General features: G+C 71.8%; 44 protein-coding genes. 14 read left to right on the top strand and 30 right to left on the bottom strand.

Annotation, left to right across the window (positions count from 1 at the left end; all coding sequences use genetic code 11):
- The first annotated feature begins 71 nt into the window (after window positions 1-71).
- Entirely contained in the window at window positions 72-1,712 is a 1,641-nt protein-coding gene (locus tag KYK13_RS06555; protein WP_223642812.1) for a YifB family Mg chelatase-like AAA ATPase, read from the top strand.
- Here the strand turns inward: KYK13_RS06555 and KYK13_RS06550 are convergent.
- Entirely contained in the window at window positions 1,632-3,029 is a 1,398-nt protein-coding gene (locus KYK13_RS06550) for an NAD(P)/FAD-dependent oxidoreductase (RefSeq protein WP_370645302.1), read from the bottom strand. The genes KYK13_RS06555 and KYK13_RS06550 overlap by 81 nt on opposite strands.
- Window positions 3,030-3,294: 265 nt before the next feature.
- Here KYK13_RS06550 and recA point away from each other — a divergent pair, with 265 nt between their 5' ends.
- Window positions 3,295-4,320: a recombinase RecA gene (gene recA / locus KYK13_RS06545; RefSeq protein WP_223642810.1), complete on the top strand. Its 1,026-nt coding sequence runs from the start codon at window positions 3,295-3,297 to the stop codon at window positions 4,318-4,320.
- Here recA and KYK13_RS06540 read toward each other — a convergent pair.
- From KYK13_RS06540 to pssA, 4 genes are all read right to left on the bottom strand, one after another.
- On the bottom strand, window positions 4,317-4,826 hold the full coding sequence (locus KYK13_RS06540) for a DUF1285 domain-containing protein (protein WP_223642808.1): 510 nt from the start codon (window positions 4,824-4,826) through the stop codon (window positions 4,317-4,319). The genes recA and KYK13_RS06540 overlap by 4 nt on opposite strands.
- 57 nt (window positions 4,827-4,883) lie before the next feature.
- The gene (locus tag KYK13_RS06535; protein WP_223642806.1) at window positions 4,884-6,383 is read right to left on the bottom strand and encodes a hypothetical protein; all 1,500 of its coding nucleotides are present in this window, start codon (window positions 6,381-6,383) and stop codon (window positions 4,884-4,886) included.
- Complete coding sequence (locus KYK13_RS06530; protein ID WP_223642804.1) at window positions 6,380-7,645, bottom strand: CinA family nicotinamide mononucleotide deamidase-related protein; 1,266 nt, start codon at window positions 7,643-7,645, stop codon at window positions 6,380-6,382. The genes KYK13_RS06535 and KYK13_RS06530 overlap by 4 nt, the downstream gene beginning before the upstream one ends.
- Before the next feature lie 69 nt (window positions 7,646-7,714).
- A complete protein-coding gene (pssA, locus tag KYK13_RS06525; RefSeq protein WP_223642803.1) occupies window positions 7,715-8,572 on the bottom strand; it encodes a CDP-diacylglycerol--serine O-phosphatidyltransferase in 858 nt (285 codons plus the stop codon).
- A 116-nt stretch (window positions 8,573-8,688) separates the two neighbouring features.
- Here pssA and KYK13_RS06520 point away from each other — a divergent pair, with 116 nt between their 5' ends.
- Window positions 8,689-9,807: an alpha/beta fold hydrolase gene (locus KYK13_RS06520; RefSeq protein ID WP_223642802.1), complete on the top strand. Its 1,119-nt coding sequence runs from the start codon at window positions 8,689-8,691 to the stop codon at window positions 9,805-9,807.
- On the opposite strand, the gene KYK13_RS06515 is transcribed toward KYK13_RS06520, so the two are convergent.
- On the bottom strand, window positions 9,798-11,330 hold the full coding sequence (locus tag KYK13_RS06515) for a DUF1565 domain-containing protein (RefSeq protein WP_223642801.1): 1,533 nt from the start codon (window positions 11,328-11,330) through the stop codon (window positions 9,798-9,800). The genes KYK13_RS06520 and KYK13_RS06515 overlap by 10 nt on opposite strands.
- Before the next feature lie 324 nt (window positions 11,331-11,654).
- On the opposite strand from KYK13_RS06515, the gene KYK13_RS06510 reads away from it, so the two are divergent.
- On the top strand, window positions 11,655-11,924 hold the full coding sequence (locus KYK13_RS06510; RefSeq protein ID WP_223642800.1) for an HU family DNA-binding protein: 270 nt from the start codon (window positions 11,655-11,657) through the stop codon (window positions 11,922-11,924).
- 28 nt (window positions 11,925-11,952) lie between these two features.
- Here KYK13_RS06510 and KYK13_RS06505 read toward each other — a convergent pair whose 3' ends face one another.
- Window positions 11,953-12,975: a M23 family metallopeptidase gene (locus tag KYK13_RS06505; protein ID WP_223642799.1), complete on the bottom strand. Its 1,023-nt coding sequence runs from the start codon at window positions 12,973-12,975 to the stop codon at window positions 11,953-11,955.
- A gap of 226 nt (window positions 12,976-13,201) precedes the next feature.
- A complete protein-coding gene (gene ltaE / locus KYK13_RS06500) occupies window positions 13,202-14,227 on the bottom strand; it encodes a low-specificity L-threonine aldolase (RefSeq protein ID WP_223642798.1) in 1,026 nt (341 codons plus the stop codon).
- Between the two features lie 35 nt (window positions 14,228-14,262).
- Between ltaE and nth the strand changes: the two genes are divergently transcribed.
- A complete protein-coding gene (nth, locus tag KYK13_RS06495) occupies window positions 14,263-14,973 on the top strand; it encodes an endonuclease III (RefSeq protein ID WP_223642796.1) in 711 nt (236 codons plus the stop codon).
- Here nth and def read toward each other — a convergent pair.
- From def to galU, 6 genes are all read right to left on the bottom strand, one after another.
- The gene (def, locus tag KYK13_RS06490) at window positions 14,970-15,497 is read right to left on the bottom strand and encodes a peptide deformylase (RefSeq protein WP_223642794.1); all 528 of its coding nucleotides are present in this window, start codon (window positions 15,495-15,497) and stop codon (window positions 14,970-14,972) included. The two genes, nth and def, sit on opposite strands and share 4 nt — an antisense overlap.
- Before the next feature lie 53 nt (window positions 15,498-15,550).
- Complete coding sequence (locus KYK13_RS06485; RefSeq protein ID WP_223642792.1) at window positions 15,551-20,917, bottom strand: response regulator receiver protein; 5,367 nt, start codon at window positions 20,915-20,917, stop codon at window positions 15,551-15,553.
- Window positions 20,918-20,933: 16 nt separating this feature from the next.
- Window positions 20,934-23,231 (bottom strand): primosomal protein N', encoded by a 2,298-nt coding sequence (gene priA, locus KYK13_RS06480; protein ID WP_370645301.1) that lies wholly within the window; start codon window positions 23,229-23,231, stop codon window positions 20,934-20,936.
- 277 nt (window positions 23,232-23,508) lie between these two features.
- Window positions 23,509-24,117 carry a glutathione S-transferase family protein gene (locus tag KYK13_RS06475; RefSeq protein ID WP_223642788.1) on the bottom strand — a complete coding sequence of 203 codons (609 nt, stop codon included), beginning with the start codon at window positions 24,115-24,117 and terminating at the stop codon, window positions 23,509-23,511.
- Window positions 24,118-24,219: 102 nt separating this feature from the next.
- Entirely contained in the window at window positions 24,220-24,975 is a 756-nt protein-coding gene (locus KYK13_RS06470; protein WP_223642786.1) for a hypothetical protein, read from the bottom strand.
- Window positions 24,972-25,877, bottom strand: coding sequence for a UTP--glucose-1-phosphate uridylyltransferase GalU (gene galU, locus KYK13_RS06465; RefSeq protein WP_223642784.1), 906 nt, complete (start codon window positions 25,875-25,877; stop codon window positions 24,972-24,974). The genes KYK13_RS06470 and galU overlap by 4 nt, the downstream gene beginning before the upstream one ends.
- Before the next feature lie 60 nt (window positions 25,878-25,937).
- On the opposite strand from galU, the gene KYK13_RS06460 reads away from it, so the two are divergent.
- Window positions 25,938-26,807, top strand: coding sequence for a hypothetical protein (locus KYK13_RS06460; protein ID WP_223642783.1), 870 nt, complete (start codon window positions 25,938-25,940; stop codon window positions 26,805-26,807).
- Here KYK13_RS06460 and KYK13_RS06455 read toward each other — a convergent pair whose 3' ends face one another.
- Entirely contained in the window at window positions 26,808-32,717 is a 5,910-nt protein-coding gene (locus KYK13_RS06455; protein ID WP_304504096.1) for a hypothetical protein, read from the bottom strand.
- A gap of 77 nt (window positions 32,718-32,794) precedes the next feature.
- Window positions 32,795-33,733: an RluA family pseudouridine synthase gene (locus tag KYK13_RS06450; protein WP_223642782.1), complete on the bottom strand. Its 939-nt coding sequence runs from the start codon at window positions 33,731-33,733 to the stop codon at window positions 32,795-32,797.
- A 133-nt stretch (window positions 33,734-33,866) separates the two neighbouring features.
- Between KYK13_RS06450 and KYK13_RS06445 the strand changes: the two genes are divergently transcribed.
- Entirely contained in the window at window positions 33,867-35,393 is a 1,527-nt protein-coding gene (locus KYK13_RS06445) for a peptidase M3 (RefSeq protein WP_223642781.1), read from the top strand.
- An 11-nt stretch (window positions 35,394-35,404) separates the two neighbouring features.
- Here the strand turns inward: KYK13_RS06445 and KYK13_RS06440 are convergent, their stop codons facing one another.
- The 3 genes from KYK13_RS06440 to KYK13_RS06430 all read right to left on the bottom strand — a co-directional run bounded on the left by KYK13_RS06440 (window position 35,405) and on the right by KYK13_RS06430 (window position 37,676).
- Window positions 35,405-35,755 (bottom strand): hypothetical protein, encoded by a 351-nt coding sequence (locus KYK13_RS06440; protein ID WP_223642780.1) that lies wholly within the window; start codon window positions 35,753-35,755, stop codon window positions 35,405-35,407.
- Between the two features lie 154 nt (window positions 35,756-35,909).
- The gene (locus tag KYK13_RS06435) at window positions 35,910-36,455 is read right to left on the bottom strand and encodes a hypothetical protein (protein WP_223642779.1); all 546 of its coding nucleotides are present in this window, start codon (window positions 36,453-36,455) and stop codon (window positions 35,910-35,912) included.
- A 183-nt stretch (window positions 36,456-36,638) separates the two neighbouring features.
- Complete coding sequence (locus KYK13_RS06430; protein WP_223642778.1) at window positions 36,639-37,676, bottom strand: hypothetical protein; 1,038 nt, start codon at window positions 37,674-37,676, stop codon at window positions 36,639-36,641.
- A gap of 106 nt (window positions 37,677-37,782) precedes the next feature.
- Between KYK13_RS06430 and KYK13_RS06425 the strand changes: the two genes are divergently transcribed.
- The gene (locus KYK13_RS06425) at window positions 37,783-38,664 is read left to right on the top strand and encodes a DUF2058 family protein (RefSeq protein ID WP_223642776.1); all 882 of its coding nucleotides are present in this window, start codon (window positions 37,783-37,785) and stop codon (window positions 38,662-38,664) included.
- Between the two features lie 82 nt (window positions 38,665-38,746).
- Here the strand turns inward: KYK13_RS06425 and KYK13_RS06420 are convergent, their stop codons facing one another.
- Window positions 38,747-39,928: an acyl-CoA dehydrogenase family protein gene (locus tag KYK13_RS06420; protein WP_223642774.1), complete on the bottom strand. Its 1,182-nt coding sequence runs from the start codon at window positions 39,926-39,928 to the stop codon at window positions 38,747-38,749.
- A gap of 49 nt (window positions 39,929-39,977) precedes the next feature.
- Window positions 39,978-40,151, bottom strand: coding sequence for a hypothetical protein (locus KYK13_RS06415; protein ID WP_223642772.1), 174 nt, complete (start codon window positions 40,149-40,151; stop codon window positions 39,978-39,980).
- A 470-nt stretch (window positions 40,152-40,621) separates the two neighbouring features.
- Between KYK13_RS06415 and KYK13_RS06410 the strand changes: the two genes are divergently transcribed.
- Entirely contained in the window at window positions 40,622-41,386 is a 765-nt protein-coding gene (locus KYK13_RS06410; protein ID WP_223642771.1) for an SDR family NAD(P)-dependent oxidoreductase, read from the top strand.
- A gap of 19 nt (window positions 41,387-41,405) precedes the next feature.
- Here the strand turns inward: KYK13_RS06410 and KYK13_RS06405 are convergent, their stop codons facing one another.
- Both KYK13_RS06405 and KYK13_RS06400 read right to left on the bottom strand, forming a co-directional pair.
- Window positions 41,406-43,226 (bottom strand): methyl-accepting chemotaxis protein, encoded by a 1,821-nt coding sequence (locus KYK13_RS06405; protein WP_223642769.1) that lies wholly within the window; start codon window positions 43,224-43,226, stop codon window positions 41,406-41,408.
- 202 nt (window positions 43,227-43,428) lie between these two features.
- Entirely contained in the window at window positions 43,429-44,169 is a 741-nt protein-coding gene (locus KYK13_RS06400; RefSeq protein ID WP_223642767.1) for a PP2C family serine/threonine-protein phosphatase, read from the bottom strand.
- Between the two features lie 397 nt (window positions 44,170-44,566).
- Here KYK13_RS06400 and KYK13_RS06395 point away from each other — a divergent pair, with 397 nt between their 5' ends.
- On the top strand, window positions 44,567-45,631 hold the full coding sequence (locus KYK13_RS06395; RefSeq protein WP_223642766.1) for a hypothetical protein: 1,065 nt from the start codon (window positions 44,567-44,569) through the stop codon (window positions 45,629-45,631).
- Window positions 45,632-45,652: 21 nt separating this feature from the next.
- On the opposite strand, the gene KYK13_RS06390 is transcribed toward KYK13_RS06395, so the two are convergent.
- From KYK13_RS06390 to KYK13_RS06380, 3 genes are all read right to left on the bottom strand, one after another.
- Complete coding sequence (locus tag KYK13_RS06390; RefSeq protein ID WP_223642765.1) at window positions 45,653-46,933, bottom strand: choice-of-anchor X domain-containing protein; 1,281 nt, start codon at window positions 46,931-46,933, stop codon at window positions 45,653-45,655.
- A 39-nt stretch (window positions 46,934-46,972) separates the two neighbouring features.
- Entirely contained in the window at window positions 46,973-47,857 is an 885-nt protein-coding gene (locus KYK13_RS06385) for a hypothetical protein (RefSeq protein ID WP_223642764.1), read from the bottom strand.
- A gap of 160 nt (window positions 47,858-48,017) precedes the next feature.
- A complete protein-coding gene (locus KYK13_RS06380; protein WP_223642763.1) occupies window positions 48,018-49,151 on the bottom strand; it encodes an aminotransferase class I/II-fold pyridoxal phosphate-dependent enzyme in 1,134 nt (377 codons plus the stop codon).
- Between the two features lie 163 nt (window positions 49,152-49,314).
- Here KYK13_RS06380 and KYK13_RS06375 point away from each other — a divergent pair, with 163 nt between their 5' ends.
- Both KYK13_RS06375 and KYK13_RS06370 read left to right on the top strand, forming a co-directional pair.
- Entirely contained in the window at window positions 49,315-49,824 is a 510-nt protein-coding gene (locus KYK13_RS06375; protein WP_223642762.1) for a TlpA disulfide reductase family protein, read from the top strand.
- A 42-nt stretch (window positions 49,825-49,866) separates the two neighbouring features.
- A complete protein-coding gene (locus KYK13_RS06370; protein WP_223642761.1) occupies window positions 49,867-50,907 on the top strand; it encodes an SDR family oxidoreductase in 1,041 nt (346 codons plus the stop codon).
- A gap of 31 nt (window positions 50,908-50,938) precedes the next feature.
- Here KYK13_RS06370 and KYK13_RS06365 read toward each other — a convergent pair whose 3' ends face one another.
- The gene (locus KYK13_RS06365; protein WP_223642760.1) at window positions 50,939-52,048 is read right to left on the bottom strand and encodes an MJ1255/VC2487 family glycosyltransferase; all 1,110 of its coding nucleotides are present in this window, start codon (window positions 52,046-52,048) and stop codon (window positions 50,939-50,941) included.
- A 73-nt stretch (window positions 52,049-52,121) separates the two neighbouring features.
- Between KYK13_RS06365 and KYK13_RS06360 the strand changes: the two genes are divergently transcribed.
- A complete protein-coding gene (locus tag KYK13_RS06360) occupies window positions 52,122-52,454 on the top strand; it encodes a hypothetical protein (protein ID WP_223642758.1) in 333 nt (110 codons plus the stop codon).
- A 129-nt stretch (window positions 52,455-52,583) separates the two neighbouring features.
- A complete protein-coding gene (locus tag KYK13_RS06355) occupies window positions 52,584-53,483 on the top strand; it encodes a LysR family transcriptional regulator (protein WP_223642756.1) in 900 nt (299 codons plus the stop codon).
- A 16-nt stretch (window positions 53,484-53,499) separates the two neighbouring features.
- Here the strand turns inward: KYK13_RS06355 and rsmB are convergent, their stop codons facing one another.
- The 3 genes from rsmB to fmt are packed head-to-tail and all read right to left on the bottom strand — an operon-like array spanning window position 53,500 to window position 56,763.
- Complete coding sequence (gene rsmB, locus KYK13_RS06350) at window positions 53,500-54,816, bottom strand: 16S rRNA (cytosine(967)-C(5))-methyltransferase RsmB (RefSeq protein ID WP_223642754.1); 1,317 nt, start codon at window positions 54,814-54,816, stop codon at window positions 53,500-53,502.
- Window positions 54,813-55,775: a type II 3-dehydroquinate dehydratase gene (locus tag KYK13_RS06345; RefSeq protein WP_223642753.1), complete on the bottom strand. Its 963-nt coding sequence runs from the start codon at window positions 55,773-55,775 to the stop codon at window positions 54,813-54,815. The genes rsmB and KYK13_RS06345 overlap by 4 nt, the downstream gene beginning before the upstream one ends.
- Before the next feature lie 49 nt (window positions 55,776-55,824).
- Window positions 55,825-56,763, bottom strand: a complete 939-nt coding sequence (fmt, locus tag KYK13_RS06340; RefSeq protein WP_223642751.1) for a methionyl-tRNA formyltransferase — start codon at window positions 56,761-56,763, stop codon at window positions 55,825-55,827.
- Window positions 56,764-56,766 lie beyond the last annotated feature (3 nt).

Raw genomic sequence — 56,766 nt, 5'->3', positions numbered from 1 at the left:
GGCCGTGGGGACAGGGCGCCGGTACGGGCATTGCTCTCACCCTCTCCCATACGGGCTGGAAGGGGGAGACGATGCTGGCGAGGGTGCGGTCGGGGGCATTGATGGGCATCGACGCGGTAGTGGTGGAGTGCGAGGTCGACATGGCCCTCGGACTGCCCTACTTCAACGTCGTGGGGCTGCCGGAGGGAGCAGCCCGGGAATCGAAGGTCCGGGTGGTCTCCGCGCTGAAGAACGCGGGCTTCGACCTTCCGCAGAAGCGGATCACGGTCAACCTGGCGCCCGCGGACATCCGCAAGGAAGGGGCGGCGTTCGAGCTGCCCATCGCGCTGGGGGTCCTGGCTGCGGCGCGGTTGATGGAGGAAGAGCCGCTGGAGCGCTACCTCTTTGGCGGTGAGCTGTCGCTGGACGGCTCCATCAAGCCCATCAAAGGGGTGCTCCCGCTGGCCGTGGCGGCGAGGAATGGCGGCTTCCAGGGGGTCATGGTGCCCGCCGCCAACGCAGCCGAGGCCGCACTGGTGGAAGGACTCGATGTGCTGCCCGTGGCCCACCTGAAAGAGGCCGTGGGGCACCTCACCGGCACGGCCCCGCTGGCGCCGCTGACGCGCACGGGAACCTCCGTGGGCAGGACTCGCACGGAGTCCGCGGACATGGCCGACGTACGGGGGCAGCCGGAGCTGAAGCTGGCGCTGGAGCTCGCGGCGGCTGGCGGACACAACATCCTGATGGCCGGCCCTCCAGGGTCGGGCAAGACGATGCTGGCGCGGCGGCTGCCAGGCATCCTGCCCGAGATGACCTTCGACGAAGCGCTGGAGGTCACGAAGGTCTACTCCATCCTGGGGCTGCTGGGAGACGAGCAGGCATTGATGCGTGAGCGTCCGTTCCGGGCGCCCCACCACACGCTGTCTGATGCCGGGCTCGTGGGAGGCGGCCCCACTGCGCGCCCAGGCGAGCTGTCCCTGGCGCACCATGGCGTGCTGTTCCTCGACGAGTTGCCGGAGTTCCGCAAGAACGTGCTGGAGGTGCTGCGCCAGCCCCTGGAAGAAGGCGCCATCCACCTGGCGCGAGCCACCCAGCACATCACCTATCCCTGTAGGGTCATGCTGGTGGCGGCGATGAACCCCTGCCCTTGCGGCTACTTCAACGTCCCCGGGCGCAAGTGTGGCTGCCCCGAACATCGCGTCTTCGGTTACCACGAGCGCATCAGTGGCCCCCTGCTGGACCGCATCGACATCACCGTGCAGACGCGGCCAGTCGAGTACCACGACCTCGCTTCGAAGACCCAGGAGCTGCCCAGCCATTACTACCGGCAGCGAGTGGAGGCCGCGCGCGAACGACAGCGGGCCCGCTTCCAGGAGCTGCCAGGGGTGCACTGCAATGCCCAGATGCCTTCGCACCTCCTACGCCGCTACTGCGTGTTGTCACCGGGTGCAGAAAAGGCGCTGGAGCGCGCGGTCACTCAGCATGGCCTTTCCGCTCGGGCGCATGACCGCATCCTCAAGCTCGCGCTGACGCGCGCGGACCTGGAGGGGCATGGACGTATCGAGGATGTGGACATGAGGCTCGCCGTCGATTGCCGGATGCTGGACCGCCGGGGCTGGCTCTACTTCAATACCCGGGGAGCGGCGCATGATTCACCCCGGCCCGCTCCTCTCAGGCACCAGCCCCCCGAGTACGGCGGGAGCCTCGGGCTCCCGACCGGCGATATCGGCTGACCTTCCACTCGCGAGCAGTGGCTGCACGCCCCGCTCCTCCAACAGGGGCGCGGGGCCGGTGATGATGCGCGCGGACCTGCCGAAGGTCAGGTACGCGTACGCCCAGTTGAGCAGCACGGCCAGCTTGCTTCTGAATCCGATGAGAAAGGTGATGTGGATGAAGAGCCAGGCCAGCCACGCCGTGAAGCCGGACTGCTTCACGCGACGGAAGGCCACACCCACGGCATGGCCCCTGCCGATGACCGCGTAGGTGCCCCGGTCCCAATAACGGAAGGGCTGCATGGGCTGACCCGCGAGCTGTCGGCGGAGGTTGAGCACCGCGTGCTTCCCCTCCTGCATCGCCGCGGGCGCGACTCCCGGCACCGCGCTTCCGTCCTCCTGTTTCACGAGGGCCAGGTCCCCCACCACGAAGATGTCGGGATGTCCGGGCACGGTGAGCTCGGGCGTCACCGGGACGCGGCCCGCCCGGTCCAGTTCCACGCCGAGCGAGCGGGCCACGGGCGAGGCCTCCACCCCCGCGGCCCAGAGCACCGTACGGGCCGACAGGTGTTCGGGGCCCATGTCCACGCCCTCGTCGTCGATTTTCGTGACGCGGGTGCCCGTGCGCACCTCGACGCCGAGCTTCTCCAAGACCCGGCGGGCCTCGCCCGAGAGATGCTCGGGATAGGTGGGGAGCACACGGTCCATCCCCTCGATGAGGATGACGCGCGCATCCCGGGGGTCGATGTTCTGGAAATCACCCGACAATGAATTGCGGCTGATCTCCGCCAGGGCCCCCGCCAGCTCCACGCCGGTGGGGCCCGCGCCAATGATGGCGAAGGTGAGCAGCGCGCGGCGGCGCTCGGGGTCCGGCTCGCGCTCAGCCTGTTCGAAGGCGAGCAGCACGCGACGGCGGATCTCCAGGGCATCCTCGACGGTCTTCAATCCCATCGAGTGCCGCGACCAGCCGTCATTGCCAAAGTACGAGTGCGTCGCTCCGGTGGCGACGATGAGGAAGTCGTACGCCAGCTCGCTGTCCGCCAGGAGGACGCGCTTGCGCGCGGTGTCCACGCCGGTCACTTCCGCGAGCAGCACCTGGACATGATCGCGACCGAGCATCGCGCGCAGCGGCGAGGCGATGTCGCTGGGGCTGAGCGTCGCCGTGGCCACCTGGTACAGCAGAGGCTGGAAGAGGTGGTGGTTATGACGGTCCACCATCGTGACGCGGACCCCTGCCTTTCGCAGGTGCCGGGCCGCGTAGAGGCCGCCGAAGCCGCCTCCCAGGATGACCACATGGGGAAGGTTCTCACGGGTCTTGTTCACGTGAGGAGAGGTCACGTCGACGCGCTCGAGGTTCAACGCAAAGCCTTTCATCCCCTCAAGCAGGTCTGTCACGGCCTCTTGAGTCTGCTTATGCGGAGGTGCTCCCACCTTTGCCTTCTCAGCACCCGGGAGACAGCCATGCCGCTCCGCCAATCCGGACGGAGTGGACCAACCTGGACGCCCTTGCAGGCCCGCCTCGCTGGGCGCCCGCGCGGCATGAGCGTTGCTCTGCCCACCGCCGAGGCATCCAGCCCGCAGGGCGGCGAGGGAGGCAGACGAGATGAGCAGGCTGACGGAGAAGCTGAAGGCAGTGGCGGCAGCGGTGGCGTCCATCGAGAAACAGTTCGGCCGGGGCGCGGTGATGACGCTCGGCGCGGACGCACCGGAGCAGAAGGTGGCGGTCATCCCCTCGGGCTCGGTGGGGTTGGACCGGGCCCTGGGCGTGGGGGGCTATCCGCGAGGGCGTGTGGTGGAGCTGTTCGGCAATGAGTCCTCCGGCAAGACGACGCTCACCTTGCATGCGATTGCGCAGGTGCAGTCCGTGGGAGGCGTCGCGGCCTTCATCGACGCGGAGCACGCCCTGGACCTGTCCTACGCACGCAAGCTGGGGGTGCGGACGGAGGAACTGCTCGTGGCTCAGCCGGACACCGGGGAGCAGGCGCTTGAAATCACCGAGCAGCTCGTGCGCTCGGGCGCCGTGGACCTCATCGTGGTGGACTCGGTGGCGGCGCTGGTCCCCCGCGCGGAGATTGAAGGAGAGATGGGAGACGCGCACATGGGTGTCCAGGCCCGGCTGATGAGCCAGGCGCTGCGGAAGCTCACGGGCGCCGTGAGCCGCTCCGGCACCTGCATCATCTTCATCAACCAGGTCCGCATGAAGATTGGCGTGATGTTCGGCAACCCGGAGACGACGACGGGCGGCAACGCGCTGAAGTTCTACGCGTCGGTGCGGATGGAGATCCGCCGCACGGGCAACCTCAAGGAGGGCGACTCGGTGGTGGGCTCACGGGCGCGCGTGAAGGTGGTGAAGAACAAGCTGGCGCCCCCATTCCAGGAGGCGGAGTTCGACGTGCTCTATGGGACGGGCATCCACCGCGCCGCCGAGGTGCTCGACCTGGCCGTAAGCGCGGGCATGGTGGAGAAGTCGGGCAGCCACTTCAGCCTGCGGGGTGAGCGCATCGGCCAGGGCCGTGAGCGGGCGTGCGAATGGCTGCGTGAGCACCCGGACGTCCTGGAGGCGCTTGCCCGCGACCTGGTGGGCGCCCCCTCACCGTCCGCGCAGCCCTCGTCGGCCGAGGCCGCCTAGGTCGCGGCCTGGAGCGCATCCAGCGAGAGAGGGAGTTCCCATTGGCTTTGGCCCGCGCGCAAAACCAGGTGCCCTCCGGGGCCCTCCTCCAGCAGCTCACCGAACTGGTACTGCGCATCGCGGGAGAAGCGGGCCTTCGCCCTGCCCTGCTTCACGCGGCACGTGAGGACTCCGTCCGGCGTGAGCTGGAGCGACTTCAGGTCCAGGGCTTCGGCGGTCCGGTCGCTCAGGCGCAGGGACACACGTTCGTCCGGGGTGACGTCCACGGTGCGGACCTCGTAGGCCGCGTCCTCTACCTGGACGTAGCACCAGTCCGGAGCGATGCGCAGTTGGTAGCGCCCGTCCTCGTCCAGGACCAGCGAGGCGTTGAAGAGCTCGATGATTTTCGGATGCTCGATGGGCTCGTCGTCGTGCCACCAGCGCAACGCCGCATCCAGGCGGATGCCGCTGTCCTCACGCGTGTGCCAACGCTTGCCTGGTGGTGGCTGACCCGTGGGAGGTTGCATGTCGCCCTTCATGTGCGGTGGGAACCCGGCGGATTCAAGCCGCCGGGCCCTGGAGGCCTACCAGTTCCGGACGAACTCCGTGTAGCCCCGGAAGGCCACGGCCCCCCAGAAGTTCACCAGCACGCCAAGCGCCAGCACGGCTACCACCGAGCGGTTGCGCAGCGACCATCCGCCAATGGCGAAGAGCAGCAACAGGTAGGGCGTGTAGTCCAGGCTGAACCGGAAGCCGAACTGCATGTAACCGGTGTTCTGGTAGAAGAGACCGGGCAGCGCGCACACCGCCACGGTCAGCCACAGGGGCCAGTGCAGCCGGGGGCGCGTGCGGGGCACCAGCAAGAACACCAGCAGGGGCAGCGTGAGCAGCAGCGTCAGCCCATGCGGGTCGTACGACAGCCTCAGCGGGGACAGCGACACCTGCGGCAGCTTGAGGAACGCGGCCTGAAGGTTGCGCGACAGGTACTCGATGTTGAAGAGCCCGAAGCGGTCGATGTCGACGTTCACCCGGTTGTTGTAGAGGTACGAGTGGCCGAACTCGCCGAGCTTGCCGAAGCGGTAGGCGTTGTACGCGGCCGCGAGCCCCGCGAGGGGTGCGGCCCCCGCGCCGAAGAGGACGAGCTTGCGCAGGGCTGGCCTCCACGTGGCCGGAAGGGCCTTCAGCTGCGCCAGCCGGTCCGGTCCGGGGCAGAGCGCCTCCAGGACAAAGAAGAGGCCCGCGAACACCAGCGGCGTGCGGGTGAGCACCGCCATGGAGAAGAAGACCCCCGCGAGCACGGGGCGGCGGGCCTTCACGGAGGTGCGCACGTACAGACACGTGAGCGCCACGCCCATCACCTGCGCGCTGAACCAGACCTCGCCCCGGATGGCGCAGTAGAAGAACAGCGTGCCGAAGGCGAGCACCAGCGACAGCACCACGTTGTCGTCGCGGTTGCGCTCCGTCTCGCCTTGCTTCGCGAGGAAGCGCAGCAACGAATAGAACAACGCCACCGCGAGCGCGCCCACGACGACGCCGAAGGAGGTGTCGTTGAACTGGTAGCCGTGCAGCGCGACGAAGGGGAGCATCGCGACTGCGGGGAAGGACGGGAAGCTCACGAACCAGCGGTCACTTGGGAGCGGACGTCCCTCGCAGCGGACCTTGTGTCCGTTCACCACCCGAACACAGGCCCAGTCCTCCAGGTTGGGCAACACCTGGGGATCCACGTCGAGCCGTCCGTCCAGCCAGGACTGCGCCTGGTAGATGAAGTGCGGCGCGGCGCTCTGCCGGAGGAAGCGCTGCGAGCTGAAGCTGGACAGCACCGCGAACGCGATGAGGAACAGCGCCACCTCCACCCGGTGGGCCGACAGCCACTGGCGCACCGCGTTCCGCACGGGATGCGCTTCCGTCCCGGCGGGAGACAGGGAGGGACTGGAGGGCTCCGCTGGCGCCGTGGGGCTGACAAGCAGCGCGGAGGGCTCGGGTGGGGCCGCGACGGGCTCCCCTTGAGGGGCGGGAGATGGGGGCACCGTGGACGGCGCTTCCATCGCGGAAGGACGGGGACGCTTTGATTTGGAGCGACTCATGGCGACACAGGGGCGGCGAGCAGGTGCAACCTCAACATCTCCAGCACGTGGGACGCGGCGAACAGGCGGACCCGGTCCCGGTCACCCGCGACCGTTATCCGCTCGCAGCGGGGCTCCATGCCGGGGCCGGACAGGCCGCAGTACACGGTGCCCACGGGGTCCTCGGGCGTGCCTCCCGCGGGGCCGGCGTAGCCCGTGACGGACAGGCCGAACGTGGCGCCGCAGGCGGCGCGGACTCCCTCCGCCATGGCGAGCGCCGTCTGGGAGGACACGGCGCCGTGCTTCGCGAGGATGTCCGGAGACACGCCCACCCAGGCGGACTTCATCTTCTCCGAGTAGGCGACCGCGCCCCCGATGAAGACCTGGCTGGAGCCGGGGACGGCCGTGAGCTGCTGCGCGACGAGGCCGCCCGTGCAGCTCTCCGCCACCGCCAGCGTATGGCCCGCGCGTGCCAGCAGGTCCAGGAGGACAGGGGCGTATTCGCTGCCATCCGCTCCGTACACGTGCGTGCCCAGGACCTGCCGGCACGCGGCCTCCGCGGCGGCGAGCGCGGCGTCGGCCTCCTCCTGCGTGGGGGCCTCCGCCATCAGCTTCAGGTGGTTCTCCGGAGCGTGCGTCCGGAAGCCGAACACCACCCTGGGGTGGCTGGGCGCGAGGGGCATCACCTGCTCGTTCAGCATGGATTCAGGCAGGCGCACGGTCCGCAGCAGGCGGAAGGCCCGGAACGTGCGGTGGGGTTCCGCGGCGAGCCAGGTCCACACGCGCGGCAGGACCTCTCCGTCCACCAGGGCGCGGTATTCGCGCGGGACCCCTGGCAGGAAGAACAGGTGGGCGCGGCCCAGGCGCTGGATGACCATTGGCGCCGAGCCCTGGGGATTGCGTACCGGTTCGGTGCCCTTGGGGATGCGCGCCATGCGCAGGGCCCCCGGGTTCAGGGGCATGCCTCGCGCGGCATAGCGCTCCTTCAGCCAGCCGAGCACTCGCGCGTCCTCTTCCAGGGTCACGCCCGCGGCGGCGGCGGCGCACTCCAGCGTGAAGTCGTCCGCAGTGGGGCCCAGACCTCCCGAGACGATGACCACGTCCGCGCGCGCCGAGGCCTCCAGCAGCGCGCCCGTGATGCCGGGACGCACGTCCCCCACCAGCGTCACCCGTTCGACCTTCACACCGAGGTCGAAGAGGCGGGCCTCCAGCCAGGTGCTGTTGGTGTCCGTGATGAGGCCGGTGACGAGCTCGTCACCGGTGCACAGCAGCTCGACGCGCATGGGCCGGGCATCCTAGCGGCCCCGGGTCGGGAGGGCACGGTCCGCGTCCCGGCATCCGTGCCTGGCTGCTCAGAGGAAAGCGGGGCCGTCGTCCGTGGTGGCGTTGGGTTCGGAGTCCTCGTCGTCCTCCTCATCAAGCCCGGCCGCCACCGCGACCGCCGCGACGGCGCCGACCTTGCGCGACGCCAGCCGGCTGCGCACCGAGACCGCGGACTCCACCAGCCCCATGAGCAGGTACGCGATGAAGTACGTCACCAGCACCCAGGCCGGGTGGAACTGCCGGGCGATGAAGGCCCCGGTGAGCGCCATGGCCATGAAGACAAGCGCCGTCTTGCGGCTGGGGCGCGCGTCCTTGAAGGTGCGGTAGCGCACCGTGGACACCATCAGCAGCGACAGGGCGCCCACCGCCACCGCCACCGGCACGCGAGCGCCGTCACCGAGCGCCTCGCCCTGGGACGCCACGTGGTGGGAGATGACGAGGGAGACGAGCACGCCGGCCGCCAGCGGGATGGGGAGCCCCACGAAGAAGCAGCCGCCACCGCCGTGCGGGTTGCGCATGGCGAGGACGTTGAAGCGCGCCAGCCGCATGGCGCCGCAGGCCATGAACGCGAAGGAGATGAACAGGCCCCAGAAGCCCATGGGGGCCAACGCCCACTTATAGACGAGCAGCGCCGGCGCCGCGCCAAAGGACATGACGTCCGCGAGGCTGTCGAGTTGCATGCCGAAGTCGCTCTGCGTCTTCGTCAGGCGGGCCACCCGTCCGTCGAACCCGTCGAAGAACATGGCGAAGAGGATGGCCAGGGCGGCCTGGTACAGCTGCACCGGTTCAGCCTCACCCGCGCACAAGGTGATGGCGTAGAAGCCACAGAAGATGGAGGTGACGGTGAAGAGGTTCGGGAGCACGAACATCAGTTTCCGCAGCTTCATCGTTCCCTCGACTTCCCCAGGTGGTCGGCTGCCCATGTGGCAGAAACGGCGAGGGAACGGACCTTAGCAGGCTTTTATTCGCTCCGGAGTCAGTCCCGGGTCGCATGGGAGGAGAAATGCCGTACGGGCAGTGGGCCCTGTGGGGGTTGACCGCCGCGGGCGTCCTGGTGCTGGTGAACGTCGTGTGGGTCCTGCTGGTGCGGCGGTGGTACCGCCTCAAGGGCCCTCTTCCCGACAGGCTGCGCGTGCGCTGCGCGGATGGGTGGGAACTGACCGTGCACGCGCGGCGGGCCCCGGTGCGCCGCTTCGCCGAGCCCGTCCTGCTGTGCCACGGGCTGGCGGCCAACCGCTTCACCTTCGACTTCGAACCACCCTACTCCGTCGCCCACTACCTCACCGAGGCCGGCTTCGATTGCTTCAGCGTGGAGTGGCGCGGCACGGGGCACTCGCAGCGTCCGCCCCAGGGCCGGCGGGCCACGGACTTCACCGTCGATGACCACATCCTGCACGACGGCCCTGCGCTGCTGGAGCTGGCGCTGAAGGAGTCCGGCGCGAAGCAGGCCTTCTGGCTGGGCCACTCGCTGGGAGGACTGGTGGGCTACGGCGTGGCGCAGGGGCCTGATGGGGAGAAGCTGGCGGGTCTGCTCGAGTTGGGAGCGCCGGTGTATCTCAAGTCGGAGCCGTTCCTGCGGACGCTCATCTCGTTGGGCGTGCGCGCGGCGTGGCCCGGGAGCATCCGGCAGGCGTGGGTGAGCGCCAGCATGGCACCTTTCCTGGGCTACCTGGCGCTGCCCTTGTCGGACATCGTGGTGAATCCCCGGCACGTCCCTCCGCGCGTCCTGCGGCAGTTGTCCGTCAACATGATGGCGGCGATGAGCCGCAAGGTGCTGCTCCAGTTCCAGGATTGGATCTCCCACGACGCGTTCCGCTCCTACGACCGCAAGACGGACTGGCGCGCGGGAATCGCGAAGCTCCAGATGCCCGTGCTGGTGATGGGCGGCAGCGCGGACCGGCTGGCCACCGCGGCCAACGTGGAGGCGCAGTACGCGCTGCTCACCTCACCGGACCGCACCCTGCACGTCTTCGGCCGGGACCACGGGGACAAGATGGATTACGGCCACGGAGACCTCATCTTCGGCACCGGCGCGCCCGTGGAGGTCTACCCTGTCATCCGCGAGTGGCTCGAAAGGCGCGCCACGCCGCTGCCTCCCACGAGTGCTCCCCCTCAGGGCTGAGGCGTTCCGGCGCGAGGGCGGGCGTCGAGTTGGACGCAGGGGGAGCGCAGGCCTCGCGTTGTGCTCGAGTCGACGTGGCGCAGGTGGACGCGCGTCTGCTCCTCGCAGTCGGTGGAGACCAGTTCGCCTCGCGCGTCCTTCGCGGTGAGGCTCTCCACCTGCAACTGCCCTCCTTCGATGGCCAGCACCACGGAACCGGCGGTGTCTCGCACGTCGATGTTCCGGGACTCCAGGGTGGCCTGTGTATCCACCGCCAACCCGGCGAGCCCGCAGCCCGAGAGCCGGGCCTTCTGGAGCGTCACCCGCGCATGCTGGGATGCCAACACGCAGGAGCCCTTCGCGCCCTGGACGCTCACGGTGTCGACGTCCGCTTCCACCTGGCGCAGGTGGAGGCCGTCCCCCGCGACGCCATCCGCGGTGCTCACACCCGTGATGACGCCGTCGCGCAAGCGCAGCCGCCCCTGCAGCGCCACCACGCCGTATTCCCTCGAACCCTCCAGGCGGAAGCGCCGCACCTCCAGGTCCGAGGCCGTGAGCTGCAGGGCTCCGTAGCTGCCCGCGTCCTTCACCGCCACGTCCTCCAGCAGGCCGCTCGTCGCCGTGAGCCCGAGGCCCGCGCGCGTGGCGTGCTCCGAGGTGAAGCCTCGCACCGACACCCGCGCCCGGTTGGCCGTCACGCCGTACTCGTGGCCCTGGACCCGCACATCCACCAGCGTCAGCGCGCCCTCCACCGTGGAGAACGCCGTGCCCGCACCTCCCGAGGCCCGCGCCCGCTCCACCTCCGCCGCGCCGCCTTCCTGGCTCAGCGCCATCCGAGGCCCCTGGAAGCACACCCCTTCCAGGCGGACCGTGGCCCCGCCCCGGGCACGGACGGCGCGTTCGTAGGGCCCCACGAACACGCCGTCCCGGAGGATCAGCGAGGGCGCCGCATCCCCCGGGGCTGCTGCCTCCACGAGCACGCCGAGGCCATCCGGAGCCTCGGTGGAGGGGGGCTCCGCGGGAAGCGTTGTGTCCAGGAGGGAACAGGTCCGGGACTGGCTGCCCGCTCCTGCCTCGAAGCGCAGGCTTCTGCCCTCCAGTGAACCTGCCGCCAGGCGGATGGCTCCCCGGGCCTGACTCCGGAAGGTCACGGCATGGACCTGGACGGGGCCCCGAGCCTCCATGCCCCAGTCCCCTCCCGCCACTTGCAGGGCCTCCACGGCGGTGTCCCTCGATGCGTCCACCACGGTCATGCCCGGGCCGGTCCCCGCCAGGACCGTGCCGGGCCCCTCTCCCATGAGCCTCGTTCCCTCTGACAGCTGGACGGGACCCTCGTAGCGGCCGGCGGCCAGGTGCACCCGCTTCGGGCCCGGACGGGCCAGGGCCTCCGTCAGCGTCCTCAGGGGCCTCTCCCGGGTGCCGTCACCGTTCGACGCCGCGCCGTCCACCCAGAGCTCGGCCGCCGCCTGGGGCTGGGGCCGGGACGTCGGCCGCGAGCAGGCGCACAGCAGGACCAGGAGCCATGGCAGCAGTCGGGTGGACATGCGGGCAGGCACTCTAGCCCCCTGACGGCACCCTGCTGGAGCTGGATCAGCCCCCACCGCCAAGTGATCGATTTTCCAATGCCTTTCATGCGGAATCGATCATCAAGCGATCACTTTCCCGGATGGCAAAAGCAGGAGTGTGAGGATGTATCAAAAGATGCGATCCTCCCTCTCTCTACCGGGTGTATTTTCAGAGGCCAGTTTTCATCCGGAGGCCGAATTTCCGGCCTGGGAGCAGGTGGCGCATTGACAGTCGAAACCTCGATTTGTTACCTCCGCCATCCGCTCGTTCAACGCCAGACAACGCACAGAGGGAGGGGTGTCATGACCAAGGCAGAGCTCGTGGAGGTGGTGGCTGCGCAGTCGAGGCTCACGAAGAAGCAAGCCGCCCAGATCCTCGACAGCGTCTTCACCAACATCGGCAAGGCGGTGAAGAAGGACTCGCGCTTCAGCTACCCCGGGTTCGGCACCTGGTCGCTGCGCTCGCGCAAGGCGCGGAAGATCCGCAACCCGCAGACCAACGAGATGATGAAGCTCAAGGCGTCGAAGACGGTCGGTTTCCGTCCGGCCAAGGAGCTGAAGAACTCGCTGTAGTCGTTGGGCCCTTCCAGGCCCGTCCTCCTCAGGGGCGTGAACCCGCCGCCGGGTGCCGCCCCTGGGACGTGAGGACGGGGGACTCCGCGGGCATGCGGGCCACGGGGCGCTCCTCGTCGGAGGCGTCCGGGCCCGACTCGGGGGCGACGAGCGCCTCCAGCGGATCCATGGAAGCACCGTCGTGCCAGAGTTCGAAGTGGACGTGGACACCGGTCGCCAGGCCCGTGTCCCCCGCGAGCCCCACCACGTCGCCCTTCGCCAGCACCTCGCCGGTCGTCACCAGGACCTCGGACAGGTGGCTGTAGCGCGTCACCCACTGGCCGTCGTGCTGGACCTCCACCATCTTGCCGTGGTCGCCGTTCCAGCCGGCGCGCAGCACGACGCCCTTCTCCGCCACGGCCACCGGCTGTCCCCGGAAGGCCGCCAGGTCCACGCCCGAGTGGCGGCGGAGCTGGCCGGTGATGGGGTGCCAGCGCTCGCCGTAGAGGCTGGTGATGGTGACCGGCGCCACGGGCCAGGCGAGGCGCGGCGGGCCGGAGGGCTCGGGCGGCGTCTCCCAGCGGCGCAGCGTGGAGGCGCGCACGATGAGGCGGCCCACGCGCACCACCACGGCCTCCGCGAGCGGGCCCGGCATGTCGCCGTACAGGCGCGCGTCCTGCTCCAGCTCCGCCTCCATCACGCCCCGCGCGCGCGTCAGGTCGCGGGTGTCGGTGGACTCGATCGGCCGGTCCAGGAAGGCGTCCAGGGCCGCGTTCACCGCCTCCCAGTTGCGCACCTGTTCGGCGGGCATGGCGCTGCCGCGCTGGGCCTTGGCGCGGTAGGCCTGGGCCTGCTCGGCGAACAAGCGGAGGCGGGCCTCGAGTTCCGGGGAGCGCTCGGGCACCAGCGGGCCCCGGGCGCGCACTGGTTCGTGGGGGAGGAAGGGACCGCTGTCGCTGGCGGAGCCGCTGTCACCCGCGGTCGCGTACAGCTCCTCAAAGCTCATCTTCCCCGGCTGCGGCGTGGCGCAGGCGGAGAGGGCCAACAGGGCGAGGACGGCAGGTCGGCGCACGGCGGGGCGAGACTATCACGCGCGCCGGTCCGTCAACCCGCGCCGGGGCGTGGATCATTTTCCGTAGCGCCCAGGTACGTGCGGACCACACCCGGCGTGGAGGGAGCGCATCCCCGGATCCCGAAGGACCGTCATTGGGCCGCCAGCCCCGGGCCCCGTCCGGACCTGTCCGACTGTCGGACAGGTTTTGGAGGGCCGCGACGGCCCCCGACGGGTGCCGCGCGTGTCAGCCCGCGAAGGCCTTGCGGATGCGCGCCAGGGCGTCGTCGATGTCCGCCGTGGACACGTCCAGGTGGCACACGAGGCGGATGGAGTGCGGGCCCGTGGGGTTGGCGAGCACGCCCTGCTTCAGGAGCAGCGCGGAGGCCTCGGCCGCCGGGCGCACGAGGTCCGCGAACACCATGTTCGTCTCCACCCGGGCCAGGTCCACCTTCACGCCCGGAATCTGGGCCAGGCCCTCGGCCAGCCGGCGCGCGTTGGCGTGGTCCTCGGCCAGGCGCTCCACGTGGTGCTCCAGCGCGTACAGCGCCGCCGCCGCGAGGATGCCTGCCTGCCGCATGCCGCCACCCAGCCGCTTGCGCAGCCGCCGCGCCTCGCGGATGACGTCCGCCCTGCCCGCGAGCGCCGAGCCCACCGGCGCGCCCAGCCCCTTGGAGAAGCACACCGACGTCGTGTCCGTCAGCGACGCCCACGCGGACGCGGGCTTTCCCGCCGCCACCTCCGCGTTGAACAGGCGCGCGCCATCCAGGTGCACCGCGAGCCCGGCCTTGCGCCCCGCCTCCACCACCGCGCGGAAGCGCTCCACCGGCCACACCGTGCCGCCGCCGCGGTTGTGCGTGTTCTCCAGCGACAACAGGCGCGTGCGCGGGTTGTGGATGTTGTCCTCGCGCACCGCCGCCACGACCGTCTCCGGCTTCAGCAGGCCGCGCTCGCCCGGCAGGGGGCCCGGCTGCACGCCCCACAGCGCCGGCACCGCGCCTCCTTCGTACTGGATGATGTGGCTGCCCTCCTCCGTCAGGACCTCATCGCCCGAGCGGCAGTGCGCGCCGATGGCGATCTGATTCGCCTGCGTGCCGGAGGGGACGAAGACGGCGGCCTCCAGTCCGAGCCGCTCCGCCACGCGCTCCTCCAGCCGGCGCACGGTGGGGTCCTCGCCATAGACGTCGTCGCCCACCTCCGCGTCGGCGATGAGCCTGCGCATGGCGGGCGTGGGCTTCGTCACGGTGTCGGAGCGGAAGTCGATGGGCTTCATGGTTCTCCTCGCTGCGTGGAAGTGGGTGCCCCGCCATGGCGCTTGGGCGGAGCCGCCCCGTGACATACAACGCCCGCGTGGCCCGGCGAGAGACAGTGGGTGAGAAGCGGCAGCGCGCGGTGGCGGTTCTGGACGGTCTGGAAGCGGCCATGCCGGACGCTCGCATCGAGCTGGACTACCGGACGCCCCTGGAGCTGCTGGTCGCCGTCATCCTGTCCGCGCAGTGCACGGACAAGCGCGTCAACCTGGTGACCCCTGCCCTGTTCGCCCGCTTCCCGGACGCGCAGGCCTATGCGCGCGTCGAGCCTTCCGACGTGGAGCCCTTCATCCGCACCTGCGGGCTGTACCGCGCGAAGGCGAAGAACATCGTGGCCACGGCGCGCGCGCTGGTGGCGGAGCATGGCGGCCAGGTGCCGCTGACGCGCGACACGCTGGCGCAGCTGCCGGGCGTGGGCCTGAAGACGGCGGGCGTGGTGTGCATCCACCTGGGCGGCGACGCGGCCTTCCCCGTGGACACGCACGTGAAGCGGCTGGCGTACCGGCTGGGCTTCACCACGCAGGAAGACCCGGACAAGGTGGAGAAGGACCTGCAGGCGCTGCTGCCTCGCGAGCGGTGGACGCTGGGGCATCAGCTGCTGGTGTGGCACGGGCGGCGCACGTGCTTCGCGCGCTCGCCCGCTTGCGACTCCTGCGTGGTGGCGGCGAAGTGCCCGAAGAAGGGCGTGCGCGCCACCGCGAAGACCTAGGCGGACGCCGGGGCGCCCTGCTCGCGCGAGGCCTTGAGCTTCTTCATGCGCTTGCGGATGAACTCGCGCTTGAGCGTGGAGACGTGGTCCACGAAGACGGTGCCGTCCAGGTGGTCCGCCTCATGCTGCACGGCGATGGCCAGGAGGCCGTCGCAGCGCAGCGTCTGCTCCTGGCCGTCCTCGTCCAGGTAGCGCACGGTGGCGATGGCGGCGCGGTCCACGTCCTCGGCTTCACCGGGGATGGAGAGGCAGCCTTCCGTGTAGGTCGTCTCCCCTTCGAGCGAGACGAACTCCGGGTTGATCATCGCCAGGGGCTTGGACTCCGGCTGCTGCGGCCGGGTGTCCAGCACGATGATGCGCTGGAGGACGCCCACCTGCGGGGCGGCGAGACCCACGCCCTCGGCGGCGTACATCGTCTCGAACATGTCCTTGATGAGCGCGCGGACCTTGTCGTCCACCTTCGCCACGGGCTTGGCCTTCTGCTTCAGGATGGGGTCGGGCCAGATGAGAATCTCGCGAACCATGGAGGGGACTCTTAACCCCTCCGGACCGCGACGGGCAACCGTTCCCCCGGGCATCAGTCGAGCAGATTACGGGCGTACTCGCCCCGCAGCCGGTCGTCTCCCAGGGCCCGGGCGGCCTCCGTCAACACCGCGCGGATCTGCTGCGCGCGGTGCTGGAGCGCGGGGTCCGGATGGCCGGCGAAGCGCAGCGGGTGGAACTCCGCGGCGAGCAGCGTGTACGCCCGCTTGACCTCTTCGCTTCCGGCCGAGCGGGCGAGCCCCAACACGGTGAAGTAGTCCGCGTCCTGGATCTCCTCGAACTTGGCCTCCAGCCGGTGCACGTCCAGCTCCGGCGGCAGGTCGCCCCGGGCGTCCTCCGACGGTGGATGCAGCGCGATGAGGCCCAGCGTCCGCGCCACCGCGAGCGCCTTGAGCGCGCTGTCCTGCGGCAGGCCCGAGCCCAGGAGCAGCGACTCCAGCGTGCGCTCTCCATCCACGGACTGGAGCAGTTGGAGCTCGCGGGCGGAGAGACCGAAGTCCGCGGGGGCCATGTGCGCGTCGCCTCGGGAGACCTGGGCGCGCAGGGAGCCCGCCGCGTCCAGGAGCGATTCGGCGGTGAGCGTGTTGCGCAGCCCTTCCGCGAGCAGGTGCAGCGGCGGGCGCGTGGCGGCGGCGAGCGCCACCTCGTGGGGCGCGGGCTCCGGCACCAGGCGGTAGAGCGTGGAGGGTTCCGCGAGCGCGTCCAGGAAGACCTGTTCGGTGTAGCGCTGGACCAGGGGGACGGATTCAGCTTCGCGCACGTAGCCGCGTCCGCGCAGCGCTTCCAGCAGCGTGCCGGTGGTGGCGCTGCGCACGAGCCGCAGCTCGGCCTCCTGTCGCGCGTCGATGAGGCCGTCCGCGCGGGCCCGGTCGATGAGGGATTCGCCCTGCGCGGAGGACGCGGCGCCGACGAGGGCTCCGTCGCGCAGCCAGAGGACGCGCAAGGCGTTCATCACCTTGAGCTCCAGGCGCACCTCCATTCGCGCGTCGCAGAGCCTCAGGATGAGGCGGGCGAGGCCCTCCTGCGTGAGGCTGCCGCTGCGGGCCACCGCCATCTCCGGACGGCCGGGCGATTCGAGCGGGATGAGCGTGGCGCGGGCCTGGGCCGCGGCCTCCTCCGCGTCCCGTTGCGCGCGGGCTTCGAGTTCCTGGCGCTCACGTTCGGCCTGGAGGCGCTGTTCGACGGCTTCGGTTTCGAGCCGGGTGCGCGTCTCGCGCTCGCGGGTGAGTTCCTCTCGGAGCTGGTCGAGTTGGGCTTGCAGCGCGTCGCGGGCCTGGGACTCGGCGGCGAGGCGGGCTTCCGCGGCGGTGCGGGCCTGGGCTTCGGTTTCGAGGCGGGCTTCGAGGTCCTGACGTGCGCGGGCCTCGGAGTCGAGGCGGACTTCCAGCACGGTGCGCAGCCGGCCTTCGGAGGTGGCCTTGGCGGTGGCTTCGGTGGCCTTCTGCTCGGCCTGGAGGGCTCGGGCCTCCGCGGCGGTGCGGGCCTGGAGCTGCTGTTCGGCGTTGGCTTGTGCTTCGGCGCGGGCCTGTTCGGCTTCGGCCACGCGGGTCCGTGCGCGTTCGTCCGCGTCCGTGAGGTCGTGCGTGGACTGCTCCGCGCGGGACTCCGCCTGAGCGAGGGATTGCGTGAGTTGCTCCACGCGAGCCTCAAGCTCGGACTGCGTCCTCGCGAGCGTCTCTTCGCGGGTGCGGGCCTGCGTCAGCTCCTGCGTGAGCTGCTCGATGCGCGACTCGGCCTGGGTGAGCTGCTCCGTGCGGGCCTCCGCGTTGGCCAGCGCCTGGGCGAGCTGTTCCGCCCGGGCTTCGGCTTCGGCGCGCTCCTGGGCGAGTTGTTCCGCTCGGGCCTCCGCTTCGGCGCGCGCCTGGGCGAGTTGCTCCGCTCGGGCCTCCGCTTCGGCGCGCTCCTGGGCGAGTTGCTCCGCTCGGGCCTCCGCTTCCGTGCGCGCCTGGATGAGGTGCTCAAGGCGGGCCTGGGCTTCGGCCTGGGACTGCGTGAACTGGTCCGCGCGGTTCCCCGATTCGGTCTGGAGCCGCTGGAGCTGCTCGGCGTGCGCCTCGGCTTCGGACCGCGCCTGCTTCAGCTGCTCGGCGGCGGCCGCGCGGGCATTTTCGGCTTCGGTGGCTCGCGCTTCGGCCTGCGTCAGGGCCTGCGTCAGTTGCTCCACGCGGGCCTCCGCCTGGAGCAGGGCTTCGGCGGGCTGCGCCGCCTTGGCCTCGGCTCGCTGGCGGGCCTGCTTGAGCTGCTCCATCCGGGCGTTGGCCTGGCTCAGGGTCTCCGCGAACCGCGTCTCGTTCTGCTGCTTCGCCGCCTCGGCCTCTTCCGCTCGGGCCTGGGCTTCGAGCAGGGCCTCCTCTGCCTTCGTCGCCCGGGCTTCCGCCTCGGCCAGACGTTCGGCGGTGCGTTCGGCGGTGGCCTCCGCGGCGGCGCGTGCCTCCTCGGCTTGCGTGGCGCGGCCTTCGGCCTGGCTCACCGCCTGGGCGGACTGCCTTGCGTTGGCCTCGCCCTGGAGCAGCACCTGCGCCAACTGCTGCGCCCTGGCCTCCACCTGCGCCAGCGCCTGCGCGGACTGCTTCGCCTTCGCTTCGGACTCGGCCAGCGCCTGCGTGACCTGCTGCACCCGCGTCTCCGCCTGGGCCAGCGCCTGCGCGGACTGCTTCGCCTTCGCTTCGGACTCGGCCAGCGACTGGGCCAGATGATGGGCCCGCACCTCCACCAGCGACAGCGCCTGCGCGGAGTGCTTCACCTTCGCTTCGGCCGCGGTCCGGGCCTTCGCTTCCGCTTCGGCGCGGGCCTCGGCTTCGGCACGCCGGGCCTCCAGGTCCGCGCGGAGCGCGGCTTCCTCGCTGTCGTGGCTGTGCGCCTGCTCGGCTTCGGCACGCGCGGCCCTGGATTCGGATTCCGCTCGGGCTTCGGCCGCGAGCCGTGCCTCGGTCTCGGCTTCGAGCCGCGCTTCCACGTCGGAGCGCGCGGCCTGCTCCAGCTCGGCGCGGGCCTCGGCCTCTGCGCGCGTCTGTGCTTCCTGATGGGCGCGGAGCTCGGCCTCCTCGCGCGCCTGGACCTCCGCGGCGAGACGCTTCTCGAGCTCGGCGAGCTCCAGCCGGACCATCTCCGCGATGGCTTCGGCTTCAAGGCGGGCACGCTCCTCCGCGGCCGCGCGCGCCTCCGCCTCCACCCGCCCGCCCGCCTCCGAGGCGAGCCGGGCCTCGACCTCCGCGAGGGCCTGCGTCGCCGAGACGGCCCGGACCTCCGAGGCCGCATGGGCCGCCGAGGCCTGCTCCAACAAGGACTCGGCGCGGGCACGGGCGTGGACCTCCGCTTCGGCCCTCACCTCCACGGCGCTCCGGGCCTCCACCTCGGCGTCCGCTTCGAGCCGGGCGTCTTCCCGGGCTCGCGCTTCGCCCGCGATGCGCTCTTCCAGCTCCACGCGGAGCGACTGCTCTGATTCGGCCAGGGCTTCCGCGTCCGCGGCTCGGGCCTCCGCCTCCTCGATGGCGGCGTGGGCCATCGCGAGTTCCTCGCGCAGCGACTCCAGCTCCGCGATGAGCTCCGACGACGGCTCGGCGGCGTCCGTGCGCGCCGGGGCGGATGCCTCCGGCTCCTGGGCGCGCGGCTTGTTCGCCCGCTGCACTCCTCCTGGCACCAGCATCACGGACGACGGCGCCTGGACCTCCAGCCGGTGGGTCGCGCTCTCCGCGCGTGACGAGGCGGCATCCGCGCCGGGCGCGTTGCTCCGTGGTGAGGAGGTCCCACCGGCCTTCGCTGTATCGCCAGCACCGGGGTTGTCATTCAGGCCCGCGGGCCCCTCCCCCGCTCCCGACGCGACCACCGCCCCGGCCTCACTGCCCGCCGAGGTGCCACCGGCCACCACGACCCCCACGGGGGCCTTGCCCGGCGAACGCAGCGGCACACGGGCCGCGACGCGCAGCGGCCTCTCCGGGTTCGCACCTGGCGCGGCGCTGCCCGCCGTCGCGCCGTCGCTCGACGCCGTGGCCTTGCCCGCCTTCGCGGCCTCACCGTTCGCGGGCTCCGACCACTGGAGGGGCTTGGAGCCCTCCGACTTCACCTCATCGACGGTCTCGGAGTCGAACCAGTCCGAACCCACTGGCTTCGAGGTGTCGTCAGCGGACTCCTCCCGCTCGCGCGCATCGGCGGAGGCCTTGAGGTCCGCCTCCAGGACGTCCCAGTTCGACAGGCCCGCCGCCGCCAGCTCCTCCGCGGTCGGCTCCGAGGGTGCGTCGTCCTCCGCCTCCCTCGCCGCCGCGGCCCGCTCCTCCGCCGCCACGTCGTCCGCGACCGAACCGAAGTCCGTCTCGTCGGGGTCGTCCACGCCGCCCGGCGACGCACGCCCCTCCAGCTCTGGATCCGGCTCCAGTTCCTTCCACGCCAGCGGGGCCGAGCCTTCCGGCTCCGAGTCCTTCGCCGCGCCACCGCCCTCGTCCGAGTCGACGTCGAAGAAGCCCTCGTCCCCCAGCTTCGGCGCGGGCTTCACCGGCTTCAGCCCCGGCGGGGTGAGCCGCTCCTCACGGAACGCGAGCTGTCCCTCCGGCGGCGCCTCTTCCGCGCCCTCTTCGTTCGGGAACGGGAAGCGCAACGTGGTGCGCGCTTCCGGCGCACGGCCCTCCGGCGGCGCCCCGTCCCACTCGGAGCCGATGCTCGCGTCCGGATCCTCCTCGCCCCACGCCTCGCCGGAGTCGCCCTCCCCCGCCTCGGCTCCGTGGGACCTCGTGCCCACCGACAGCGCGGAGTCGATGGACGCGATCGCCTCCGTCTCCACCTCCAGGTGCGCCTGCTCCAGCGCGGCGTTCACCGCCACGTTCGTGCTGCGCTCGCGCTGCTGGTTCACGGCGTGCGCGCTGCGCTCCTCGCGCGTCATCGCCGCCACTTCCCAGTCCGTCTGGTTCAGCGGCGCCAGGTCTCCGAACAGCGCGTTCGCCAGCGCGGGGTCCCCGCCCACCGAGCGCGGCGACGTCACGTGCCAGTCCTCGTCCGAGGGCGCGCCCCCCTTCGCCGGCTCCTGCAGCGTCCGGTTCTCCACCACGCGCCAGCCATCCGCCTCCGCCGGCGCGCGGATCAAGGTGTCCACCAGCGTCACGAAGCTGGGGCCGTCCAGGGGCAGCGGCGCCACCGGCGCGCTGAAGCCCTCGATGGACTCACTCAGCAGCAGCACCCGCGCCTTGTGGCCGTCCGGGTGCAGCACCAGCTCCTCCAGCACCACGTGCCCGCGCCCGCTCTCCACGCCCGGCGCGAGCACGATGAGCTCCGGCAGGTGATGCCCGAAGGCGATGAGCGCGTCCGCGGCGGAGGTCGCGAGGATGACCTCGTGCCCTTCGCGGGACAGCAGTCGCCGGACGGCGGCGATGGTGGCGATGTCGTCGTGTACGAGGAGGACCGAGGCGCCCATGGGGGAGCCCGGGAGTCTACAGCATGGCCCCGGGATCCACGTCGATCACGACCTTCACTCCGTTGGGCACATCCGCCAACGCCGCCTCCAGCCGGGCGAGCAGTGGGGCGAGCGCCGCATGTGTCGGCGCCTTCAGGAGCAACTGCCAGCGCGTCTTGCCCCGGATGCGGGCGATGGGCGCCAGGGCCGGCCCCAACAGGCGCACGCCCGCCGACGCCGGCGGCATGTGTCGCCCCACCAGGTTCCCCAGGAAGCGAGCCACCCCCGCGGTCTGCTCCGGGTGCTCCCCCTCCAGCCGGACGGCCGCCATGCGGGCGAAGGGCGGATAGGCCAGCGCCTTGCGCCACTCCAGCTCCTGCTTGGAGAAGCCGTCGAAGTCGTGCGCCAGCACCCGCTTCACCGGCTCCGCGTCCGGGTTGTAGGTCTGCACCAGCACCCGCCCCGGGTCCTTCCCGCGCCCCGCGCGCCCCGCCACCTGGGTCAACAGGTGGAAGGTCCGCTCGGCGGCCCGGAAATCAGGAATCGCCAGGGACGTGTCCGCCATCACCACGCACACCAGCGTCACGCCCGGGAAGTCGTGGCCCTTGGCCACCATCTGCGTGCCCACCAGCACGTCGATTTCACGCCGCGCGAAGGACGCCAGCAGCTCCGTCAGCTTCTCCGCGCTCGTCGCGGAGTCGCGGTCCAGCCGCGCCACGCGTGCGTGCGGCATCCGCTCCAGGACCTCCGCCTCCACGCGCTCCGTGCCGATGCCGAGCTTGAGCAGCGGGCCCGTGCACTCGCGGCAGCGGTCCGGCACCGGGAACGCCACGCCGCAGTAGTGGCACACCACCCGGTTCTGGGAGCGGTGGTGCGTCATGCACACGTCGCAGTCGTGGCACTTGAGCGACAGGCCGCACACCTCGCACAGGAGGATGGTGCTGTGGCCGCGGCGGTTGAGGAACAGGATGACCTGCTGCCCCTTGGCCACCGTCTCCTCCATGGCCTGGAGCATCTGCGGGCTCAGGATGGGCGCCTCTTCCGTCACCTGGCCCTCGCGAGGACGCTCCACGCGCAGGTCCACCAGGTTGATGGAGGGCATGGGCCGGTCATCCACGCGGTTCTTCAACTCGATCAGCTTGTAGCGGCCGGAGCGCGTGTTCTGGAGCGTCTCCAGCGACGGCGTGGCCGAGCCCAGCACCACCACCGCGCTGGCCTGCTTGCCGCGCACCACCGCCAGGTCGCGGGCCTGGTAGCGCAGCTTCTCGTCCTGCTTGAAGGACGGATCATGCTCCTCGTCCACGACGATGAGCCCCAGGTGCTCCACCGGCGCGAACACCGCCGAGCGCACGCCGACAGCAATCTTCACCGTGCCCTTGCGCAGCGCCTGCCAGTGGAACAGCCGCTCGCGGTCCTTGAGCCCCGAGTGCAGCACCGCCACGTCCCCGCCGAAGCGGCTGCGGAAGCGCCCCACCAGCTGCGGCGTCAGCGCGATTTCGGGCACCAGCACCAGGCTGCCCAGGCCGCGCGCGAGCGTGTGCTCCACCGCGCGCAGGTACACCTCCGTCTTCCCGCTGCCGGTGACGCCGTGCAGGAGGTACGGCTGGAAGCCGCCCGCGTCGACGGCGCCCTGGAGCTCCTTCACCGCCAGGGCCTGCTCCGGGGTGAGGCGGTCCGGGCGGTTCTGCACCAGCCCCTCGCGCACGCCCGGCTGCAGCGTCACCTCCACCCACTTCACGAACTTGCGCGTGGCCAGCTTCTTCAGCGTCTCGCGGGCGCCGGGGATGGCGTGCGTCACCTCCTCCAGCGGCGCGCGCCCGCCCACCGCCAGGAGGTACTGGAGCACCGCCGCCTGCGCGGGGGCCCGGGCCAGCTGCGGCGGCACCTCCGCGACGAGCGCCTCCACGAAGAACTGGATGTCCGGCCGGGCCTCCTTCTCTTCCACCGCGGTGGAGAGCCCCGGCGGCAGCGCGCCGCGGATCACCTCGCCCAGCGGATAGCGGTAGTGCTCGGCGGTGAAGCGCAGGAGCGCGATGAGGTCCTTGGGCAGGGACGGCGAGTCCTCCAGCACGCGCTGGATGGGCTTGAGCCGCACGCCGCCCTCCACCGGCGCGTTCGCGGGCCCCAGGTAGAAGCCCAGCGCCATGCCCCGGCCGAAGGGCACGAGCACGCGCTGCCCCGGGGCGAGCTTGTCGGAGAGCGACTCCGGCACCAGGTAGGTGAACTCCCCGCGCACGGGACGCCCCACGGCGACGGACGCAAGTTGGGCAGGGGAGGCGCTCACGACGGGGCGCACTGTAGCGGCGTGCTCCCGTTGCGCCACGTCCCTTCCCATTTCCGTACGCCGCGTCCGCAGCGGAATGGAACCGCGAGAGGGGGCGCCTGACGGGCCCTGCGGAAAACCACCCAGCGCGAAGTGCTCTTGCTCCATGACCGCCCTCTTGCCGCCGACGTCCCCGGCCCGCCCTTCCTGCACCCGGGATCCACTGTGCCCGGGGCGTCTGACATTCCTCTTGCCTCTGGAAGCACGAAGGGCCCCTCCCGCCCTGGCAGCCAGGGGGCGGAAGAGGCCCGAAGCGCCCTCTCGGAGGGCACGAGGTCGTGCGAGGGGACTAGCGGCCGTGGGCCTTCTTCACGGACGGGCGGTTGGACACGCGGTCCCACCAGGCCATCACGTTCTTGTACGGGGCCACGAGGTCCTTCTCCCCCACGATGAAGAGGTACTCCATGTACGGCGCCCAGCAGACCTCCGCGAGCGAGAAGTCATTGCCCGCGAGGAACGGCCGCTTCGCCAGCTCCGCGTCGATGACCTGCAGGGGCTTCTTCACGCCCTCGCGGCCCTTGGCGACGTTCTCTTCGTTGTTGGTGTTGAAGAAGCGCTCCATGACGATCTTCATCGCCGGGCCGGAGAAGTAGGACTGCTCCACGCCCATGAACTGCTCCATCAGCGCGTAGGCCTTGGGGTCCGCGGGCGTCAGCTGGGTGCCCGGCAGGGTGCGGTCCAGGAAGCGGGCGATGGCGCGCGACTCGTACATCATGAAGCCGTCGTCCATTTCCAGCGCGGGCACCACGCCGAAGGGCTGGCGCGCCAGGTGCGCGGGCGACTTCTGCTCGTGCTTCTGCAGGTCGACGTGGATGAACTCGGCCTCGCGGCCCTTCTCCGCCAGGACGATGAGGACCTTGCGGGTACACGTGCTCATCGGGTTGCCATAGAGCTTCATTCGAATCGCCTCCGCGCCGGGAACCGGGGAAATCCCGGCCCTGGAACGGGCGGGACTTTCACCGCCGGCCCCGCCCACCGCAAGCGAATCGAAGGTGACGCGCTAGGGCGTGAAGAGCCGGTCCGGCACGGCCGAGCGGTTGTCCCCCTTGAGGGCCGTGAAGCGCACCATGCGCTGGCCCGCCTTCCACACCTCCACCGTGCGGGGCATCCAGTCCCCGGTGGCGGGCGAGGCATAGTCCAGGAAGCGCACGTCCCAGGCCGTCCCGGCCGTGTCCGTGTAGCGCAGGCGCGCGGCCCGGAAGGCGTCCTTGTAGACCCAGAACTGGGGCTTGCCCTCGACCGGGTCCCCCAGCACGTAGGCCACCTCGCCGCCGAAGCGCGCGAGCGACGTCACCTTGGTGTTGACGCCGAGCCCCTGGAGGTACGACTCCTGGGCCACCCGGGTGTCCTGCGCGCTGCCCGCGTCCTGCGCGAGCAGGGCGCACACCTGGGCCACCAGCACGGACACGGCGGGCAGCTCTTTACCCTCCACGCGCTTCTTGCCGGAGACCTGGACGGTGGCGGACTTGAGGCTGCTGTCGGGCGAGCTCACGTCGAAGCGGCAGCGGCCCGGGACCTTCACGGACAGCACGCCGTCGCCCTGGAGCTCCGGGCGGTCCGCGGGGACGTTGAGGGCAGCCCCCGCCTCCTGGACGCCCGACGAGGAGAAGATGACGGAGCCTTCCACGCGGAAGGCCGCCAGGTGCTTCTCCTCGCGCGCATTGGCCATGCGCCGGAGGATGGAACCGCCGGGCAGCACGTAGGCGCCGGCGGCGAGGGAGACGAGGACTGCGGATACGGCGATGAGACGCTTCACGGCTTCTCCGTCTTGACGACCTCGCGCAGGTACTCGAGGAGTCCTCCGCGCAGGTCGGGGCGCTTCATCGCATAGGCGATGTTCGCCTTGAGGTAACCCACCTTGTCACCGGCGTCGTAGCGCTGGCCCTGGAACTTGTAGCCCAGCAGACCTTCGCTCTTCTGGAGCGTGGCCAGGCCGTCCGTGAGCTGGATTTCGCCGCCCACGCCCGTGGTCTGCTTCTCCAGGATGGGGAAGATGGACGGGGGCAGCACGTAGCGGCCAATCACCGCCAGGTTCGACGGCGCGGTGCCCTTCTTGGGCTTCTCCACCACGTGGTCGATCTGGATGACGCCGTTGCCCAGGTCCTTGCCGGCGGCGATGCCGTACATGTGCGTCTCGCTCTCCGGGACCTCCATCAGCGCGATGACGGCCTTCTGGTGCTGCTGGTAGACGCGGGCGAGCTGGCCGATGCCCGGATCCTCCGGCGAGTCGATCATGTCGTCCCCCAGGAGGACGCCGAAGGGCTCGTTGCCGATGACGCTCCTGGCGCACAGCACCGCGTGGCCCAGGCCGAGCGGCTCCTTCTGGCGCACGCTGATGATGCGCACCAGGTTCGCGATGGCGCGCAGCTTGTCCGCGTCCGCCGTCTTGCCGCGGGCGCGCATCGTGGTCTCCAGTTCGAAGGCGATGTCGAAGTGGTCCTCGATGGCGCTCTTGCCGCGGCCGTTGATGACGACGACGTCCTCGATGCCGGCGGCGACGGCCTCCTCCACGATGTACTGGAGGGTGGGCGTGTCGACGATGGGCAGCATCTCCTTCGGCACGGCCTTGGTGGCCGGGAGGAAACGGGTGCCCAGGCCGGCTGCAGGAATGACGCACTTGCGGATGAGCTTCGCTGCCTTCGTGTCGGTGGAGGACATGGGGCGGGGAATCTATTGGTGGCCCAGAACCCCAGCAAGCCGGATAGATTCCCCCCAGCCATGCCGCTCCGTGCCATCGTCGCCGTCCTGTCGTTGACGTTGTCCGTGCTCCCCTTCACCTCCCGGGCCGCCACCCCCGAACGGGCCGATGAGCTGCGCGAGGTCGCGAATGCGCGCTCCCTGGGCATGGGCGGCGCCTACCGGGCCACCGGACTGGGGGCGGATGCACTCCTGGGCAATCCCGCGGCGATGGCGCTGTTCCCGGCCTACCGCATCGAGGGCACGGGGGCATACGACCCTCGGAACAAGGAGGGCTATCTGGGCATCAGCCTGGCGGACTCCAGCAGCGGCCGGCTGGCCCTGGGCGTGGACTACCACTGGCTGTCCCTGGGGCGCGGCGGGGCGCGGACGAAGTCGAGCTACAGCACGCTGGGCGCGGCGCTGCCCTTGGGGCAGTCGCTGCTCATCGGCCTGTCGGGGCACTACCTGCGGCTGAGCGGACAGTCGCGCTTCGCCAACTCCATCACGATGGACGCGGGCCTGCTGTTGCGGCTGAGCGAGGAGCTGACCATTGGCGTGTCCGGGCACAACCTCATCGACACGGACAACGTGGAGCTGACGCGCTACTACTCCGCTCACGCGGCCTACGTGGGGCCGGCGGTGGTGGTGGCGTTCGACGTGCGCGGGGACTTCGAGACGCGCGACTCGACGGTGTTCACGTACAACACGGGCGCGGAGTACATCCTGGACCAGACCATCCCGGTGCGCGTGGGCTACACGTACGACGGCTTCCAGAAGGTGTCGCGCGTGACGGTGGGCGCGGGCTTCATGTCGCCCGGGGGCGGCGGCGTGGACCTGGCGTACCAGCACGACCTGGGCGGGCTGAACGGGCGCCTGCTGGTGCTCACGCTGCGCATCCTGGCGAACTGATCAGCGGCCGCGGGCGGGTTCGGAGGCGTCTCGCAGGGCGAGGTAGCGCTCGGAGGCGGCGAAGCGGACCAGTTCCTCCAGCTCTGAGTCGTGTGGACGGCGGGCCCGGAGCGCGGTGAGCGCGGGCCCGGGGCCTCCGCAGGCGACGAGCCCCGCGCGGTTGGCGGAGTCCCGCGCGGCGGCGACGAGCAGGGACGCGTCGAAGTCGCGGGTGCCGGGCTCCATCAGCAGGGCGGCGCGCTCCAGGGCCCTGGGGGACAGGGACTCGCGCACCACGCGGGCGTCGTCGCCGGCGTCCTTGGGGTTCTTGAGGACGGAGGACAGGAGCGCGAGCGCGCGCAGCAGGTGGTCCTTGCGCAGGGCGCGCAGCGCGAGCAGGTCCGGTGACAGCGAGAACAGCGCGCGGCCGGCGTGGAAGCGCAGCTCGGCGTTGGTGGGAGGCTGCTGCACGAGGAGCCGGCCCACGACGAGGCGCGGGGTGGTGGTGTGCAGCGGGGTGATGTTGGCGGTGTCGTCGTCCCCCGCGACGAGCTCCGGCAGGGGCACGCCCAGAAGGCGCGCGGCGGTGTTCAGCGCATCCAGGATGGCGGTGGCGCCGGGGCCGGAGGAGGAGCGCAGGGGCTCCGAGGTGCTCGCGATGCGCGCGGGCGACGGGAACAGCCGGCACAGCGCGATGCCCACGCACGCGAGCAGCTCTCCGGCCGGGGTGCGCAGGCCCGGGTGGCGCAGGCCGGCGCGCTCCTGGTTGGTGAGGGCCGCGCGCCGCGCGCGAGGCGCGGGGACATCGCGGCCCTCCAGGGCGTCGGCGAGCTCGCGCATGAGCGCGGCGCGGGTGGCGTCACCGCGCTGTTCGAAGTGGTCCACGAGGCCGCGGTAGCCCTTCGGGTCGAGCGGGCGCTCGCGCACGAGCTTGAAGACGATGGGCTCCGCGGAGGTGGCGTCGGCCGGGGGCGCGACGTCTGGAGCGGCGGCGGGGGTCTCGCGGGTCTCGGAGGAGCCGACCGTGGGGCGGCCTCCGGCCTGCGGGCGCGTGGGGGCCGGGCCGGAGACGGTGCCTTCGGGACGGCCGGCGCGGTGGATGCGGCGCACGGGGTCCATGCGGCCGGGGGGCGCTTCCCACGCGATGACGCTCGTGGCCTCCACGGGCCCGGCGCCGAGTTCCTGGGCGTCCTCGTCTTCGTCCTCCGACGGAATCTGGCTGAGGAGGGGGATGTCGGGCGGAGCTTCGGGAGCGCCGCGTCCCTTGGAGCCGGCGGGGCGCGAGCTGCTCCCCACGGCGCGCGGCGAGGGGGCCGGCGGTTCCACGCCACTGGCGGACAGCGGGGCGCGCGGGGCGGCGGGAGGTTCCACGCCGCTGGCGGACAACGCGACCCGGGGTGCGTGGCCGGCGCGAGGTGCGCGTTCCACGCGCGAGGGCGCTTCGCGGACCTGCGTGCCCGCGTTCTTGTTCCTGGCGGTGGCCTGCGGCTGGGAGGCGTTGTCCTCGGGGGCGGCGGCCTTGCGGACTTCGGGCTCCGCGTCCGGAGGGAGCGCTGCTCCGAAGGCCGTGGTCCTTTCGCGCGGAGGTGCGGCGGCTCGCGGCTTGTGTTCTGCAGCGGCTTCCGGCGCGGGGTGGGGTTCCTGGGCCGGGATGCTCGCCGCACCACGAGGCGGCTTCGCGGCCCGGGACATGCCGCTGGGTGCGGGGGCGGATTCCGCGAGGGAGACAGCGCTCTCCGCGGGCGCCTTCGTGGACGCGGCGCGACGGGGTGGCTCCGCGTCTTGCGGCGGGCTCGCGACCGAACCGTGGCGTCCCGAGGGGGCCTTGGGTTGCCGAGGTGTCTCCGTGGCGGGCGATGCTCCGCCTACGGAAGCGTGGCGTCCCGAGGTTGCCTTGGGTTGCCGAGGTGTCTCCGTGGCAGGTGATGCGCCGCCGACGGACGCATTTCGTCCCGAGGGGGCCTTGGGTTGCCGAGGTGTCTCCGTGGCGGGCGATGCGCCGCCTGCGGACGCATTTCGTCCCGAGGGTGCCTTTGGCGGGAGGCCGACCTCCGCGCCGGGAGCTGTCTCCGCGAGGGAGGCAGTGCTGCCCACCAGGGCCTTCCCGGATGCGGGGCGGCGCTGCGCTTCCGTTCCCTCGGCGCCCGCCCCCATCGACCCGTTTCGCGCAACGGGGGCCTTGGCGGCGTCGCGCTTGCGTGGATTCGCGGCGCCGTCCGCGACCGGAGCCTGGCTTGCTGAAGCGGCCTTCGTGGAGGTCGATGCGTCCGGAGTGGCTCCCGCGCCGCGCCCTGCATCCTTCTTCGGCGCGCGGTCGGCCCCTTCGGTTCGAGCCCCCGCACGCCCGCGCTTCCCTTCGTCGGTGGCGTCGGTCCCGGACGCTTCGCTGCCCTTCCGGCCCGCGCCGTCCTTCGTCCGCGACGAGCGTTTCGCCGGCGCATCGGCCGCCGCCGCTTCCGCCTGAAGCAGCGACGGAACATCCGTGTTGGACGTCACCTCGTCGGACAGGTCCTTGCGCTTCCCGGGCGCCTTCCCCGCGGCGACCGGCGGCGCCACGAGCACCGACGGCGGCGGTACCCCGACGGCCTGCGTTTGTGCCGGGCGCGTTGGCTCCGGCGCGGGCGGACGGGCGCGCTGCTCGCGCGCCTTGCGCAGGCTCTCGGCGCGGCGCGCGTAGAGGCGGGCCTTCTCGGTGTTGTGCAGCACCTCCCGGCAGAAGAGCGCGAGCCGCTCCCAGGTGCGCTGGCGCTCCTCGTCGTCCTCCGTCGCGGTGGCCGCGTTCTCCAGCGCCCAGGCGGCCTCGCCAAACTGCTCGCGCTCGGTGCATCGGTCCGCGAGCAGCAGCCAGGCTTCTTTGTGCCCCGGCTCGAAGCGCACGGCCTGACGCAGCTCCGCCAGGGCCGCGCCCGCGTCCCCCATCGCCTCCAGCGTGGCGACCCGCTCCAGGTGCGCCTTGCGCGCGGCCGGGCCCCGAGGCTCGCGGGCGAGCTGCGCGTGCAGCAACGCGCTCAGCGCGGGCAGGTCGCCCAGGCGGCGCGCGAGCGCCAGCAGGTGCTCGCGGGGCTGATCATTGTCCGGGTTCTCCGCGAGCACTTCCGCCCAGGCCCACTGCGCGATGCGCAGGTCGCCCAGGGACTCCTCCGCGGTCTGCGCGAGCACCCGCAGCGCCTCCAGGCGATCCGGCGCGCGGCGCGGCGCGGCGGCACAGGCGGCGCGCAGCCGTTCGACCTGGGCGAAGCGCTCTTCGTCGGAGACGCTGCGCACGAGCCCCGCGAGCACCGGCAGCATCCCGGGCACGAGCGCATCCGCCGCCTCGAAGTCCTCGCGCGCCTTCGCGGCGTTGCCCATGTTCAGCTGCCGCTCGCCTCGCGTCAGCAGCGCCACGGCGCGGGCCCGCGAGGTCCTCGCGCGGGAGATCGCGTCATCGAGCGCGCGGCGCACGAGCGAGGCGTCCTCGCGCTGGGACAGCAGCCGGACCTGCTCACGCAACGCGGTGCGCTCGCCGGTGAGTTCGACGATCTCCCGGTACATGCGAGCGGCGCCCGCGGAGTCCTGGAGCTCGTTCTCCATCACCTCCGCGAGCCGCGTGAGGGCCTCGGCGCGCTCGGGGGCGTCCTTCGCGCGGTCCGCGCGCTTGAGGTACAGCTGGGCCAGCTCGCGCCACGCACGGCGCGCGATGAGCTGCGCCTCCTGGCGCTGGGACTGCGCTCGCTCCGAGCCCTCTTCCACGGTGCGAGCGTCCGGAGCCGGGGCCCCGGCGAGCTGGGAGGACTCCACCGAAGGGGCGCGCGTGGAGTCGCGCGTGGGCGCGGCGGTGGAGGTGCCCGGCGTGGCGGCTTCCGGCTGCGGGAAGACCACCTCCGACGTCGCCTCGTCCTCGTCGAACGCGGGCTTCGAAGAGGCGGGAACCAGGACAGAGGCCCGTCGCGGTGCGGCTGACTTCTCGTCACGGGACGGCGTTGCCTTCTCCGCTTCGACGCGCCCGGGCGGGATGATCTCCGAAGTCGACGCTTCATCGTCGAACGCCACCGCGGGCGCACCGGGCACCAGCACGGCGCTGGGCGGGCGCGGAGGGGCACTCGGTTCCGCCGCGGAGGCATCCTGCGAAGGCGGCGGAGTGATTTCCGACGTCGGCTCGTCCGCGTCGAAGTTCTTCGCGGGAGCGCCGGGAACCAGCACCGCATCCAGTGGGCGAGGAGGCGTCTTCTTCGCTGTCGAGGCGGCCTCGTCGGACGACTTCGCCGGAGCTTCCGCTTCAGGCCCGGCCGGATGCGGGGAGACGCTCTCCGACGTCGATTCGTCTTCGTCGAAGGCCTTGGAAGGTGCTCCCGGGACCAGCCCGGCGCCAGGTGAACGCGCCGGCGCGTCGTGACCTGCGTTCTTCGAGGGCGCTTCCGCTACCGCAGCGGATGCTTCCTGGGATGGCGGCGGTGATGCGGGCTTTTCGTCGGGGGCCTGTGCGGCATCCTCCAGCGACGCATCCTCGAGCCTCTTGCCGAAGACCTGCGTCGCTTCGAACACCGGGCGAGGAGGAGGTGCGGCAACAGGCTTCTCCTCGGATGCCGCGGCCGTGTCCGACGAAGTGTTCGACGTCGCGGCCACGTCCTCATGCCCCTGGGTCACGCTCGCTGGTGACGGTGAGGCCGCTGCGGCTCCGACGTGCTCTAGCGAGCGTGTCGCGTCTACCGGCGACGTCGCACCCGTGCCGTGCTCAGCCGCCGTGGAGCCGTCCACCGACGGCGATGCGTTCGATGCCGTCGCAGCGCGCTCCGACGCGGGTGACGCGTCCGACAACGGCAACGCGCTCATCGCCGCGACGACCTGTTCGGGAACCTCCGATGACGAAGGGCTCCGAGCCGCGGCACCGTTCCCAGCCGGATGCGACTGCGCGCTCGCTTCGCCAACGGTGCCCTCTGCCGAGTCTCGGGGCCCTGTCGACGTGACGGCAGCACCCGGCGCCACCTCCACGGACGAAGACGAGGCATCAGCGGACGACAGGACCTTCGACGTCCCACCCCCATCCCCTGGAGACGGCGCATCCGATGCGGCGGTGCCCTGGTCGCTCAGCGGCCGCGCCCCATCACCCGCCTTCTCACCCGCCGCCGGCGTCTCCTCGGCCCCACGTGCATCAACGGATGCAGGGCCCGCCGCCGTCACGGACGGCTTGGGCTCCGGAACAGACCTCGCGCCCCTCGGCGGAGTCGCAACGCGGGCCTGGCCCGGCCCGTCGTCGTCCCAGGGGAAGTCCGGGCCTCGCGACACCGCCCGTCCCGGGTTCGCCCACGCTCCCAGCGGGACCTGCACCGTTTCTGCCCGGGGCGCCCACGCGGACGGAGCCGGTACGGAGACCACCGGCATCTCCACCACCGTGTTCCCCAACTCCGGATCCGACAGCGCCAGCGCGGACACCTCCACGGTCTTCGTCCGGGACTCGTCGTCCTCCGCCGGGGGCTGGCGCGGCGCCGCTTCCCGCGCCTTCGCCACCCGCTCGCGCATCACATCGAGCACGAACCGGGCCCGCGCGTCGTCGGGCGCGTCCATCAACAACCCGTTGAGCACCGCCGCCGCGCGCGCTTCCTGCCCCGTGCGCCGCAGCACCCGCGACAGCTGCCGGCGGACCGCGCGGCGCACCTCGCCCCGCTCCGTCACCATCGCCGCGTCCAGCAGGGTGATGACGGCGCGCTCCGTGCCCGCCCGCAGCGCGCACCGCACCAGCACCGCCGCGAGCCGGGGCGTCATCGGCAGGGAACGGCTGGCGGACACCAGGCCCGAATACGCGCGCGCCGCCTGCCCCTCCCGGAGCAGCCGGGCGGCATCCCGGCAGACCTGGGCCACCGCGCCTCGCACGTCCTCGCCTCGCGAGTCCAGCCCCGGTCCGCGAAGGGAGGGCTCCGGTGTCCGTGGGCCCTTGCCGTGTCTCCCGCCACCCATGAAGCCCCCAGTCTACACACGATGCGCGCGACGAGGGCACTCTGTCCGCGCGCGAAAAGCCCCGGTGTTCCTGCCGCTCAGGGCGCCTCCACGGCCACGATGGGCCCCTCGGGGATGCGCCCCCCCGCCGCCTCGAAGAACGCCCGCAAATCGTCCGGCACCGGCGCCTCCAGCCGCAGCGGCCGGCCCGTGCGCGGATGGCCCAGCTCCAGCGCGTGCGCGTGCAGCAGGCAGCGCGGCGCCTTCAAGCTCCCGGCGCTCGCCGCGCCGCCATAGCGCGCATCCCCCAGGATGGGCCTCCCCAGCGCCGTCAGGTGCGCCCGCAGCTGGTGCGTGCGCCCCGTGCGGGGCAGCAGCTCCACCAGGCTGAACGCCTCCCCCGCGAACAGCGTCCGATAATCCGTCCACGCAGGCACGCCATTGGCCGCGCGGGTCGCCCGCCAGCGTCCCGGCCGCGAGGGGTCCTTCGACAGGGGCAGGTCCACCGTCCCGCCCGCCGGAAGTCCCGGCCCCGTCGCCGCGAGGTACCGCTTGCGCGCGGTGCCCTCCCGGAACGCCTCCGCCAGCGCGGAGGTGGCGGCGGCCGTCTTGCCGAACACCGTCACCCCGGAGGTCTCCCGGTCCAACCGGTGCACCAGCCCCGCCTGCCGGCCCAGGTGGTCGCTCACCAGGTCCACCAGGCTTCCGCCCACGCGCCCCTCCGTGGGCTGCGCGTTCAGGCCCGCGGGCTTGTCCACCGCGATGACGTCCGCGTCCTCGAACAGCACGCGCAAGGGCGCCGCCGGCTGCTCTGCCTCCAGCGGACTCTGCCCCGCCTCCTCCAGCACCACCGTCACCACCTGCGCGGGCTGGAGCTTCACGGCGCCGTCCCGCGCGCGCCGCCCCGCCACGTACACGGCCCCCACGTCCACCAGCCGCCGCACATCCGCCACCGGCAGCGCCAGCTCCGCGGCCACCGCCTCCACCAGCCCGCGCCCCACGTGTGCCCCCCCCGCACGGAAGGTCCGGCGCTTCATCGCGCGCCCTCCCCGTCCAGAGGGGACTCCAGGGGGGCACGCGGCCGGGCAGCGGGGGCGGAGAGCATGGCGCGACACTCTATGCGCGTGCTCCCTGCCGTGACGCGGGCTTCCTGTTACCTTCCGCGCCGCCATGGACCGCCCCCTGCTCTCCGTCCGGTCGCGGCTGGATGACTTCCTCGCCGAGCTGGCCACCCTCCAGTACCGCTACGGCGCCGGACTCGCCCCGGACCTCCCCGTCGCGCGCCTGTACGCATCCTTCCCGGAGCTGTCCTCGCCGGAGACCTTCGCCGCCGCCAACGAGGCGCTCGCCCGCGCGCAGGGCAAGGACGCCCCCGACCCCGTCGCCCTGCGCCGCCTCCGGCTGGTGCGCGAGCTCATCGCCACCCAGGTGGAGGAGTCGCTCGCCCTGCCCGCGGCGGACGCCGTCGTCGCGCTGGAGGCCCGCTCCCACATCCCCGCGGACGACACGACGCTGTCGCTGGCCCAGGCCCTGTCCCAGCTTCCGCGCGAGCCCAGCCGCTCCCGCCGCGCCCTGCTGGAACGCGGCGCCGGCAACTTCCTCTGGGAGAACCGGGGCCCCTACGGAGACCGGCGCGACGCCGCCCTCCAGGCCGCGGAGGTGCTGGGCTTCCCGAGCTACCCCGCCCTGCGCCAGGACGTCACCGGCATCGACGCGGGCAAGCTGGCCGAGGCCGCCGAAGAGACCCTCCGGCGCACCGAGGACGCCTACCGCGACGTGCTGGCCTACGTGCTGCGCAAGCTGGAGCCCAACCTGCGCCCCCTGCCCGGCGGCGAGGCACGGCGCCACGATGTGCAGCATGCCCTGCGCGCCCCGTGGATGGACGCGCACTTCCGCCGCGAGGACACCGTCCCCGCCGTGATGCGCTGGCTGTCCGACTGGGGGCTCCATCCCCACGCCGGCGGCCGCATCCGCCTGGACGACGAGGCCCGCCCCGGCAAGGCGTCACGCCCCTTCGTCGCCGCCGTGCGCGTGCCGGACGAGATCCGCCTGGTGCTCCAGCCCAGGAGCGGCATGGACGCGCTGGGCGACCTGCTCCACGAGTTGGGCCACGCGTGGCACCTGGCCCACGTGGACGCGGACGCCCCCATGGAGCTGCGCCGCCTGGGCGACGCCTCCGTGACGGAAGCGTACGCCGCCACCTTCGAGCGGCTGCTGCTGTCCCCGCCCTGGCTCAAGCGCTACCTGGGCCTGCCGTCCGGCACGACGAAGGACGTCGTGCGCCTGGCCGCGTTCCAGGCCCTGGCCGTGCTGCGCCGCCACTGCGCGAAGCTGTCCTACGAGCTGTCCCTCACCACGAAGGGCTCCTCCGCCGACCGCGCGGACGAGTACGCCGACGGCCAGCGCCGCGCCCTCTTCGCGCAGCCGCACCCGGGCTTCTTCCTGCATGACGTGGATTCGCAGCTCTATGTCACCCGCTACCTGCGGGCCTGGGCCCTGGAGACCCGGCTCACCGCGCACCTGCTGGAGCGGTTCAACGAGGACTTCTGGCGCAACCCCGCCGCCTTCACCTGGCTCAAGGGGCTCTTCGCGCGGGGCGGCGCCGCCGACGCGGAAGGACTGGCCACGGAGGTCTCGGGCACGCCGCTGGCGCTGCCCGAGGCGGGAGCACGCCTCGTGGCCATCCTCAATCAGTAGGGGCGCGGGCCCTACTTCTTCTTGGCGCGCAGCGCGCGGACGATCTTGTCCTTCGCCGCGTTGGCCGGGGTCTCGCGGGTGCGGACCGCGGCGGGCGCCTTGGCGGCGTTGGCCGCCGTGCGCGTCTGGCCGGTGCGCGCGCGCATGGCCTTCATCAGCTGCATCTCGATGACGAGCAGCTCGTCCGCGAGCTCCGCGTTGGCACCGGCGGCGCGGGGCAGCGGCGCGGTCTGGCTGGGAGCGCCCGCGCCGTGGCGCATGCGCAGGGCCTTCTCTTCCTCGGCCGTCAGCGTGGTGGACTTCTCCAGCGCCGCCTTGACCTCCTTCGCGGTCAACGTGCTACTTCCGACCTTGCGCTCCATCTCCGCTCCCTCTGTTGTGCACGCCTGAACACCCGAGCATGTCAGATGCGTCTGGGCCGCAACCGACGAGGATTGTAGAGGACGCAAGGGGGCCGTCAAAATTTCTTCCAACAGGCCGCTGCCAGTCTGTAGCGACCCGCCCCGGCCGCTACAGCTACAGGTGCAGACCCAGCCCCAGGAACGTGGAGCGCAGGCTCTGCCGCTGCCCGGAGAGGGGGGCGCCCTTCGCGGAGAAGTTCTGGTAGCGCGCCTCGGCGGAGAGGAAGAGGTTGTCCCCCAGCTCCAGCCCCACGCCGCCGCAGAGCTCGAAGCCCACCTGGAGCACGCGGGTGCCCAGCGCGTCCGGGGCCTCGGGCCGGGGCCGCGAGTGGGGCACCAGCAGGCTGGCCCCCACCCCGAGGAAGGGGCGCACCCGGGTGTCTCCCAGGGGCACGACGCGCACGGACATGGGCGTCACCTCCGTCAGGTGCCGGCTGGACGCCAGGTGCCCGCCCACCTCCAGCACCGCCCCCGGCTTGCGGTACGCCCAGCCCAGGCCCGCGCTGTAGCCCACGGTGCGCCCCGCCTCCGCGTCGCCCTGGAGCACGTAGGCCCCCAGCGGCGCGACGGTGATGCCCAGGTTGCGGGCGGGTTCAGCGAGGGCCGGGGTCGCCAGGAGTGCGAGTCCGGCGCACGCCAGGGGAAGGACGGAACGAAACATGGCCTCCCCCCAGAGCAAGGCCAGGGCCAGGGAGGTTCCCCAGCCGCGTCAGGCACTTGCGGGAAGGCTCCGGGCGGGACGGGGGTCCGTGCAGGACACGGCCGTCACAGCCCCCAAGGCGTACGGCGCTCCAGGCCGGAAACCCTTAGGGCTTCCAACGGCCTGGAGGTCCGGCGGGGTGCGTCAGTTGCCCTCGCCCTCGTCTTCCGGGTCGGGGGCGCCGGGCGTGGCGCCCGGGGTGCCGGGCGAGTCCCCGGCCTTCTTGCGCTGGATGCCGAAGTGGTCCAGCGCGTCCGCGATGCCCTGGGGCTTGTCCGCGTCCGGCAGGAAGTCCTGGGGCGGCTGAAGCTGCGGGTCCTTGCCGATGTCCGTCAGGGCGGACTCCAGCGTCATGCGCAGCTCCGCGGCCTCCGGGGTCTTCTCCTGGGGCACGCCGATGCGGCCGTCCAGCCGGGCCTTGAGGACGACGGAGGTGGCCGCGTCCACCAGCACCTCGCCCTCCAACGAGCGCGGCAGCCGGTACGCGAAGAAGTTGGCGCGGCGCTTCGTCGTCTCGTCCGCGTTCTTGGGCGTGAAGGCGGCGGGCAGCTTCCGGGCGGCGGAGGCCTCCTGGGCCGGGCCCAGGGACACGGTGTACTTCCAGGCGGTGCGCCCCTCGTGGGTGACGGTGCCCGCGGGGGTGAGCTTGATGCGGCCCTGGAAGAGGCTGTCGAAGTCGCGGATGGCGCCCGTCAGCTCCGTGCGGGTGCGCTCCGCCATGCCGCGGTCGCGCAGGCGCTGGCGGTACGGGCCGTAGCGGTTGCGGGCGAAGACCTGGCCCTTCACGCGCATCACCTCCAGGCCCTGGTCCCGCGAGTTCTCCAGGATGCCGTGGAAGTCGCCGTTGACGCCCCCGGGGCCCGCGCGGAAGGAGCGCGTCTCCGTGAGCTTGACGGGGTTGTTGCCGTTGGGGCCGGCCCACTCGTAGCTGAGGGTGGACTGGAAGAAGTGGGGCCCCAGCCGCTCGGTCACCTCCGCGGCGTCCATGCCCAGGATGCGGCGGGAGACCTGGGGGTTGTCCGCGACGTCCTCCGGCGGCAGCTTCTCCTTCGCGGAAGCCACCACCTTGGGCGGGTCCTCCGGCGAGAAGATGCGGGCCTTGGCCGCCTTGTCCACGGGGTCGGAGCAGCCTGCGGCGGCCAGGACCAGGGCGACGACGGCGGACTTCGTCAGACTTCTCACGGAACCTCCACGACCAGGACGGCGGGGGCGGGAAGTTACGTGGGGGGGACAGGAGCGGCAAGCGGTGGCTTGCGTGCGGCCGTGCAAGGGATAGAACGCCCAACCCATGCAGAACCTGCGAGACAAGTTGTTGAAAGCGGGCCTCGTCTCCGAGGAGCAGGCCAAGAAGTCCGACGCCACGCCCACGCCGCCACGGCGCCAGGAGGACCACCGGGGGAGCGCCCCACGCGCCCCGGCCCCCCGTGGACGTGATGAGAATCGGACAGCCGGAGGCCCGCCGCGCCGCGACGACCGCGGAGGTCCGCCGCGCCGCGAGGGCGGTGGCGGTCCGCCGCGCGGCGCCGGGGGTCCCCCGCGTCAGGGAGCGGGCGGTCCGCCGCGCCAGGGCGGAGGCTTCCGGAGTGGCCCGCAGGGCGGCTTCGGTGGCGGCGCGCGTCCGGGCGCTCCCACGGAGAAGCCCATTCCCAAGCTGCCGCCCATGCCGGGCTCCAAGGCCTACCAGCGCGCCGAGTCCAAGAAGCAGGTGGAGCTGGACCGCGCCCTGCGCGAGCTGGTGCTCGGCGCCCAGGTGGCGCAGGAGCCGGGCGAGACGGCGTTCTACTTCATGACGCGCAAGGGAAAGCTGCGCCGGATGGAGCTGAGCCCCACGCAGGCCAAGCAGCTGGAGGACGGCGAACTGGGCGTGGTCGAGCGTCCGGAGCCCGCGCAGATCGAGCACTCGCTGGTGCCCGCCTCCGTGGCCGAGCAGATGTACGCGCTGTCCGCCAAGGCCGTGCGCTTCCTCAACCGCAAGGAGAACCCCGTCGGCTTCATGAACGACGAGGAGCTCAAGGCCCAGCAGGCCGCAGAGGCCTCCGGCACCGCGGTCGAGACGCCCGACGAGCCCGAGGCCTCCGCGGAGGGCGCCGACGAGGGTGACGCGTCCTCCGAGGCCGCGGCATCCGAGCCGTCGTCCGAGCCGTCGGGCGAAGGCGGCCCCCAGTCCTGACGTTCCTTCCCGTGCCCTCCCCTCCTTCCCGTCCGGGAGCGAGGGGAGGCGCGCGGCTTCCACCGGGTGTTCCGCGCGCGGCTCAGCCGAACGCGTCGATGCCGGTGATGGCCTTGCCCAGCACCAGCGTGTGCACCTCGTGGGTGCCCTCGTAGGTGAAGACCGATTCCAGGTTCAGCATGTGGCGCACGGGCGGGTAGTCGTCCGTGATGCCATTGGCGCCGTAGATGCTCCGGGCCACCCGGGCGATGTCGAGCGCGCTCTTCACGTTGTTGCGCTTGGCCAGGCTCACCATGACGGGGTTGCTCCTGCCTTCGTCCTTGAGGCGCGCGAGCCGCAGGCTGAGCAGCTGCGCCTTGACGATCTCCTGGAGCATGTCCGCCAGCTTCTCCTGCGTGAGCTGGTAGCCGGCGATGGACTTGCCGTCGAACTGCGTGCGGGCCAGCGCGTATTCGCGCGCGCCCTCGAAGCAGGCGATGGCCGCGCCCGTCACCGCGAACGCGATGCCCGCGCGGGCGTTGTTGAGGCACGACAGCGGCCCCCGGAGGCCCACCACGCCGGGCAGCACGTTGCGGTCCGGCACGCGCACGTCCTGGAACGACAGCTCGCTGGTGCGCGAGGCGCGCAGGGAGAACTTGCCGGGAATCTCACGCGCGCTGAAGCCGGGCATCCCCTTCTCCACCAGGAAGCCGCGCACGGACTCCGGGCCGCCGTCGTCCGTCTTCGCCCACACCACCGCGACGTCCGCGATGGAGCCGTTGGTGATCCACGCCTTGGTGCCGTTGAGCACCCAGCTGTCACCGTCCTTCCGGGCGCGGGCGCGCATGCCGCCGGGGTTGGAGCCGAAGTCCGGCTCGGTGAGGCCGAAGCAGCCGATGAGCTGTCCCTTCGCCATGGCCGGCAGGAAGCGTGTCTTCTGCTCCTCGCTGCCGTAGGCGTGGATGGGGAACATGCACAGCGAGCCCTGCACGGACGCGAAGCTGCGCAGGCCCGAGTCGCCGCGCTCCAGCTCCTGTAGCACCAGGCCATAGCTGACGGTGTTCATGCCCGCGCAGCCGTAACCCTGGAGGTTCGCGCCCAGCACGCCCAGCTCCGCCAGGCCCGGGATGAGGTGCGCGGGGAAGGTGCCGTCACGGAAGTGCTTCCCGATGATGGGCAGCACCTCCGCGTCCACGAAGCGGGCCACCGCGTCGCGGGCGGCCTTCTCCTCGGCGGACAGCAGGTCGTCGATAAGGAACAGGTCGGTGATGTCGGCGCGGGGCATGGCGGCGAGCTTGACGTCGCCATGCGGGAGCCGTCAAACCACCGGTGCCTCAGGGTGTCGCGGGCTTGAGCGCCCGCGGGTCCGCGTCGCGCAGGGAGTTGACCAGCGGACCGTCGACCTTCCGCTGGCCGTTCACCACCACGATGGGCTTGAGGAAGAAGAGGTTGTTCCAGTTGAAGTCATCCAGCGCCTGCTCGGCGGCGTCGTTCCAGGTACCATCCATGCGGCCGTCGTAGTCCCCAAGGCGGATCCACGGAGAACACGGGGTCGATGGCCTGCTGGGCCGTGTCGCCCGCGTCGGTGCGGGCGAGGACCGCCTCGGCGTCATCCCCCCGAGAGGTAGAACATGGTGGCGATGGCCACGTCCGGACGGCCGCTGGCACCACGCCGCTGATGCCCGCGGGAAACGAGATGCTGGCCACGCCGCGGGACTCCTCCACGGCATCGCACGCGACGATGGCGCGCGCGCCCATCAGACGCGGGTTGGCGCGGCCGGTGGGCGCCGCCGCGAGGGCGGACGTGGACGCGAGCATCAGGCAGGAAGCGGCCACCAAGCCGTGCTTGAAGGACGTCATATGCGGAGAACCCCGATGCGTTGGCGGATGTCTTGAAGAGTCCCCGACCGCGCAATTGATGCATTACGTCGAGCACGCCGCGTACGAACGCGGGCGCGTGGACCTATGCTGGCCGGCCATGGCGAACGAGACGACGAAGACAGTGGTGGTCACAGGCGCGAGCCGCGGCATCGGCCGCGCGGTGTCCCTGGCATTCGCGCGCGAGGGCTATGACGTCTGGGCGCTGGCGCGCTCGGCGGAGTCGCTGGAGGCGCTGCGCAAGGAGGGCGGCGAGCGCATCCGCGCGCTGACGGTGGACGTGGCGGACGAGTCCGCGCTGCTCGCGGCGTGCAGGACCGTGCTGGCGGCGGGGACGCCCCGCGTGCTGGTGAACAACGCGGGCATCACCGTGTCCGCGCCGCTGACGAAGACCTCCACGGCGGATCTGGCGAAGGTGATGGCCGTGAACGTGACGGCGCCCTTCCTCTTGTGCCGTGAGCTGATGCCGGCCATAGCGTCCGCGGGCGGCGGGCGCGTCATCAACATCGGGTCCATCACCGCGACGCGCGGGGCGAAGTACACGTCCGCGTACTGCGCATCCAAGCACGCGCTGCTGGGCCTGACGCGCGCGCTGTCGGTGGAGTACGCGCGCAAGAACGTCACCGTGAACATCGTGAACCCGGGCTGGGTGGAGACGGACATGTTCGCGGGCGCGACGGCCGCCATCACGAAGACGACGGGCCGCAGCGAGGAGCAGGCCCGCGAGGCCCTGGCCGCGATGAGCGCCATGGGCCGCATCATCCAGCCGGAGGAGGTGGCCGCGATGTGCCTCTTCCTCGCGTCGGACGCGGCGGCCCCCATCACCGGCGCGGCCTACGCCATCGACGGCGGTGAGGCGGCGTAGCGCGGCCCCACCGCCTGCGTCACAGGCGGTACTGCCCCACGATGTTGCTGACCTCGTGGGACGCGGTGGTGAGGCGCGCGGCGGCCACGGCGCTGGTGGCCACGCGCTCCACCGTCTCGTCCGCCAGCCGGGTCAGGTCGCTCAGCGCGGCGAACAGCTCCGCGATGCCGGCGTCCTGCTGGCTCACCATGTCCGCGATGCTCTTCACGGACACGCTGTTGTTCTGGATGACCAGGGCCAGCGCGCGCAGGCTCTCTCCCGCCGCGCGCGCCTGCTCCAGGCCGCCCTCCACCTCGCGCGTGCCGCCCTCGCTGGTCTGCACCGCCTCGGAGATGGCCCGGCCGATGTCCCCCAGGATGGACTGCACGCGCGCCGTGGCGGTCGCGGACTGGTCCGCCAGCGAGCGCATCTGCCGCGCCACCACCGCGAACGCCCGGCCCGCCTCGCCGCTGCGCGCCGCCTCGATGGCCGCGTTCAACGCCAGCACGTTGGATTGATCCGCCAGGTCCTTCACCGTGCCGGTGATGTCGCCCACCTGCCGCGTGTGCTGCCGCAGCTCCGACACCGTGTTGGAGATGCGCTCCACCTGCGAACGGATGTGCGTGAGGCCGCCCACGCTGCCCGCCACCGCGGACTCGCCCGCCTGCCCCACCGCGCCCGCCTTCTCCGCGTCACGCAGCACGCCCGTGGCCCGCTGCGCCGCCGCCCGCGAGCTCTCCTGGAGGTGCCGCGCGGCGATCTGCGTCTGGTGCAGCGCCGCCGCCTGCCGCGTCACCGCCAGGTTCTGGTCGGACGCGGAGTTCGCCAGCTCCAGCGCCGTCGCCTCCAGCTCCTGCGCGGAGTTCTTGAGCGCCACCAGCACCGAGCGCAGCCGCGCCATCATCTCCTGGAAGGAGGAGGCCAGCTGCCCGATTTCCCCCTGGGAGTGGATGTTCAGGGTGCCGCTGAAGTCCCCTTCCGCCACCACCCGCGCCGCCGCCGCCGCCAGCGCGCCCAGGGGCGCCATCATCCGCCGCACCAGCAGGAACACGCCTCCGCCCGCCACCAGCGCCACCAGCAGCCCCAGCCCCAGCACCGCCAGCAGCGTGGCCCGCATCCGCGCCCACTCCGCCTGGGCGCCGCGCGCCAGCACCAGCTCCAGCCCCTCCCCCACCGCCACCCGCGCCACGTGCAGCGACACGCCGCCCACGTCCACCTCGGCGCCGTCCGCCGTGCCCTGGCTCGCCGCCAGCAGCGCCGGGGCCTGGGCCACGTGCAGCGACTCCGCCACCATCCGGGGCCCCACGTGCAGCAGCGACTCCAGCTGCTCGCTGCCCACGCTCAAGCGCCCCAGGTCCGGCGCGCCCAGCTGCGTGCCCACCACCAGGGAGCCCACCGGCGCGCCGTTGACCTGGACCGGCTGCGCCACCGCGAGCAGCGGCGCGCCCCTGGCCGGCAGCAGCACCTGCCCCTCATTGCGCACCACCTTCGCGATGCCCGGCAGCTCCCTCTCGCCCGTGGACGCGATCACCGAACCGTCCACACCCACCAGCACCAGCAGGTCCACGTCCAGCACCGCGCGCTGTTCATTCAGCAGCGCGGCGGTCTCCGCGCGCTCCCGCGAGAAGGCCCGCGCGAACGCGGGGTTGGCCACCGCCACGTGCCCCAGCTCCGCCAGCACCCGCAGCTCCTGGTCCTTCAGCGCCTGCCAGCGGGTCGCGTCCCGCGTCAGCGCGGAGGCCATCTCTGACTCCACGCGCGAGCGCAGCGACAGCCCCATGAGCGTCACGGTCAGCAGCGTGAGGGCGATTACAACGGCGGTGAGGGCCGCGGTCAGGCGCGCGGCAAGGCTGAGCGTCATACGCAACGGGTACTCGGGGGAAGGGGGACGCGAGGGGGGGGCGACGCCCCAGATTACCCTGGAAACTGCGAAGGATTGAAGTCCCTGTTCTCGGTGACTCCCCCTCCGTCCGAGCGGACCCATCGCGTCGGGTCGGCGGTCAGGAGCGACCTGTGGGGTTCATCGCCCACGCACTCCCAGCATCAGACGCGGCGGGCGTCGCTCAGAGCGCGACGCGCAGCACCACGGCGGTGATGTTGTCGCGGCCCCCGGCCTCGTACGCGGCGGCCACGAGCGCCTCGCACGCGGCCTGCGCGGTGGGCACGCGCAACAGCTCCATCAACCCCTCCGGTCCCAGCGGCTCATACAGCCCGTCCGAGCACAGCAGGAAGACATCCCCGGGCTGCGTCTCCAGCCGCTGCAGCGTGGGCTCCGCGTTGTCGGTGCCCAGGGCGCGGGTGATGAGGTGGCGCAGGTTGGCCGGATTGCCGGGCGGCTCGCGGCCCGCGGCGCGCAGCTCCTCGATGAGCGAGTGGTCGCGCGTGAGCGACTCCAGGCGGCCCTCGCGCAGGCGGTACAGGCGGCTGTCGCCCACGTGGGCCACCGCCGCGCCGCGCTCGCCCACCGCGAGCGCCACCACCGTGGAGGCCATCTCCTTGAGCTTGCCCACGCGGCGCACGCGCAGGGTGCGCTGGGCCAGCGCGGTGCACGCGGCCAGGTAGTTCTCCTCGCGGCTGCGCGCGGGGTCCACCGCGTCCGGCCAGGTGCCGTCACGGTCGCGGTCCAGCCGGTCGCTGAACCCCGCGAAGGTGTCCACCACGCACTGGCTGGCGACCTCGCCGCCCTCCTGTCCGCCCAACCCGTCCGCCACCACGAACAGCCCCCGTTCGGGCAGCACGCAGTACGCATCTTCATTGTGCGGACGCCGCCCGATGTGGGTCTGGCCCGCGCACTCGAATCGCATCACCACCGCCTCCTGGCCAGGCTCCCGTCCAGCAAACGGGAGGCCAACGGCCCGGTCACTTCCCTCCCAGGCCGCCCCCAGGGAGTTGTCGCCTGGGGAGAACACGCGGATGCGCATTCCCTCCGCGCCTGTCCGCGGTCCGACGTTGTCGTCGGCTCCACCCTGTCCCATCGCGACCTTCCAACGGCCGGGACGCTCTGGGCGACAGGGCGGACATCGCGGGAGGACGCGGGGCCGGCGTCCACGTGCACAGCCAGGGTGGCAGTCATGGGCGCCGGTAGGATATCGGGCCTCGCGGCGGATGGGGATTGCTCGCGGCCCCCCCTAGCAACTCCCGCCGGGCCCGGCGGACAATGCATGAGCCGCCCGACCTGCGGGCCATCACCCGAGGAGAACCATGACATCCATCCGCCGCGTGGGTTCTGGCATCTCGACGTCCCGGGCCTGGTCCATCTCCAACGAGCTGGAGGTCACCGCGCCGGTGAAGCAGGAGCCCATGACGCCGGTGGAGCCGGTGCGGCGGGGCTTCTCCGACGAGAGCGACTTCAACGCGGACGCCGAAGGCGACCTGGCCGGAGCGCTGCTCGCGGACCTGGGGCTGACGCCGGGCGCGTCCTCCACGGAGGACCCGGAGCCCCGCGCCGCGCTGCTGGAGAACCCCCACCTGCGCACCTTCGCGGGGGAGAGCACCTTCGAGGCCGCCGCGCCCGCGTACGCGCAGCGGCTGGGCATGCCCCAGGCGTCCACGCCGATGCTGCAGGCGCGCCACTTCCAGCAGACCGAGCGCCGCGCGGAGGCCCCGCCGGCGGATCCATCCCTGGACCCCTCCGACATCCTGTCGCCGGACGCGGCCGCGTGGGAGCTCCAGCACCTGGACACCCAGCCGAGCACCGTCTCCTCGAAGGAGGCCGAGGACCTGCTCTTCCTCCTGGAGTCCGGCGACCTGTCCGGCCTGAGCGACGAGGAGCTGGCCGCGCTGAGCGACGAGTTGGGCGTGGAAGATGACGCCCCGGACGCATCCGGCGAAGCGGACGGCCTGGACGCGTCCGGCGAAGCGGACGGTCTGGACGCGCCCGGTGCACCGGACGATTCGAACGGCTTCCTGGCCACGCTGGAGGACGGCGTGCCGGAGCTGCCGCCGGACGACGCGCACCGCGCCGCCCCGATGTCGAACGACTTCCTCGCGGACGCGGACGACTTCACCCCGGAGGCCGTCCAGGCGGAGGCCGCCTACGCCGCGGCCTACGCGGAGGCCCTCGCGACGGGCACACCGCTCCCGCCCGTGCGGCGCGAGACGCCCGCCGTCGAACCGGAGCCTGGCGCCGTGATGGCCCCCGAAGTGGAACCCCGGGAGTCCTCGCCCGCCGTCGCGGCGGCGGACGTCATCGAGGACGTGCAGGACGCGGACCTCGTGGAGGTCGACGGGGCCCGGACGCCTCCGCCGCCTCCGGCCGAATCCTGAGCCCCGGGCGGGGCCTGACGCTCAGGGCGCGGGCGTGTCCATGAGCGCGGCGTCGAGTTGCTTCTGTGCCTCCATGACGTCCTTCTCCAGCTCGGTCTTGTAGCGGTCCCGCTCCGGGCTCCGCCACTCCGCGTCCGAGAACTGCTGGAGCGCGTACTCGCGCGTGGTGTGCACGGGCCCGCGCAGCGTGGCCATCAGCTCGCGGTCCGGGTCGCCCATCTCCTTGAGCAGGAAGCCCTCCACGTCGCGCAGGGTCAGCGGGAAGGTGGGCTTGTCGTCCCAGATCATCTTGCCGAAGACGTTGAGCTTCACCTCCTGCGTCCCCTCCTGCAGCTCCTCGTTGAACGACAGCACCGCGAACGGCACGCCGCCTTCGTCGTCCAGCCGGCCGGCCACCACGTACCGCCCCGCCTTGCGGACCTGGACGGCCAGGTACAGGTCCAGGGAGCCGTTCTCCAGCACCTCGCGCACCTTGCCGGTGAACGTGGCCGGCGGCGCGGGGGTGTAGAGCACGTCGAAGAACGCCGAGTCCTCCAGCGAGCCCGAGCGCACGCGGATGACCACGCGCAGCGTGCCGGAGAACAGCGCGAAGCCCTGCTTCGACGGCTGGAAGCGGCCGGTGAGCACGCCGTCCCCCGCCACCGCGTCGCCGCCCTGCCCCGAGTCCACGAACGTCACCGGCATGCCCGGCGCACCGCCGCCGTCCGTCAGGTGGTCCGCCTCGTGCGCCAGCGCGGACACCACCTCGCACGGGCGCGGCGCGCGGCGCGCGTCCTCGCACGCCACGGTGAAGAGCACCGACTCGTCACCGACGACGAACACCTTGTCCTGCTTGAGCCGCAGCTGCACGTCGGAGGTGCCGTCCTCCGCGGCCTTCGGGCTCAGCGGCCGCGTGCGCTCCGGCTCCGCCAGCTCCATCTGGTCCGGATGCTCCCGGCTGGGCCGCGACTCCGGCGGGTAGCGCGTGGCCGCCTCGTAGGACTCCAACGAGCGCTTCGCGCGCTCCAGCCGCTTCTGCCACAACTCACGGCGGGCCTCGCGCTCGCGGGCCTCCGGGCTGAGCAGTGACGGCGCGGCGGGTTCGGCCATGAGGGCCGCGCCTCCGCGCCCCGCTGCCGCCTCGCGGGAGGCGGACGCCGGGGCGGAGGCGGACTCCTGTGCGCCCTCTGGCGCCGCGGCCCCTTCGCTTCCCTGCCACCAGAAGAACGCCCCACCCACGAGCACCAGGGGCACGAGCGCAAGCAACCACCGGCAGTGGCGCAGCCGGGAGGTGGAGGACAAGGGACCGCGGTCGCGTGTCATGGTCGGGCTTCGCCGGAGGGGACGGGAGAAGCCTCCAATCTAGTACGCGTACGTGACCATGTCCGCGCGCACCTTGGACACGATGCCGGCCCAGTTGCCGCTGGCGTAGTGGTTGAACGCCTCGCTGTCATCGCGGAAGGACACCGTGTGGTAGCTCCACTTCGCCCGGCCGTCGCTGCACGCGGCCGTGCCCGTGTTGAGCGTGCCGCCGCAGAACCAGTCGCCCGGGTTGCAGTAGGACCCGTTGCCGCTGCCGGATACCCCCCCCGTGGAGTGGTAGGCCACCGCCTCGTCGTCCTGCCCCGGGAGGATGCCGGAGTACAGCGTGCCCTTGGCGCCGGCGAACATGTAGAACCACACGTTGCGCGTGGTGTTGTGGTTGTACATGGCGCGCGCCGTGGTGGTGACCAGGTCGCTCACCAGCGGCTCGCTCACCGCCCAGTCGCCGTGGTCCGCCAGCTCGCTGCCGCCGCCCGCGCCGGACGCCACGTCCACGAACTTGATGTTCCAGCCCACCTGCGTGGAGGTGCCCACGTTGCCGCACTCACCGTTGGCGTTGGGCGTGGCGTTCTTCACCTGCCGCGTGCTGCCGCCGTACAGCGACAGCGCGTAGCCGATCTGCAGGTCACCAGCGCTGTGCGCGGCGACGTAGCACCAGTTCGTGCCCGTGCAGAAACAGTCCAGCGCGTTGCGGATGCGGTAGTTCTCCGAGCCCACGCGCTGCGTGCCGTTCCAGTTGACCGCCTTCTTGTTGACACCCGCCGCGGTGGAGGACGGCCCCCAGTAGCTGAAGTCGTTGTAGTTGCCCGCCTGTGTCGAGCCGCCATTCCGGCCGTGGATCCACAGCGAGTAGTTCGTCGCAGCGGCCTCGGTACCCACCAACAGCGTCGCGGCGGTCACGGCCGCGCCAATCAGCATCTTCATCGGAGTGTCTCTCCTGGCCTCTCGGGGGGATGAGAGGGCTTCCGCACGGCCCCAGGCCGGGCGAGGGGACGACCACTCTAGGGGTTGTTTCACCCGAATGCGATAAGCTGAAAGTCCCGCCGTCAGTGAAAACCCTGACGCGCCGCGCCGACTCGCGCCGTCACCCCCGCGTGTCCAGGCCGCCGTCCCGCACGAAGCGTTCCAGCCGCTCCAGTGCTTCCAGCAGGTTGGCGCGACCCAACCCCAACCGGAAGTGATTGCCCGGAAAGCCATACACGTTGCCCGGCAACAGCAACACGCCCTCGCGGGTAATCAGTGACTCGGTGAAACGAGCCACCGGGATGTTTCGTAGCAGACGGGGGAAGGCCACGCTGCCGGCGCGCGGGCGCACCCAGTGGAAGGTGTCCGCGTGGCGGGCGAAGAAGTCATCCAGCCGCGCGAGGTTCGCGGTGAGCAGCCCGCGGCTGCGCTCCAGCACGTGCTCGCGGGCGCGCAGCGCGATGAGGGACAACTGCTCGCTGGGGGCGCTGTTGCAGAGCGACGTGTAGTCCTTGAAGGCGCGGCAGCGCGCGAGCAGCTCCGTGTCCCGGGTGGCGAGCCAGCCCACGCGCAGGCCCGCGAGCCCGAACGCCTTGGACATCACGCCCAGGCTCACGCCCTTCGGCAGGCACGACGCGGCGGGCGGCAGCGTGTCGTTCGGGTCGTACTCCAGCAGGCGATACACCTCGTCGGAGAAGAGGTGGATGCCGCGCGCCTCGCACAGCGCGCACAGCTTCTGGAACGTCGCCATGTCCGGCAGCGCGCCCGTGGGGTTGTGCGGGAAGTTCACCACGACCATGCGCGTGTCCGGGCGCAGCGCGGCGGTGAGCGCGTCCAGGTCCAGCGCCCAGCCGTCCTCCTCGCGCAGCGGCAGCAGCGTCACGTCCGCGCCCACGGAGCGCGCCACTTCGTACAGCGACTGGTAGCCCGGCCAGGTGACCACGGCGTGCGTGCCGGGCCCCAGCTGGACGTTCATCGCGACGAACAGGGCCTCCTGCGCGCCCGCGAAGGTGAGGATGTCTTCGGAGGACAGGCCCGGATACATCCCGGCGATGGCCTCGCGCAGCGCGGGCAGGCCGGACGTCTCCGTGTAGCCGAGCGTCAGCCCGTCCCAGCGCGCGCGGTCCTCCGGCGACGCGAGCGCCAGCAGGTCCGCCATGCGCCAGCCCTCGATGTCAGAGGAGCACAGGAGGTAGGGCGCGGCGAACTCCCAGCGCGCGAAGTACCGCTCCAGGTCGAAGTCGGGGATGCGCATCTCACGGCCTCCACGCCCGTCCGCCCACCGGAGGACGGAGCGAGCCACCACGCCTTGCCGGGCAGGCGAACGGACGGGCGCGCCGCCGCGAGCAACCGGTGGCGCATGCATACCTTGAGTCGCGTCCCCTTGAAGCGCTTTCCACTTCCCATAGGGAGCTCGCATGGCCTCGACGAAAATCCCGCTCACGCTGCTGGACCCGGAAGGCGGGTGGGTGAACGCCCCCGTCCACGTCTCGGAGCTCGATGGACTGCCTGTCCTCCTCCACTTCTGGACCCTGGACTGCGAGGACTGCGCCGCGCAGTTCGAGGCCATCAACCAGTGGGTGGTGGACTACGGGCCCAAGGGCCTGAAGGTGATTGGCGTGGACGTCACGCACTCCGACCCGGAGCTGCGGGACACCAACAAGGTGGAGGGCTTCGCGCGCGAGCACGGCCTGCGCCATCCCATCGCCATGGATGACGGCTCGCTGGCGCGCGCCTACGGCGTGGTCAAGCACCCCGCCTTCCTCCTCTTCGGCCCGGATGGGCGGCTGAAGAACCGCGTTGGCGGCAAGGACGCGCTGCGCCGCATGCGCAAGCTGCTCCAGGACCTGCCCGGACAGGAGCCGCCGTCGCTCCACGGCGAGGTGTCCCGCGAGCAGGAGGACCAGGCCGCGGCCTCCAATCCTTGAGCGTCCCGCCCCCCCCCCTTGCCTCCCCTGGAGGGTCGCACCATGGCTGACCGACGACACACCAAGCGAAAGGGCCTCTCCCTGGGCGCGATTGCCGCCGGGGTGGGGACCGTGGTGGGCCTGAAGCGCGTCCTGAGTTCGCGCTACAGCTTCAAGGGCAAGACGGTGCTCATCACCGGCGGCTCCCGGGGGCTGGGGCTGGTGATGGCGCGCATGTTCCTGAAGGAGGGCGCGCGCGTGGCCATCTGCGGACGCGACGTGGATTCGCTCCGGCGCGCCCACGCGGACCTGGAGCGGCTGGGCGGCGAGGTGCTGACGCTGAGATGCGACGTGCGCGACCAGGTGCAGGTGGACGCGATGGTGGGCGCCGTCCACGAGCAGTGGGGGGCGGTGGACGTGCTGATCAACAACGCGGGCGTCATCATGGTGGGCCCGCTGGAGTCCATGACGCTGGAGGACTTCGAGCAGGCGGTGGACACGCACCTGTGGGGGCCGCTGTACACGACGCTCGCGGTGGCGCCGGACATGAAGGCGAAAGGCGAGGGCCGCATCGTCAACGTGTCCTCCATGGGCGGCAAGCTGAGCATCCCGCACCTGGTGCCCTACTCCGCGAGCAAGTTCGCGCTGGTGGGCCTGTCGGACGGGCTGCGCACGGAGCTGGCCCAGGACGGCATCCGCGTGACGACGGCGTGCCCGTCCCTCATCCGCACCGGCAGCCCGCGCAACGCGACCTTCAAGGGCGACAACGAGAAGGAGTACGCGTGGTTCCACGTGGGCAACTCGATGATGGGCCTGTCCATGAGCGCCGAGCGCGTGGCGCGCAAGATCATCGAGGCGTGCCGCAGGGGTGACGCGGAGGCGCTGGTGGGCATGCCCGCGAAGCTGGGGGCGGTGGGCCGCGCGCTGGCGCCCAACCTCACCGCGCGCGTGCTGGACCTCGCCAACCGGCTGCTGCCCCAGGACAGCACCCCGGAGCGTCACCAGGGCCGCGAGAGCGAGACGCCCATCACCCGCTCGTGGCTCACGGAGCTGAGCCGCCGCGCGGCGGAGCGCAACAACGAGAACGGGGTGTCCCTGCACTGACGCCCGGGACACCCCGGGGGAGGGCGGCCTCTCAGGCCTTGCCGTCCATCTCCGCCATCTCCATGCGCCAGTGGCCGCGGTGCTCGTAGGCCTGCGCCAGCTGTTCATTCAGCGCGGCGAGCATCGCCTTGTTCCCGTCCTGCGAGTAGCCCTCGAGGGCCTCCGCGCAGGCGGGCACGCGGGACAGGAACGTCTTCAGCGCGTCCAGGCTCAACTCCTTCACATACATCCCGTACCCCAGCTTCTCCAGGTACAGGGCATTGAGCACCTGTTCGAACTGGCCGCCCACGGGGATGCTGAGCACCGGCTTGTGCAGGTACACGGCCTCGCTCATCAGCGTGTACCCGCCGCCCGCCACCACCGCGCGCGCGGTGCGCAGGTCGTTGATGAAGCCCGCTTCGCTGAAGGGCCGGTAGGTGAGGTTGCCCTCCACCACGTCCTCCTTGAGGTCGCGGCGCAGCCCATACACGCGGCACGGCACGCCGGACTGCTTGAGGATTTCCGGCAGGTGCGTGTTCGTCGTCGCCGTCTGGTACACGAGCAGGTGCTCTCCGGCCTCCGGCCTCGCCTCCAGGATTTCCGGCCGGAGGATGGACGGCGCCAGCGTGGTGCGGCGCTTGCGCACGGGCGGATAGAAGAACGACGTGACGAGGTAGTGGAAGGCCCCGGGCAGCTTCGCCTTCACGATGGCGCGCGTGGCCTCGAAGCTCTCCTCATGGCCCGCGAGCAGCGCCGGGTCGTGCGTGCAGCGGTTGATGACCTGCATGTTGTCCACGCTGATGACGGGCAACCGGTGGTTCTTCGCGAACAGGTAGCTGAACGTCTCGAAGTCGCTCACCACCACGTCCGGCTGGAAGCCCTCCACCAGGTCGAAGTACTGGCGCACGTTCTGCGGCCAGCCCTTCACGGCCCCCTGCAGGTTCTGCAGCACCGTCTGCCACTTCTTCACCGAGTTGCCTTCGTAGGCGATGGTCAGCCCCCAGATGCCGTGCACGTTCTGGAAGCGCTGGGCCAGGTAGTGCTGCGCCCGCCCGGACACCACGATGTGGACCTCGTGTTCCTTCGTCAGCGCCTCCAGCAACACGCGCGAGCGCGTGGCGTGGCCCATCCCTTCGCCGACGACCCCATACAGGATTCGCATGGTCCGGAAGCATACGCCCGGGTCCCCCTCCCCTGTCCCTTCCCGCCCGGGACGGTGCTACGCCTCCCGGTCCATGACCTCCCAGCCCTCGAACCGGGGTGCCTCCATCCTGCGCGCCGCGGCGCTCGGGCTGATGGCCGGCCTGCTCCTGGGGGGCCTGGCGCTGCTCGGCCTGGGCGTGAAGCCGCTCTTCGCCCCCGCGGACTGCACCGGCCTGTCCGGCCAGGAGTGCCAGCTCATCCGCGAGGCGGAGCGCGACCTGGGCCGCGTGCAGACGCTCTGTGGCGGCGCGCTCGTCGCCCTGGGCGCCGCCCTCTTCGCCCTCACCCGCCCGCGCCCGCCCGGTGACACGCCTCCCAGCTCCCCGGACGACCCCCACGGTGACGCCCATGACTCCACCGTTTGAGAGCCCAAGGATTTCCGCCGCGCCGCGCAAGCAGCCAGGGCGCCTTCCCTGTAGGTCATTTTCGCGCGCGGGGTAGGTCTACTAATTACTACTGGCCCGGCCATTAGGTTTGAGGGTAGGAGACGGCCCATGCAGCTCGAATCGTTGAAGATGTTCTGTGACGTGGTCGAGACGGGCTCGTTCTCTCGCGCGGCGCAGCTCAATCACGTGACCCAGTCCGCGGTGAGCCAGCAGATTCGCGCGCTGGAGAACCGCTACGAGCAGAAGCTGCTCTCGCGCAGCGCGCGGCAGGTGACGCCGACGCCGGCGGGCGAGCGCCTCTTCCGGGGCTGCAAGGAGATCCTCGCGCGCTTCGCGGAGGTGGAGCAGGAGATCCGCGAGCAGGCCACGGAGGTCCAGGGCGCGACCACCGTGTCCACCATCTACTCGGTGGGCCTGCACGAGCTGAACGTGGTGCAGAAGCAGCTGCTGAAGACGCACCCCAAGGTCAACATGCGCCTGAACTACCGGCGCAATGATCAGGTCTACGACGACGTCATCCTGGGCGCGGCGGAGATTGGCATCGTGGCCTACCCGCAGCCGCGCGCGGGCGTGGACATCCTGCCCTTCCGCGACGACCGGCTGGCGGTGGTCTGCTCGCCCCAGCACGCGTTCGCCAGCAAGGCGAAGGTGAGCCTCACCGCGCTGTCGGGCGTGCCCTTCATCGCCTTCGACCGGGAGGCCCCCACGCGCAAGGCGCTGGACCGCCTGTTCCGGGAGAAGAACATCGACATCACGCCGGTGATGGAGATGGACAACGTGGAGACCATCAAGCGCGCGGTGGAGATGGGCCTGGGCGTGGCCATCCTCCCGGTCGCCACGGCCCACGCGGAGATCAAGGGCGGCTCGCTGGTGTCCAAGCCCTTCGCGGAGGGGCCCGTGTCGCGCCCCATCGGCCTGCTCATCCGCAAGGGCAAGTACCTGGACCGCGCGTCCGCCGCGGTGCTGGAGGCCTTCAAGCAGGCCTCCCAGATTCCGCAGGAGGACTGAAGCCCCCGGAGGCGCTTCAGTAGAGCTTGCGCAGCCGGGCCGCGAAGAAGCCGTCGAAGCCCTCCGGCCCGGGCAGCGTGCGCAGCCAGGCCTGCGCGAGCGGCAGCTTGAGGCCGGGCAGCACGGGCGGCTCGGCCGTCCACTCCGGGTGGCTGCGCAGGAACATGTCCACCTGGTCCTGCCCCTCCTGCGGCTCCGGCGTGCACACCGCGTACACGAGCAGCCCTCCCGGCGGCACCGCCTCCTGGCAGTTCTCCAGGATGCGCCGCTGGAGCGCGGCCAGCCGGCCCACGTCCTCCTCCTTGCGGCGGTATCTCAGCTCCGGGTGCCTGCGCAGCGTGCCCAGGCCGGAGCACGGCGCGTCCACCACGACGGCGTGGAACTCGCCCCAGCTTTCGGGGAACGGCTCGGACGCGTCGTGCGCGAACGCCTTCAGGCGGCCGGACAGCCCCAGCCGCTGGGCCTCCGCTTCAATCTTCCGCAGCTTGTTGGCGTGCAGGTCCACCGCCACGACTTCGTGGCCTTCCGCCTGGTGGCAGGCCTTGCCGCCCGGCGCCGCGCACGCGTCCAGCACGCGCGCGGACTCCGGGATGGCGCCGTAGACGCCGACGAGCTGCGCGGCCTCGTCCTGCACCTGCCACAGCCCCTCGGCGTAGCCGTACACGTCCTCCACGCGGCCCACGGACGGCAGCACGATGCCCACGGGCGAGGACTCCGTGGCGCGCGCCTCCACGCCCACGTCCTTCAGCTGCGCGAGCAGCGCGTCGCGCGTCACCCGGGAGGTGTTGGCGCGGATGACGACGGGGGGCGGCTGGTTGTTGGCCACGAGCATCGCCTCCGCGCGCTCGGGGCCGAACTGGCGGATCCACCGCTCCACCAGCCAGCGCGGGTGGCTCTCGCGCACGGACAGGTACTCCACCCGGTTCGCCGGCGAGGGCAGCGGCGGCGAGGGCAGCTCGGACAGCTTGCGCAGGATGGCGTTGACGAAGCCCGCCGCGCGCGCGAGGCCCACGTCCTTGAGCGCCTGCACCGTCTCCGCCACGGCGGCGCGCGCGGGCACGCGGGTGTGGAAGAGCTGGTAGGCGCCGATGCGCAGGGCCGCCAGCACCTTGTCCTCCAGCGCGTCCAGCTTGCGGTCCGCGAAGCGGGTGATGGCGTAGTCCAGCGCGAGCTGCCGGCGGGTGGCGCCGTAGGTCAGCTCGGTGACGAGCCCCGCGTCGCGAGGGTCCTTCGGCGGCGTCTCCGACAGGACCGTGTCCAGCACCACGTTGAGGTAGGCATCCGTGGCGCGCACGCGCGCGAGGATGTTGATGGCGAGGATACGGGCGTTCATCCTTCTTCCAGCCGGGTCATCAGGTCCACCAGTTGCTCGTCCGTCATCCGCGTCGCGGGCAGATGGGACAGGGTGAGGCTCTGGAGGCTGTCCTCCAGCAGCTCGCGGTGGCCGCTCTCCGCCGGTTCACCACGCTGGACCTGCTGATACTTCGCGCGGGCCCAGCTGGCCAGCTCCGCTTCACTGAGCCGCCCGGCCAGCCGGTCCGCGATCTTCTGGCGCACGAGCGCCCGCGTGAGCAGGTCCGACGCGGGCGTGGCCCCGCCCTTCGCCGCGCGGCCCAGCGTCTTGCCTGGCCTGCCCTCCACCTTCACCACGGTGGGCGTGGACTTGCGGCCCAGCGTCTTCAGCGGGCCCCCGGCCTCCGCCGTGCGCCGGAGCGAGCGCGCGGGCGTGGGCAGCGGCGTGGGCGCCGGCGTGTCGACCTTCTTGAGCGGGTGCACGCGGCCCACGAGCTTGGGCTTCGGACGCGAGTCCTCCTCCTCGTCCGCCGCGGCGCCCTTCTTGCGGCGGCCCAGCGACTTCACCGGCCCGGGGATGGCGGGGTGGAAGATGCCGCTCGCGAAGGTCTCCAGGGCCTGGATGTACGGGTCGAAGCCGTGCAGCCCCAGCACCTGCATGGCGCACGCCTCCGCCACCACGGACTCGCGGGCGGGCGGCTTGAGCATCACCTCGATTGCGGGCAGCCCCACCGCCTCCAGCGCCTCCTTCAGCGCGTAGGACGTGAAGTAGCCCGCGGGGTTGATGAGGATGCCCTCCACACGCTGCCGCTCGGCGTGGATCGTGTCGATGAGGACGCCCTCGTGGTTGGACTGGACGATGGTCAGCTCCAGCCCCAGCTCCTTCGCCTTCGCGCGCAGGGCCGCGTCCAGGTCCGTCAGGCGGCCCCCCGCGACGTCCTCGCGCTCGCCCAGGAGGTTGAGGTTCGGCCCGTGCAACACCAGCAGCTTCATGCCCATCCGTGAGACTCCATCGCGCAAGGATTCCACATGGCGCTCGCGGGCGCGCTCACGACGTGAACGGCTGACTGCCCGGCTGCAATCTGTTTCCGGAGAGGAAGTCCGCCGCGCGCATCACCCGCTTGCCCTCCGGCTGGACCTCCAGGAGGACGACCGAGCCCTCGCCGCAAGCGACCTCGATGCCCTCCGTCCCCGCGGACAGCACCGTGCCGGGCGCGCCCTTGCCTTCCGCCGCGCGCATCCGGTGCACCTTGAAGACCTTGCCGCCCAGCAGCGTGTACGCGCCGGGCCACGGCGTGAAGGCGCGCAGGCGGCGATCCAACTCCACCGCGGGCTTCGTGAAGTCCAGCTTGCCGTCCTCCTTGTCGATGATGGGCGCCAGCACCATGCCCTCGGACGGCTGGGGTTGGGGCGTCAGCTCGCCGCGGAGGTAGCGCGGCAGGGACTCGCGCAGGATGTCGCCGCCCAGCGCGGACAGCTTCGCGTGCAGCGTGGCGCTCGTCTCGTCCGGGACGATGGGCAGCCGCTTCATCGCCAGCACGGGGCCGGTGTCCAGGCCCTCGTCCATCACCATCAGCGACACGCCCGTCTCGCGGTCCCCGTGCGCGATGGCCCACTGGATGGGCGCGGCCCCCCGGAAGCGCGGCAAGAGCGACGCGTGCACGTTCACGCAGCCCTTCGCGGGCAGGGACAGCAGGTCCTTGGGGAGGATCTTTCCGTACGCCGTCACCACGCAGACGTCGGGGGCGTACGGGCGCAGCTCCTCCGAGAAAGGGGGCGTGCGCAGCTTCTGCGGCTGGAGCACGGGGATGCCCTTCTCCAGCGCGCGCTCCTTCACGGGCGGCGCGGTGACGGCGTTGCCCCGGCCCTTGGGCTTGTCCGGCTGGGTGACGACGGCCACGACGTCGCCCACGTCGAAGCAGGCCTCCAGCGAGGCCACGGCGAACTCGGGCGTGCCCATGAAGACGATGCGGGGTCGGCTGCTCATGCG

Source organism: Corallococcus sp. EGB (assembly GCF_019968905.1).
Taxonomy (GTDB): Bacteria; Myxococcota; Myxococcia; order Myxococcales; family Myxococcaceae; genus Corallococcus.
The sequence above is the reverse complement of the archived record's forward strand: the minus strand, read 5'-3'. Positions and strand labels throughout refer to the sequence as shown.

What these genes read in the sequence shown, in the direction of transcription:
- KYK13_RS06460 (WP_223642783.1), top strand. Translation starts at nt 25,938, where the DNA reads ATGCCGCTCCGTGCCATCGTCGCCGTCCTGTCGTTGACGTTGTCCGTG.
- KYK13_RS06415 (WP_223642772.1), bottom strand. Translation starts at nt 40,151, where the DNA reads ATGGATGGTACCTGGAACGACGCCGCCGAGCAGGCGCTGGATGACTTC.
- KYK13_RS06475 (WP_223642788.1), bottom strand. Translation starts at nt 24,117, where the DNA reads ATGAAGCTCTATGGCAACCCGATGAGCACGTGTACCCGCAAGGTCCTC.
- KYK13_RS06530 (WP_223642804.1), bottom strand. Translation starts at nt 7,645, where the DNA reads ATGCGCGTCGAGCTGCTGTGCACCGGTGACGAGCTCGTCACCGGCCTC.
- ltaE (WP_223642798.1), bottom strand. Translation starts at nt 14,227, where the DNA reads ATGAAGCCCATCGACTTCCGCTCCGACACCGTGACGAAGCCCACGCCC.
- KYK13_RS06390 (WP_223642765.1), bottom strand. Translation starts at nt 46,933, where the DNA reads ATGACACGCGACCGCGGTCCCTTGTCCTCCACCTCCCGGCTGCGCCAC.
- KYK13_RS06485 (WP_223642792.1), bottom strand. Translation starts at nt 20,917, where the DNA reads ATGGGCGCCTCGGTCCTCCTCGTACACGACGACATCGCCACCATCGCC.
- KYK13_RS06510 (WP_223642800.1), top strand. Translation starts at nt 11,655, where the DNA reads ATGACCAAGGCAGAGCTCGTGGAGGTGGTGGCTGCGCAGTCGAGGCTC.
- KYK13_RS06400 (WP_223642767.1), bottom strand. Translation starts at nt 44,169, where the DNA reads ATGCGATTCGAGTGCGCGGGCCAGACCCACATCGGGCGGCGTCCGCAC.
- KYK13_RS06375 (WP_223642762.1), top strand. Translation starts at nt 49,315, where the DNA reads ATGGCCTCGACGAAAATCCCGCTCACGCTGCTGGACCCGGAAGGCGGG.
- KYK13_RS06435 (WP_223642779.1), bottom strand. Translation starts at nt 36,455, where the DNA reads ATGTTTCGTTCCGTCCTTCCCCTGGCGTGCGCCGGACTCGCACTCCTG.
- KYK13_RS06345 (WP_223642753.1), bottom strand. Translation starts at nt 55,775, where the DNA reads ATGGGCATGAAGCTGCTGGTGTTGCACGGGCCGAACCTCAACCTCCTG.
- KYK13_RS06515 (WP_223642801.1), bottom strand. Translation starts at nt 11,330, where the DNA reads ATGTCCACCCGACTGCTGCCATGGCTCCTGGTCCTGCTGTGCGCCTGC.
- KYK13_RS06555 (WP_223642812.1), top strand. Translation starts at nt 72, where the DNA reads ATGCTGGCGAGGGTGCGGTCGGGGGCATTGATGGGCATCGACGCGGTA.
- KYK13_RS06445 (WP_223642781.1), top strand. Translation starts at nt 33,867, where the DNA reads ATGGACCGCCCCCTGCTCTCCGTCCGGTCGCGGCTGGATGACTTCCTC.
- KYK13_RS06410 (WP_223642771.1), top strand. Translation starts at nt 40,622, where the DNA reads ATGGCGAACGAGACGACGAAGACAGTGGTGGTCACAGGCGCGAGCCGC.
- def (WP_223642794.1), bottom strand. Translation starts at nt 15,497, where the DNA reads ATGGTTCGCGAGATTCTCATCTGGCCCGACCCCATCCTGAAGCAGAAG.
- KYK13_RS06440 (WP_223642780.1), bottom strand. Translation starts at nt 35,755, where the DNA reads ATGGAGCGCAAGGTCGGAAGTAGCACGTTGACCGCGAAGGAGGTCAAG.
- KYK13_RS06365 (WP_223642760.1), bottom strand. Translation starts at nt 52,048, where the DNA reads ATGCGAATCCTGTATGGGGTCGTCGGCGAAGGGATGGGCCACGCCACG.
- KYK13_RS06540 (WP_223642808.1), bottom strand. Translation starts at nt 4,826, where the DNA reads ATGCAACCTCCCACGGGTCAGCCACCACCAGGCAAGCGTTGGCACACG.
- KYK13_RS06535 (WP_223642806.1), bottom strand. Translation starts at nt 6,383, where the DNA reads ATGAGTCGCTCCAAATCAAAGCGTCCCCGTCCTTCCGCGATGGAAGCG.
- KYK13_RS06520 (WP_223642802.1), top strand. Translation starts at nt 8,689, where the DNA reads ATGCCGTACGGGCAGTGGGCCCTGTGGGGGTTGACCGCCGCGGGCGTC.
- pssA (WP_223642803.1), bottom strand. Translation starts at nt 8,572, where the DNA reads ATGAAGCTGCGGAAACTGATGTTCGTGCTCCCGAACCTCTTCACCGTC.
- galU (WP_223642784.1), bottom strand. Translation starts at nt 25,877, where the DNA reads ATGTCCTCCACCGACACGAAGGCAGCGAAGCTCATCCGCAAGTGCGTC.
- KYK13_RS06455 (WP_304504096.1), bottom strand. Translation starts at nt 32,717, where the DNA reads ATGGGTGGCGGGAGACACGGCAAGGGCCCACGGACACCGGAGCCCTCC.
- KYK13_RS06385 (WP_223642764.1), bottom strand. Translation starts at nt 47,857, where the DNA reads ATGAAGATGCTGATTGGCGCGGCCGTGACCGCCGCGACGCTGTTGGTG.
- KYK13_RS06420 (WP_223642774.1), bottom strand. Translation starts at nt 39,928, where the DNA reads ATGCCCCGCGCCGACATCACCGACCTGTTCCTTATCGACGACCTGCTG.
- KYK13_RS06450 (WP_223642782.1), bottom strand. Translation starts at nt 33,733, where the DNA reads ATGAAGCGCCGGACCTTCCGTGCGGGGGGGGCACACGTGGGGCGCGGG.
- rsmB (WP_223642754.1), bottom strand. Translation starts at nt 54,816, where the DNA reads ATGAACGCCCGTATCCTCGCCATCAACATCCTCGCGCGCGTGCGCGCC.
- KYK13_RS06355 (WP_223642756.1), top strand. Translation starts at nt 52,584, where the DNA reads ATGCAGCTCGAATCGTTGAAGATGTTCTGTGACGTGGTCGAGACGGGC.
- KYK13_RS06370 (WP_223642761.1), top strand. Translation starts at nt 49,867, where the DNA reads ATGGCTGACCGACGACACACCAAGCGAAAGGGCCTCTCCCTGGGCGCG.
- KYK13_RS06395 (WP_223642766.1), top strand. Translation starts at nt 44,567, where the DNA reads ATGACATCCATCCGCCGCGTGGGTTCTGGCATCTCGACGTCCCGGGCC.
- KYK13_RS06360 (WP_223642758.1), top strand. Translation starts at nt 52,122, where the DNA reads ATGACCTCCCAGCCCTCGAACCGGGGTGCCTCCATCCTGCGCGCCGCG.
- priA (WP_370645301.1), bottom strand. Translation starts at nt 23,231, where the DNA reads ATGGGAAGGGACGTGGCGCAACGGGAGCACGCCGCTACAGTGCGCCCC.
- KYK13_RS06380 (WP_223642763.1), bottom strand. Translation starts at nt 49,151, where the DNA reads ATGCGCATCCCCGACTTCGACCTGGAGCGGTACTTCGCGCGCTGGGAG.
- nth (WP_223642796.1), top strand. Translation starts at nt 14,263, where the DNA reads ATGGCGCTTGGGCGGAGCCGCCCCGTGACATACAACGCCCGCGTGGCC.
- KYK13_RS06425 (WP_223642776.1), top strand. Translation starts at nt 37,783, where the DNA reads ATGCAGAACCTGCGAGACAAGTTGTTGAAAGCGGGCCTCGTCTCCGAG.
- KYK13_RS06405 (WP_223642769.1), bottom strand. Translation starts at nt 43,226, where the DNA reads ATGACGCTCAGCCTTGCCGCGCGCCTGACCGCGGCCCTCACCGCCGTT.
- recA (WP_223642810.1), top strand. Translation starts at nt 3,295, where the DNA reads ATGAGCAGGCTGACGGAGAAGCTGAAGGCAGTGGCGGCAGCGGTGGCG.
- fmt (WP_223642751.1), bottom strand. Translation starts at nt 56,763, where the DNA reads ATGAGCAGCCGACCCCGCATCGTCTTCATGGGCACGCCCGAGTTCGCC.